Origin of the sequence: Rhodococcus sp. BL-253-APC-6A1W (genome assembly GCF_012843405.1) — a bacterium.
Classification (GTDB): domain Bacteria; phylum Actinomycetota; class Actinomycetes; order Mycobacteriales; family Mycobacteriaceae; genus Rhodococcus.
On the sequence record NZ_JABAFB010000012.1, the window covers coordinates 56,983 to 114,653 of the forward strand.

The following is a 57,671-nucleotide window of genomic DNA, read 5'->3' on the forward strand; positions in this document are numbered from 1 at the left end:
GCCCGACGACCAGTGCCGCGGTGGCGACCACGAAGTGCTCACGCTGGGACACCGCGTAGCACCACGCCTGGAGTCCGCGCGTCACGGCGTTCATGTTGTTCGGGTCTTCGACCCGTTCCTTCGTGGTGCCGCAGGCCTCCGCGAACTTGATGAGGAGATCGGTGTGCCGGATGTCGGCGAGTTCCTCCTCGTACATGTTCTGAAGGGTGAAGTCCTTCGCGTCGGTGTAGTGGTCGGGTGTGTTGGAGTAGATGTTTGCGAGGTAGTCGGCGAAGGGGCCCACGTAGTGGTAGTGGTTTTCTGCCCACCGGGCGAAGTGATGCTTCTCGAGCTTGCCCTCGGCCCACGCCTTGCTGAACGACGCGTTCTTGGCTTCCCGTCCCTTGATGGCATTTTCGAGTGCGGCGCGGAAATCGTCGCGTCCGAGCAGTTCGGTCATGAGATGTGCCTTTCACAGGTGGTCGTGCGGTCGATGCCGTCCTGGAATGTCCCGCGGCGTTGCGGGTCCGAAACCACCGCTGATACAGCGTGTTTCGGTATGAAAAGCCTAGGTGTACGAGAAGGGGCGGTGCCATGGCCACAATGGCCGGAAGAGACCGTGCGTCGGGTCGATGTGCACGGGTCAGTGCGTGCCGGCTGCGACCAACGCGTCGAATTCGGCGAGCATTGCGGCTCCGACGGCTTTGTCCTGCTCGCCGTTTCCGCCGCTGATCCCCACCGCGCCGACGATCTGACCGTCGTAGACGAGCGGAAACCCGCCGACGAAGATCGCGAACTTACCGGGCAGCATGTGGCTGATACCGAATGCTTCATTGCCCGGGAGTGCCGGACCGCCCGGTGCCTCGTTGAACAAATGGGTGGCGCGCTCGTGCCCCGCAGCCGTGAATGCTTTCGCGATGGCGATGTCGACTCCGGTCAGGCGCGCTCCGGGAAGGCGGTGCAGCGCGATGACATTCGCGCTTTCGTCGCATACGCACAACGTCTGCTTGACGCCGATTTCTTCGGCCTTCGCGCGTCCGGCGGCGAGCAGGGGCAGTGCGTCGTCGAGAGTGATTCGGTGAATTCGATGCATGGTTCTCCACTTCGGGGTCGAGGTCGGAACGGTCGTTGCGAACGAGTGCCCGAATGGGCGGAAGGGCGTCGGGTCGAGAGGCTCGCTGCCGGGGGCGTGGCATATTTCTAACAGCGCACCGCGCACAGTGGGAGGGTCAATATCACCGCGAAGGCGGGGTGGTCGGTGTACACACTGCACATGTTCCGGGTGGGGGTGTCTCTGGTAGCTCATGTAGGAAGTGCATGACGTCGGAATCGGTCCGGCGCCCTCACCTTCGATGGAAGCAGGTTGCCGTGGAACCGAGCCCCCGCTTGACCGTCCGTGGTCTTCTCGATGAACCGCTGATGGCGGACGCTCGTGTCGTGCAGGGAGACGACGCACTCGACCGGGCACTGACCTGGGTGCTGCCCCTCGGCGAAGTGGTCGGCAGGTACGACGAGCTGGCGGGGGTTGCTGTGTATGTGCGCCCCGAAGTGCTGGGTGCCAATCTTCAGGCCGTATCCGCCGTCGCGGCGCGCGGCGCGGCATGCCTCGTCGTGGACGGCGCGCTTCCCGCGGCGATCGCCTCCTGGCCGCCGGGTCTGCCTGTCGTGGAACTCGACCTGCCTGTCGGTTTCGCTGCGCTCAACAGGCTGCTCGCCGAGCGAAGCCTGATGCAGGAAGTGCACGTCATGCGCTACTCCGCTCATGTGCATTCCGTGCTCGCGGGTCTGCTTCACCGCGGCGCCGGGCTCACCCTTCTGATCAAGGAGGTGTCGTCGCTCGCACAGCACCCTGCGGTGGCGCTCGATGCGCGTGGTCATGCCGTGGCGCATCACGGCATCGACCCGGCGTCGATCGACGAGATCGCCGAGCGCATCCGCGCCGTATCCGGGCCGACCTCACCGGACGGGAGGGGGCATCACGACACGCGCGTGGTCGAGGCGACGGTGGCCGGGGTGCACTGGACGTGTACCGCGAGCGCCATCCGGCTCGGCAAACGCTTCGAGGGATGGGTGGTGGTTCTGGCCGGCGGTTCCACACCCGGCCCGCACGACCTCGCTCGGCACGCAGTGGTGACCGGCCAGGCGACCGCAATCATCGGTTCGGAGATGCTGCGCCAGCGCAGCGTCGACGAAGCGGAGGAGCGTGCGCGGGGCGACTTCGTGCAGGCGCTCGTACACGGAAGCTTCGCCAGTCGGCACGACATGCAGGCGCGCGCCGAGTACCACGACATCGACCTCACCTCGACCTTTGCGGTATTCGTCGCCGCAGGATACGACGAGAATCCGGCCGTCTCCGGCACCGAGGGGCCAGGCGGGTTGCTTCGGCTCGCCCGCTACGCGGCGAGCGTGCTTCCGCACCCCTCCGTCCGTTCCTACGTCACTGTGATCGGTGACGTACTCGTGGTGGTGCGCTCGCTTCGGTACCGCGATGCACGCGACGCCGAGGCCGAGATCGCCGAGTTCGCCGATGCCGTCTCGGCCGACCTGTCGCGTCGTCGTGGTCGTCCGGTGCCGGTCGCACACGGGACCCCCGCCGCGGGTGCCGACCAGATCCGAGAGAGCTACCGGCAGGCCCGTGTGGCCCTCGGGATCGGGCAACGGATGGGGATGTCGGGCTCGGTTTCCTACCACGACCTGCGTGGATACGGTGTCCTCGAACTCGTCGCAGAGACGGAGCGGAGCAGGCGTTTCGTCGAGGACGTACTCGGCTCGCTCCGGCCCGGCAGCGATCTGTACGACACGCTCGTGGCTTATCTCGGTGCCGGCGGAAACGTCAATGCGGCCGCGCGCGAACTCGACGTGCACCGGAACACCATGTTGTCGAAACTGGACCGGATTTCGCGGGCGATGGCGATGGATGTCCGGGCCCCCGAGAACCAGTTCACGGCGTGGCTTGCCGTCCGTCTGGAACTTCTCGACCACCTGCACACCGCAGTGGAACGCGAAATCAACTATCTCTGAGCGCGGCGCCTGTCACCGCGACGTCTTCCACGTCCTCGGGGTCGCGTCCGAGGAAAGTGGCGGCGAACGCGCTGCCCACGACCAGCGCGCAGACGACGAAAACGATGCTGACCGACCAGGACCCGAGTCCGATGGTCACCCACGCCGCACCGACGGCGGAACCACCGAAGCGGATGAGGTTGAACACTCCGAGTCCGGTTCCCTGCGCCCCGGCAGGCGATCGGGTGGATCCCGCCGCCGCGGGGGTCTGCACGGCCGCGATTCCGGCTCCGGTCAGCGCGAGTACGCCGGCGACCAGCCACGGATCCGGGTCGTTCGCGCCCAGGACGGCCGCCAGGGCGCACTGGGTGACGGCGAGGACTGTCAATCCGCACCGCAATACCCGCCGAGCACCGACCCGGTCCGTGATGCGGCCGATCAGCGGGGCGAGGACGGCCATGACTGCGGGAAGGGAGAACAGGATCATCCCGGCCGTCGTTGTGGACACGCCTGTGGCCGAGAGCCGTAGCGGAACCGCCAGAAGAGCTGTTCCGAGACAGAACATCTGAGCGAACGAGGCGACCGAACTTCGGGCGAAACGGCTTTCGGTGAGCAGACGTACGTCCACGAACGGCACGCGCACGCGCAGGCAATGGACCGTGAACCAGGCGAGCACCAGGACCGACACCGCGAGGCTCGCCCACGCCATGCCGACAGGAACGCCCGATTTTCCGAACATGCTGAGACCCAGAATGATTCCGGCCGAACCCATGGTGAGGGTGGCGGCGCCCAGTACGTCGAGCCGCATCGGTCGTCCCGGGAATGCAGGAATCCAGCGCAGCGTTCCCGCGAGCCCGATCAGCGCGATAGGAATCAGCGGGACGAAGACCCAGCGCCATCCCCAGTTGCCCGCGATGAGTCCTCCGAGGGAAGGGCCGATTGCCTGTCCGATTCCGTTGACCGTCGCCCACGCGCCCACCGCGCGGGCGCGACGTCGCGGGCCGAACAGCCAGGCGAGCAGTCCCATCACCGCGGGTGCGAATGCCGCTGCGGCGACACCTCCGAGCGCACGCCACCCGATCAGAATCTCGAGACTGGGTGCTGTCGCTGCTCCCGCGGCACACACCGCGGTGCCGAGCAGGGCCGCGCAGTACACGCGGCGCCGGCCGAAGCGATCACCGATATACCCCGCGAGCGGCATCGATGCCGCGAACGTGAGCAGGAAGGCGACGGCGAGCAACGCCCCGTCCTCCAGTGACGAGTCGTAATACGAAAGGATCTGTGCAAGAGGAACATTGATGATGTTGTTGCTCAAGGTTCCGACGAGCGTCCCCGCGAGCAGTGCGGACAATGCGAGCGGCGTGCCCGTGTCGGCACCCTCCGGTGACTCCGGGGGTGCTTCGGTACGTGTGGTCATCGAACTCCTGGAACGATCGAATTGCACGGCATCATCGGGCCGCTCGATCCCACTCTCGCACTGCAACCCGACCGCGTGCACGAGCGTCGCCAGGACACACAGCACATCCGGAGGCGCCGGGACGCAGGCACTGTGCACATTCTGTCCGGCGGAGATATGCAAAACCGTGTTCCGACACGTGTTCGTAGCACTTTTTCACAAACGCGCGATCGAATGACACCGAATCGCAAAAAAGGAACACACTGCACAAGTAGCGTTCCGGCCGGTGTGCAGGGTTTGCGTTGACCGTGCCTGGAAGAGCGCGGAAAGTTCCACGGAGACAAGCCCGCTCCATTCCGCTCTCCTGCTGAAGGACATGCATTGGACGTACAACTCACGGCCGCCCACTGGGTCTATCTCGCCGGCATACTCGTCATCCTGGCCACCATGGCCCTGCGGAAAAACATCGTCGTTCCCGCTGTCGTCGCAACATTTCTCACCGCATTGGTGTTCTCGGGCAGTATCGTCACCGGACTCTCGTCGATCTTCAACGCGAGCCTGGTGGCAGCGAAGGAACTGTTCAACATCTTCCTCATCATCGCGATGGTCACCGCGATGCTCGGAGCGCTGCGGCAACTCGGTGCCGACCGGCTGATGGTGGCGCCGTTCCGCCGAGTCATGAGAGCAGGGACGAGCAGTTTCCTCGTGCTCGCCGCCGTGACGTACGTGATCTCGCTGTTCTTCTGGCCGACCCCTGCTGTTCCGCTCGTCGGCGCGGTGCTGATCCCTGTCGCCATTCGCGCCGGGCTGTCGCCGATCTCCGTAGGCATGGTCATCGCGATCTGCGGTCAGGGCATGGCGCTGTCGTCCGATTACATCATCAAGGTCGCCCCGGGCATCTCGGCGTCTGCTGCCGGCGTGGACGCCGATGCGGTGGCCGACAAAGCTCTCGTGCTGTCGCTGATCGTCGGAGGTACCGCACTCCTCATCACCTACTTCTCGCAGAAGCGGACGTGGCGGACGCCGTCTCCCGATCTACTGACCGAGTGGGAGGCCGAAGCGGACAGCGGCGTCGGTGAGCCCACCTCGGCGCCCGATCCGAGCGGCCCGAGTGGAACCGGTTCGACGCGTCCGGTTCGGCCCCAGCGGTCGGGGCCACCGCCGCCGGTACTCGGCGAAGCCGCGGGTACGGCGACGGCCGTGCTGGCGCCGACTCGGGACGACGCAAGCACATTCGAGGCCCCGCAGCCGGACAAGGAACGGCGCGGTACCGCGAAAGCGTTCGCCATGCTTGTCCCGCTGGCCTACCTCGCGTTCATCGTCTACCTGATGCTGGGCAAATTCACCGATGTCGTGCCGCCGCTGAAAGGTGGCGAGGCCGCGGCGATCGTCGGCGGGATCGCGTCGCTCGTTCTGTTCGCGGCCGCAGCGTCGACCGACAAGGGCGGCTTCCTCGAAACTACGTCCGACCACCTGGTCGACGGTCTGGTGTTCGCCTTCAAAGCCATGGGATGCGTGCTCCCCATCGCCGGATTCTTTTTCATCGGCAATCCCGACTTCGCCGCGCCGATCCTGGGCCTTTCGTCCGATGCAACGGGGCCTGCGATCCTGTTCGACCTCGTCACCTCCGTGCAGGCGCACCTGCCGCAGAACGCGTTCGTCACGTCGTTCGGGATACTGCTCATCGGTCTCGTCGCAGGATTGGACGGATCCGGATTCAGTGGTCTGCCGCTCACCGGGGCGCTGTCCGGTGCGCTCGGTCCCGCCGTGGACGTCGATCCCGCGACGCTGGCAGCAATCGGGCAGATGGGCAACATCTGGTCGGGCGGTGGAGTGATCATCGCGTGGTCGTCACTCATCGCGGTGGCGGGATTTGCCCGGGTGCCCGTACTCGACCTGGCACGGAAGTGCTTCCTGCCGGTGATGGCGGGCCTGGTGCTCTCGACCGTCTTCGCGGTGCTCGTGTTCTGACGGAAGGTCGCTCGGTTCGGTCACGGACCCCGATCGCTTCGGTCCTTACTGCTATGGGCCACACCTTCTACGGTGGTGTGAAGTTGGGCACGACGGCTCCGAAGGGGGCCGTCGGTGCTGTTACTCCGCAAGCACGGGAAGGAACCTGCGCACTGTGACCACCGAGGCATTCATCTATGAAGCCATCCGAACACCACGAGGCCGAGGCAAGAAGACGGGATCGTTGCACTCCGTCAAGCCGATCTCTCTGGTTACCGGCCTGATCGACGAACTGCGCGTCCGCTTCCCCGACCTGGACGAGAACCGCATCTCGGATCTCATCCTCGGTGTCGTGGGCCCGGTCGGCGATCAGGGTGCCGATATCGCTCGCACCGCCGTCACCGTCGCCAACATGCCGGCCACCACCGGTGGTGTCCAGATCAACCGTTTCTGCGCGTCCGGCCTCGAAGCCGTCAACATGGCTGCGCAGAAGGTCCGCTCCGGCTGGGACGAACTGGTCCTCGCCGGTGGTGTCGAGTCCATGTCGCGCGTGCCCATGGGTTCCGACGGCGGCGCGTGGATGCTCGACCCCGCCACGAACTACGACAGCTACCTCGTGCCCCAGGGCATCTCGGCCGACCTGATCGCGACCATCGAGGGTTTCTCCCGCGAGGACGTCGACGCCTACGCACTGCGCTCGCAGCAGCTCGCAGCCGCAGCGTGGTCCGGTGGCTACTTCTCGAAGTCGGTCGTGCCCGTCAAGGACCAGAACGGTCTGACGATCCTCGAGCAGGACGAGCACATGCGTCCCGACACGACCCTCGAGGGTCTGGCGAAGCTGCAGCCGTCGTTCGCTTCGGTCGGCGAGATGGGCGGCTTCGACGCTGTCGCGCTGCAGAAGTACCACTTCGTGGAGAAGATCAACCACGTCCACCACGGCGGTAACAGCTCGGGCATCGTCGACGGCGCGGCTCTCGTGCTCGTCGGCTCCGAGCAGGCCGGCCAGGATCTCGGTCTCACCCCGCGTGCCCGCGTGGTGGCGACGGCCACCTCGGGTGCCGATTCGACCATCATGCTCACCGGCCCGACCCCGGCCGCCGAGAAGGTGCTCGCCGCCGCCGGTCTCACCGCCGACGACATCGACCTCTTCGAGATCAACGAGGCGTTCGCGTCCGTCGTCCTGAAGTTCCAGAAGGATCTGAAGATCCCGGACGAGAAGCTCAACGTCAACGGCGGCGCCATCGCGATGGGTCACCCGCTCGGCGCTACCGGCGCCATGATCACCGGCACCATGATCGACGAGCTCGAGCGCCGCGGAGCCAAGCGTGCCCTCGTCACCTTGTGCATCGGTGGCGGTATGGGCGTGGCCACCATCATCGAGCGCGTCTGATACCCGGAAGGATTCGAAATACAGTGACCGACAACATGATTTCTTGGGATCAGGACGCCGACGGCATCGTTGTGCTCACCCTGGACGACCCCAACCAGGGCGCGAACACCATGAACGCGCTCTACAAGTCCTCCATGAAAGCCACCGTCGACCGCCTGGTCGAGGAGAAGGACTCGATCAGCGGTGTGGTGATCACGTCGGCGAAGAAGACCTTCTTCGCCGGAGGCGACCTCCGCAACATCATCGCGATCGGGCCGGACGACGCGCAGGCCGCGTTCGACGAGGTGCAGGACATCAAGGCAGACCTCCGTCGCCTCGAGACCCTCGGCAAGCCCGTCGTCGCCGCCATCAACGGTGCGGCCCTGGGCGGTGGCCTCGAGATCGCTCTCGCGACCCATCACCGGATCGCTGCGGACGTCAAGGGCGTTCAGATCGGCCTGCCCGAGGCCAGCCTCGGCCTGCTGCCCGGTGGCGGCGGTATCACCCGCACCGTGCGTCTGCTCGGCATCCAGACCGCGCTCCTCTCGGTCCTGCTGCAGGGCAACAAGTACAACGCCGTGAAGGCCAAGGAGATCGGCCTGGTTCACGAGGTCGTCGGCAGCGTCGACGAACTCGTTCCCGCTGCGAAGGCGTGGATCAAGGCCAATCCCGAGGGTGGCGTTCAGCCGTGGGACGTCAAGGGATACAAGATCCCCGGCGGCACCCCGTCGACCCCCTCGCTCGCCGCGAACCTCCCCGCGTTTCCGGCGAACCTGCGCAAGCAGATCAAGGGCGCGCCGATGCCGGCTCCGCGCGCGATCATGTCCGCCGCGGTCGAGGGCTCGCAGGTCGACTTCGACAACGCGTCGACCATCGAGTCCCGTTACTTCACGGAACTGGCCACCGGCCAGGTCGCGAAGAACATGATCCAGGCGTTCTTCTTCGACATGCAGGCCATCAACTCCGGCGCGTCGCGTCCGAAGGACGTGCCCAAGCGTGAGATCAAGAAGATCGGCGTGCTCGGCGCCGGCATGATGGGCGCGGGCATCGCGTACGTCTCAGCGCGTGCCGGGTACGAGGTCGTCCTCAAGGACATCAGCATCGAGGCCGCCGAGCGCGGCAAGAACTACTCGGAGAAGATCGAGGCCAAGGCACTCTCGCGTGGGAAGACCACCGAGGAGAAGTCCAAGGAACTGCTCGGCCGCATCCACCCGACCGCCGACGCGGCCGATTTCAAGGGTGTCGACTTCGTCATCGAGGCCGTCTTCGAGAGCACCGAGCTCAAGCACAAGGTGTTCCAGGAGATCGAGGACATCGTCGAACCCGACGCGCTGCTCGGCTCCAACACCTCGACGCTGCCGATCACCGGTCTCGCCACGGGTGTGAAGCGTCCCGAGGACTTCATCGGGATCCACTTCTTCTCGCCGGTCGACAAGATGCCGCTGGTGGAGATCATCAAGGGTGAGAAGACCTCGGACGAGGCGCTGGCCCGCGTGTTCGACTACACGCTCGCGATCCGCAAGACCCCGATCGTCGTCAACGACAGCCGTGGATTCTTCACCTCGCGAGTCATCGGCACGTTCGTCAACGAGGCCATCGCGATGCTCGGCGAGGGCATCGAGCCCGCGACGATCGAGCAGGCCGGTTCGCAGGCGGGCTACCCGGCTCCGCCGCTGCAGCTGACCGACGAGCTGAACATGAAGCTCATGCAGAAGATCGCCAAGGAGACCGCGGAGGCCGCCAAGCAGGGCGACACCAAGATGGGCGCCACCCGTCACCCCGCGCTCGACGTCATCGACTGGATGGTCGAGCAGGGTCGTCCGGGTCGTCTGGAGAAGGCCGGTTTCTACGAGTACGACGAGAACGGCAAGCGTCAGGGCATCTGGCAGGGTGTGCGCGATCAGTTCAAGACCGTCGCGACCCTCGACGTTCCGCTGCAGGACCTGATCGACCGGATGCTCTTCGCCGAGGCCATCGAGACGCAGAAGTGCTTCGACGAGGGTGTTCTCGAGACCACCGCCGACGCCAACATCGGTTCGATCCTCGGCATCGGCTTCCCGGCGTGGACCGGTGGTGTCTCGCAGTTCATCACGGGATACGCGGGCGGCAAGGCCGGCTTCGTGAAGCGGGCCGAGGAGCTCGCCGCGAAGTACGGTGAGCGCTTCACCCCGCCGGCGTCGCTCCGCGACTGACCTGCGCATGCATGTCCGATAGACAGGAAGGGCCCCGAATCGCTTCGGGGCCCTTCCTCGTTCCGGCTACGGCGTCATCGGTGTGAGGCCGCCGGCGGCGGGGGCTATGCGACCCACCACGGGCGCAGGGGTACCTGCGGACGCTGGTCCGCGCCGAGCTTGACGCCGAGCACGTGGTGCAACTGGATGATGTTGCGTTCGAATCCGAGCCGGGACCCGGCCATGTACAGGCCCCACAACCGCGCGGTGCCCTCGCCCACCTCGGCGACACACGCATCCCAGTTCTTTTCGAGGTTTTCGCACCAGCCCGCGAGGGTGTACGCGTAGTGCTGCCGGAGGTTCTCCTCGTGCACCACTTCGAATCCGACGTTCTGCGCTTCGGTGATGATGCGGCCGGAGCCGGTGAGTTCCCCGTCGGGGAACACGTACCGGTCGATGAATCCGCCCGCCTTCACCCGCCCACGGTTGTGCGGGCGCGTGATGCAGTGGTTGAGGAGCAGCCCGCCCACCCGCAGCTTGTCGTGCAGGAACTGGAAGTACGCGGGGTAGTTTCCGACGCCGATGTGCTCGGTGAGGCCGATCGACGAGATCGCGTCGAATCCGGTTTCGGTCACGTCGCGGTAGTCGGAGTGCCGAACCTCGGCCAGATCGCCGAGCCCTTCGTCCGCGATCGCCTGCCGCGCCCACTCCGCCTGCTCGCGCGACAGGGTCACCCCGAGTGCCTTCACTCCACGGCGCGCGGCGAAGCGCACCATTCCGCCCCAGCCGCAACCGATGTCGAGGAGACGGTCACCGGGTTGCAGGCGGAGCTTTTCGAAGATGAGGCGGTACTTGTTCTCCTGGGCATCGTCGAGTTTCTGGCTCTCGGAATCGAAGAGAGCGCACGTGTACGTCATCGTCGGGCCGAGTACGTACTCGTAGAACGTGTTGGACACGTCGTAGTGGTGATGGATGACCTCGGCATCGCGATTCTTGGAATGCCGGAGACCTTCCGCGACGCGGCGCCATCGGGGCAGATGTTCCTGCGGCGGCGGCGCGATCGGCCTGAGCAGTTCCGTACCGAGCGACCGGGCGATCTGCGCGAGGACGCGGACCGGGGGGCGCTCGAAATGCATGTCTCCCAGGGTGGCAAGCAAAGCGTAGGGGTTACCGGGATGAGCGCCGCGGATCTCGAGTTCACCGGAAATGTATGCGCGCGCCATCCCGAGGTCGCCGGGGGCGGTCGCGATGTAGGTCGCGCCCTTGGGCGACGCGAGATGAAGGGCGTAAGGGGAGTTTTCCGGACCCGCGGCCGAATTGTCGTACGCCGTGAAACGCAGCGGCATGGCGCCGCCCGTGACGGTTTCGACGATCTTCGCGAGGGGGATCTTGTCATCGGCCGGGCGCACGCCGGCCGAAGGCTCGGACTTGAACGTGGTCATCTTCTTTGCACCGCCTTCGAGAAAAGGTCCAGTAAGCGGGACCGCGGGTCGTACTTCTTCTTGAGTGCGGTGTATTCCCCACCGCTGTAATACAGTTTCTCGAACTCGTCGCGTGTGTAGTACGAGTCGGAGTACAGGGATTTGTGACCGTCGAGTTCCGCCACCTTGTTTTCGATGAGCCGGTTCGCGGCACCGTCGACCCCGCCGGGATCGGCGGGCACCGAGGACCAGAAGCCGACGTTGACATACGTGCGTTTGGGTTCGAGGGGATACAGCGGCCACGGACGCTGGGCATCGAACGACGCACCGCCCGGTCCGTGACGCTCGCGCAATCGCAACGGGCACAGCCATATCGGCTCGATGGGGGTTTCTTCGAGGAACCAGCGCACGAATTCCTCGGTGCGTTCGACCGGTACCTCGATGTCCTGCACGACACGTTCACGAGGGGGATTGCCCTTGCGTGCCTCGATACGATCGGCGACCGCGTATTTGTGGTCCAGCGCGATGAGCTTCCAGTAGAAACTGCTGCGCAGCAGTCGCTTCGGCCAGAACCGGCGGATTCGGGGGTCTTGTGCCCCGAACGCCCTCGAACACCAGAACCAGTCGGTGTCCCAGCGCCACAGGTAGTCGCGGATCGTGAGCCGATCGGTTTTGGGATGGTTGACCGACGCGTGCTGGATGGACCGGTAGTAGATGTCGCGTCCGGTGTAGTCGGATACCGGACCCGGCTCGTCCGTCTGGACCCCGAGTGTGAGGTAGCTTTCCTCGGCGGAGAAGACGACGCCGTCGATGTAGTCCACAGCGACACCGGCATACACGCGGTCGGCGGTGATCCGGTCGAGCGCTGCCTGCATCTCGGCGAGTGAATCGAACCGCAGATGGCGCAGGGCAACGAACCGTTTGACCGGTTCGAGTTCGATCCTCAGGCGGGTCGCGTATCCGAGGGACCCGTACGAATTGGGGAATCCTCGGAACAGATCCGAGTGTTCGCCGTCGGGCCGCGCCGTGACGATCTCACCTGCGCCGGTGAGGATGTCCATCTCGAGCACCGATTCGTGGGGCAGACCGTTCCGGAACGAGGTCGACTCGATTCCGAGACCGGTGACGGCGCCGCCCAGGGTGATGGTCTTCAGTTGCGGAACCACGAGGGGAGCAAGCCCGTAGGGCAATGTCGCGTCGACGAGGTGTTCGTAGGTGCACATCCCGGCGACATCCGCGGTGCGGGTACGCGGATCGACCGACACGACACCGCCGAGGCCGGAGACGTCCAGCCCGGGGGCATCCACTTTCGCGCGGGCACGGAAGAGATTCGACGTTTTTTTCGCGAGCCGTACCGGCGCACGCTCGGGAATGTCGCGGTACGAGCGCAACAGTCGTTCCACACCTTCGCGGTGAACCTGCAGTCCGTACGGACTCGTGGCGCGTGGCTTTCCCAGCATGAGCATCGACTCCCCTGCGGCGCTGCTTGATGGCACACCCACAATAAACCCGTGGCTCGTGCCCGTCCCGGTACTGAGGAGAAGGCAGGATGGACGGAGAACTCGTCCACGAGCAATATCCGATCGACTACGGAGGAAATCGACATGGCGCAGGTCAGTGCGAGCAGTTCGATACAACTGGAGGCAGCGCCCGACAAGGTGCTTGCCGCCCTCGCCGATTACGAGACGGTGCGCCCGCGCATCCTGTCGGATCACTACCGCGACTACCGGGTGATCTCGGGTGGCCGGGGTGAGGGCACCGTCGTGCATTGGATTCTCCAGGCCACCGAGAAGCGGCAGCGCGATGTGCAGGCCACCGTCTCCGTCTCCGGCAGCACCATCACGGAGACGGACGCGAACTCGTCGCTCGTGACCACCTGGAGCGTCGTGCCCCACGGCACGGGTTCGACGGTGGTCGTCCTCACCGGCTGGAACGGAGCGGGCGGTATCGGTGGATTCTTCGAGAAGACCTTCGCGCCGATCGGGCTGCGCAAGATCCAGCAGCAGGTCCTTCAGAACCTGAAGAACGAAGTGGACTGAACTCTCTGTCGTATCACCGCAGACGGTGGACGACTACCCTGGACAGACAAACGTGCAGAAAGGACGTGTCCGTGCAACCCGGTGGAATGCCCGACATGCAGCAACTCCTCGCTCAGGCCCAGCAGATGCAGCAGCAACTGATGGCCGCTCAGAACGAAATGTCACAGGAGGAGGTCACCGGTCAGGCCGGTGGAGGCCTGGTGACCGCGACGGTGAAGGGCACGGGCGAGGTCGTCGCCGTGCACATCGATCCGAAGGTCGTCGATCCCGACGATATCGAAACACTGCAGGACCTGGTGGTCGGCGCGATCGCCGATGCATCCGCGAAGGCGCAGGAGAGTGCCGCCGAGAAGCTCGGCCCGCTCGCCGGCGGTCTCGGCGGCGGCATTCCCGGCTTGCCCGGTCTCTAGAGGCTCGCGTTGTACGAAGGACCGGTACAGGACCTCATCGACGAGCTGGGCAAGCTTCCCGGTGTCGGGCCGAAGAGTGCGCAGCGCATCGCGTTCCATCTGTTGTCGGTGGAGCCTCCCGAAATCGACCGACTCCAGGCGGCGTTGCAGAAGGTGCGCGACGGGGTTCAGTTCTGTGAGGTGTGCGGCACCGTGTCGGATCGGGAGCGGTGCAGGATCTGTTCCGACCTCCGGCGCGACCGCACACAGATCTGCGTGGTCGAGGAACCCAAGGATGTGCAGGCGATCGAGCGCACCCGCGAGTTCCGCGGCCGCTACCACGTGCTCGGTGGTGCGCTCGATCCGCTCAACGGCATCGGGCCTGACCAGTTGCACATCCGGGAACTTCTCACCCGGATCGGCAACCAGGAGGACGGCGTCGACGTCTCCGAGGTGATCATCGCGACCGATCCCAACACGGAGGGCGAGGCCACCGCGACGTATCTGGTCCGGATGTTGCGCGACTTCCCCGGGCTGACCGTGACGCGCCTCGCGTCCGGCCTGCCGATGGGCGGTGACCTCGAGTTCGCGGACGAGCTCACCCTCGGACGTGCGCTGTCGGGCCGGCGAGCGATGTGACCGGCGGAGCCGCGGACGACATCTCTACGGACGAACCCGAGAAGCGCCGACGGAGTTCGGACGAGACGCGCAAGCTGATCCTCGATGCGGCGGGCAAGGCCTTTGCGACCCGGCCGTACCGCGACATCACCCTCAAGGACATCGCGGTGGACGCGGGGGTGAGTGCTCCACTGATCATCAAGTACTTCGGCTCGAAGGAGCAGTTGTACGAAGCGCTGGTGGATTTCCAAGCCGGCGCGCAGGTGCTGTTCGACGGCCCGCTGGAGACGCTGGGGGAGCGGATGGTCGCGATGTTCGCCCGTCCGCTCGAACCGTACAAGCCGTTGTCCATGAACATTCTGTTCATGAGCGGGGCGAGCGACGAGAGCAATCGCCTGCTGCGTGAGAACTATTCGACGCAGATGATCGATGCTCTTGCCGCGAGGCTGCCGGGCGCCGATGCGAGGTTGCGCGCCGAACTGGCGATGTCGGCGGTGATGGGTCTCGCGATCATGCGTCGTCGCATGATGCGGGAGCACGCCACGGGAACGCTGGACGAGGTCGTGGCCCTCTACGCACCGCTGGTGCAGACGCTTCTCGACGGCATTCGGGAGTGAATCGTCTCACTCGTGTTGTGAGGTGAATGGGTGTTCACCTAATCTGGTGAACACCCATTCACCTATGCCGAGGAGGGTCCTTGACAGTTTCGGTCCCTCTGCGGCTGTCCGTGCCCCGCCGCTTCCGTCCCGCTGAACGAATCCGCATCGACGCTCGCGCTGCCCGTCGTCCGGACCTGGGCCGGTTCGTCTTCGCGGTGCTCGCGGTCGGAGCCGTCTTCCAGGCGATCATGCAGACCGTCATGGTGCCGCTGCTGCCCAGCATGCCGGGCTTCACCGGTGCCGGACCGACCGCGGTGTCGTGGTTGGTGACGGCGACGCTGCTGGTCGGCGCGGTGATGACACCGATCTTCGGCCGCCTCGCCGACATGATCGGCAAGAAGAAGATGCTCCTGATCGCCTTCACGGTGATGAGCATCGGCTCGCTGATCTGCGCCATGACCTCGAACATCGGGCTGCTCATTTTTGCGCGCGGCCTGCAGGGAGCGGGCGCCGCAGTGCTTCCGATCGGCATGGCCATCCTGCGCGAGGTGCTGCCGCGTGATCGCGTGGACCGCTCGGTTGCGATGCTCAGCTCGACCCTCGGCATCGGCACCGCGGTCGGAATCCCCTTCGCGGCCGCCATCGTGCAATTTGCCGACTGGCACCTGTTGTTCTGGGTGACGGCGGCCATCGGTGTGGGCGTGACGCTTGCGGCGTGGTTGGTCGTGCCGGAGTCGGACAGCCGCGCAGGCGGACGTTTCGATGTGGTGGGTGCGGCCGGATTGTCGGCAGCACTGATCTGTTTGCTGGTGCCCATCACCCAGGGCAGTTCGTGGGGCTGGACGAGCCCTGCGGTGCTGTCCATGGCCGCGTCCGCGGTGGTTGTCTTCGGCATCTGGGGCTTTCAGCAACTGCGCAATCGCAATCCGCTCGTCGACCTTCGCGTCGCCGCTCGGCGTTCCGTGCTCACGCCGCACCTGTCGGCGTTGCTCGTCGGATTCGCGTTCTACGGAAACACCCTCATCACCACCCAGTTGCTGCAGGCACCGAGGGGTGAGGGCGCGGGATACGGTCTGACGATCCTCCAGGCGGCGGCGTGCCAGCTCGCCGCGAGCTTCGCGATGATGATCTTTGCGATCGTGGCGTCGCGGATCACCGAGCGATTCGGTCCGAAGGTGACGATCATGATCGGTGCGCTGTTCCTGCTCGCCGGCTACGGTATCCACGCGGTGCCGGACAAACCGCTCTGGCTGGTCGTGGCCGCGATCTTCGTCGCGGCAGTCGGCACGTCGCTCGTGTACTGCACCTTGCCGGTGCTGATCCTCGGAGCGGTCCCCCTGGAGCAGAACGCAGCAGCCAACGGCGTCAACGTTCTGCTGCGCACGGTGGGCAGCACGGTGTGCAGCGCAGTGGTCGCATCGGTGCTCGCCGCTCACGCCTTCGCGGGCGGTGTGAGCACCGCCGGGTTCGTCATCGCCTATCTGGTGTGTGCCGCATGCGCGATCGTGGTCTTCGCGTCGGCGTTCGCGCTGCCGTCACGACAGACGCGTCGGCCCCGCTCGACGACGGTCTGACGGGGACGTCGGGGCAAGACCTGCTCGGAAAGGTGAACACGCGAAGCACCGCGTTCTATCTCTAATTCCATGTCATCACCCGCTCCGTCATCTCAGATGCCCTCGTAGATGCACGCGAGAGCCTGAGCAACAGCTGGCGTCTGCATCATCTCGCGGATCGCGGCGGCAAAGTTCGGAGTCCCTGCCGATTCAAGGCGTGTCGCGAGGTTGAAGGGTCTACCGAGTCGGCGGTGATAGGAAATCTGCTCGAGTAGGGCTTCTCGGACTGTGGAAATCGCGTCTCGATAGACGAGCATGAAGAAGTCGTCGGGGGTGTAGACCTCATAGACGAGAAGTTCATCGTGCCCTGAGGCGAATTCGTGGAATCCGGCGTCATTCGTGATGACGTACTGAGCGTCGCCGTGTTCTGCCGCGGCGTGCAGGTGTGCGTCGTACTTGTCTGTGTAAGCGAGGCCCGGGTCGATCTCGTACCCTTTGATTCGGCCGTGTACAGCGACTTTAACAATATTGTCCCGAACTCCCCCGATTTGATGATCGGAGAAGTTCGGGTGCTTCTTGCGCAGGTGATATACCAACTCCGCCATGACGTCCTCGGTCCAGCGCAAGTGAAAAAGCGGCGGTCCAGACCTGTTTGCCAGCAAACAGAGCCAGTCCCGCAGGGTCCGCGAATACAGTACGTTCGCGTCTGGCAGCACGTTCGGCACTCGTGAGCTCACGCGAGTGACAATAGGCGCCACTACCGCACATATCGAACTCCCGGGCCGTCAGTAGTTTAGTAATCCAGGTCCTCTGCTTCTTCGAAGTCGCGCAAATCCTGAAACGCGGCCCGTTGTTGCTCGCGCAGCCGATCGCGGTAGGCAAGGACATCGGCGGTATTCAGCCGTGTATGGGTGCCAACCTTGTGCGCTGGAATCTGCTCCTCCCGTATCAGTTTCATCAACGTAGGCCGGGAGACGCCGAGTAGATCTGCTGCAGACGTAGTGGTCAACTCATCCGGCATCGAACCGATAGTCACCGTGCCGCCCGCAGCGACGGTCTGCACGACTTCGACGAGAATCCTGGCCAACTCTGCAGGCACGACCGACAGAAGATCCGCAGGGTTGAACGCTCCCGCTTGCGATACCTGATTCGATGTCACTGTCAGTGTCGTCTTCCCGACGCCACGATCGATCACCGCGTCCATCGCTTACACCTCCTACGTTCACCCCGACGGTAGCCACTTGCACTTATAAGTGCAACACTTTTGTTGCCTGGGTAATACCCACGGCTTGCGAGTTCTAACGCTTGGGCCGAGAACGTTCATACCGTCAGCGATCTTCTGCGGTCAGCTCAGTCATGATCGTGACTGAATGGGGCTGAGCGTTCCTCCCGGGTGCGAGTTCTGATCGACGGCATCGCCGGCTGTTGAGCGAAGGGTGTCATGGCTGTCGAGGTGGCGTCTACACCAACGAGCCGCTAGGCAGCCCCAGCGGGCGCTCCCTCGTCGGCGATGCTCGACGTGCGCACACGTTCGCGCTTCGGGATTCTCAGTTCTCTACACCGAGGTCACGCGGACGGTATCCGAGCGGGTAACCCGGGTAGGTCCGGTTGCTCGGGTTGCTCGCGGAGAGCGACGCCCGTCGTTTCGGGAAGCGGCGGACCAGTGCGGACCGTGCGCGCAGCGCACCCTCGGACACCGCCCGCATCCGCGCCGAGCCCTTCGGGAATCCGAACGCCGCGGCCATCCGGTCGTCGATCAGGGAGTACACGACCTTCTCCACTCCACCGCGCAGCGGCTTCGGATACCAGGACCGGAACAGCCGGAGGGTGTAGGTCCCGATGGCATGGTTGTCGTCGCTGTAGACGAACCTCGTCCGCTCGTACTCCTGCTTGAACCGGTAGAACTCCTGGAACGTCTCCGGAATGTCCTTGATACCCATGCGGATACCGACCTGCCGGTAGAAGTGGAACGACGCGAGTCGTTCGTTCGGGTGGAGACGACGCCACCCGTACCTGTCGATCCAGTCGAGCGGGTCGAACGCGAAGGTCGACAGCACGTACAGCATGTCGTCGTTGTCGATCGAGTGCTTGCCGTGCATGCGGTTGATGTTCCGCAGCGATTCGCGTCCGCGTTCGGCGTCGTATCCGTGCTCGACGAGTTCGGCCATCAGCAGTGCTGTGTCGTCGTAACGCTTCTGCGGGCGCTTCTCGAATTCACCGGTGCGGGCGAGAAGTGCGGAAATGGTGGGAACGCAGTAGGTACGGAACAACGCGAACTCGAGGGAACGCTGGTAGTCCCAGGGAAATTCGTACCCGGCCGTGATCCGGTGGATGTCCTGGTGCTGCGTCACCGGGTCGAGTTTCTCGATGACCTTGACCCACCCCATGCGACCCCGCCGCGGGCGAGGCTCGCGGTCCGGGGGCGCGAACGTTCCTGCCTTCTCGATACGAGCCGCCGGACTCGCCACGACTGCCGCCTTGCGGCTGCGGGTGCGCGGGGGAGTGGTCGTCATCCGGTCACCTTCCGTGCATGTACTTGAGCATGAGTTCGGAAATCCTCAGGTCACGCGCCGGCCGCTCGAGGCTCATCAGTTTCAGTGGGGAACTGAACCTCTCGACCGTGACCGACTTGGGGCGGCTGAACTCGCGAAGACCGTCGGCGCCGTGAATGCGTCCGAAGCCCGACTCGCCGACGCCACCGAACGGCAGCGACGCGATAGCGGCGAACCCGAGCACCGAGTTGATCGACACCATGCCGTTGCGCAGACGCTCGGCGAGCTCGCGTCCCTTGGACTTGTTGCCGATGAAGATCGACGCCCCGAGACCGTATTCGGTGCCGTTGGCGCGATCGACCGCCTCGTCCAGGTCGCGAACCTTGTTGACCACCACCGTGGGGCCGAAGGTTTCTTCGCACACGGCCGTGGACGTCTCGGGGACGTCGGTCAGGATGACGGGTCCGATGACGAGACCCTGGATCGAGTCGAGGCCGCCGAGTACCGCTTTGCCGCCGCTCGCGAGCGCATCTTCGATATGGCCGCGTACGACGTCCACCTGGCGCGGCAGAGTCATCGGGCCGTAGGTCGAATCGGTGTCCCCGCCCGGATGTGCGCGGGAGACGGTCGCGGTGAGCTTGTCGAGGAACTCGCGGTAGACAGGCTCGACGACATAGATCCGTTCGACGCCCGCGCATGTCTGGCCGGCGTTGCCGAACGCACCGAAGGCGGCGAATTCCACCGCCTTGTCGATGTCGGCGTCGGCCGCGACGATCATTGCGTCCTTACCGCCGCACTCGGCGACGAGCGGGGTCAGCGTCTCGGCACACGCGGCCATGACTTTGCGTGCGGTGGGACCGGATCCGGTGAACGCGACCTTGTCGACACCCGATCGGACCAACGCCGAACCCGTTTCCCCGAGACCCGTGATCACCTGGAACACAGGCTGGGACGGGGAAATCGAGTTCCACTTGTCCTCGAGCCACTTTCCGACGCCCGGCGTGAGTTCGCTCGGCTTGAAGACGACCGCGTTTCCTGCCGCCAGCGAGTAGGCAATGGAACCCATGGGCGTGTAGACCGGGTAGTTCCACGGCCCGATCGCACCGACGACGCCGAGCGGCTTGTACTCGAGGGTGGCCGCCTGGTTGAAGCTTGCGATGCCCGACGGGACCCTGCGCGGGCGGAGCACCTTCTTCGCGTTGCGCGCGGCCCAGTCGAGGTGTTCGACCGCGAGCAGGACTTCGAGGAACGCGTCCCCGTACGGCTTTCCGGTCTCCCTCGACACGACGGTGGCGAGCGAGGTGGCGTCGGACGCGATGGCTTTCTTGAACTCGAGCAGCCACTCCCGGCGTCCGCGGAATCCCTGCGCCTCCCACCAGCGTGAGGCGATCCGTGCGCGGTCGACGGCGGCGGCAACCTCGGCAGCATCGGCGATCGGGTACTCGGCGATCACCTCGCCGGTGCGGGGGTCGAGGCTGGCGAACGTGTCGGAGTGTTCCGAGGCGGCAACCGCCTTCGCGGTACCCGCTTCCGAGGTCTCCGAGGGACTGAGATTCTGGGTCATGACCGACACTTCCTGTGGACCGCATCAAATATATTTGATGTGATAGCTGTAGTGGACATCACATTAGGCGCTGTCGCGGTGATTGGACAACCCCTGTGTGCAGTTGTCCGGACTACCTCAGGAGACGATATGTCGGCACCCACACCGAGCACCGACAAGGCCAGTGAGCGGGGCGGGATCCGGCCGCGGGCGGGGTTGCCGATGCGGCGGCGACCGCAGTTGTCCGACGAGGTCGCGGGGCACCTGCGCGGCTCGATCATGTCGGGCGCGCTCCGGCCCGGAGATTTCATCCGCCTCGACGAGACCGCCGCCGAACTCGGGGTCAGCGTCACGCCGGTGCGCGAAGCGCTCCTCACGCTGCGGGGCGAAGGAATGGTCGAGTCGGCGCCGAATCGTGGATACCGGGTCTCGCCCCTGAACAGGTCCGACATCGACGACATCTTCTGGTTGCAGGGGCAGATCGCGGTGGAACTGGCGCTGCGCGCCGTGGATCGGATCACTGCCGAGGATCTCGTGCGGCTCGCGGAACTCAACGAGCGGTTGCGCTCGCTCGTCGCTCTTCCCGGCGGCGCGGTGCCGGATGTGGAGCGGATCGCCGACGCGGAGTTCGACTTCCATCGGGAGGTCAACCGCATCGCGGGCAGTCCCAAACTCGCCTGGTTCCTCAACAATGCGGCACGTGTCATCCCGTACCGCCTCTACGCACGCGACACCGGGTGGGGGACGAAGGCGGTCACGGCGCACACCAAGCTCATCGAGGCGATGCGGGGCCGCGATCACAACGAGGTGATCACGCAGACCCTGGTGCAGTTCGACGACGCGGCGGAGAGGTTGGTCGAGCATCGCCGGCGGGTGGTGACGGACCGGCCGGGGGTGTAGGACCGGCGCTTGCCTATCTGAACACGGGTGTGCACAATTCGAATGACCGTGCTGCATCCGTATTCCCGTCAGGAGAGCCCATGGTGACCCGCACCGGAGAGGGCGCACCCCGCGTCGCCACCGAGTCCCGTCCGATTCCGCCCGGCTCCGTCGACCTCGCCGATTTCGTGGGTGAGTCCATGTTGCTCCTCGGAGCCGCGGCCACTGTTCTCCTGCAACTCGCGGAGCGAGGAGTCGGGCACGGCGTTGCCGAGCACAGCACCACGTTGCAACGGCCGCTCGACCGGCTGCGGACCACCATGACCTACGTCTACGCGGTCACGCTCGGTTCCCCCGAGGAGAAGCAGCAGATCGTGCGGATGGTCAACAAGGCCCATGTGCCGGTGCATTCGGAGACGTACACCGCGTTCGATCCTGAACTCCAACTGTGGGTGGCGGCGACGCTGTACCGCAACGGTGCGGAGATGTACTCGCGCATGTTCGGCGAACTCGGCGACAACGACCTCGAGCACCTGTATCGCCAATCGGCGGTGTACGGAACCGCGCTTCAGGTCAAGGAACACATGTGGCCGGCCACGCGAGCCGACTTCGAGGCGTACTGGGACGAGAAGATCGCGTCGTTCGAGGTGGACGCGAAGGTTCGTGCCTTCACGCGCCACCTGCTTTCCGGTGGCGAAGCCCCGCTCGCAGTCCGCGCGCTGATGCCCCTGCAGCGGTTCATGACGATCGGACTTCTGCCGCAACGGTTGCGCGAGGAGTTCGCTCTTCCGTGGAGTCGGCGCGACCAGCGCCGATTCGACCTCTTCTGGAAGGTCTTTCCCCCGCTCTATCGCCTCGTCCCGAGGCCGATCCGGCAGTTGTCGGCGACGTACTACCTGCGCGACATGCGCCGCCGCATGGCAGCGCAGCAGCATCTCATCTGACGGAGAACTCAGAGCGCCACGTCGCGTTCGAGTCCGAACCAATAGTGCTCTCCGCCGTCGAAGACGAGCTTTCCCTTCCCGTTCATCACACCGATCAGCGTGTCGTCGTCGACCTTCTTGAAGTGGTCGAAGACGGGCATGCCGTCGTACACCATCGTCGCGGTCACCTCGCCCCGGAACACGATTTCCCACAGGCTCGCCTCTCCGCGACCGGTTTCCTTGTCGGAGAACAGTTCCCCGTCCTCACCGCGGCACACCAGGGGTTGCACCTCGGTCGGTGAGACGAACGTCTTCCCGTACCACCGGGACGCGCCGAGAAGCCCGTGGGTGCGATGGCCGGTATCGAAGCTGAACCCTTTCCAGCGGAATCCGACGAGATCGTCTATCCGTGCCGGCGTGAGACGCGGCCACAACGCGTCGAGTTCGCGCGGATCGATTGTCTCGGTGCGGGCGCGAAGGTCCGCGACGTGCCGAACTACGTCCATGTCGTCTCCTCTAGTTGTCGAAGGTCAGAACTGCCTTGACGACCTCGCCCGAGCGCACCGCATCGAGGGCGTCGGCGAGTTTTGTGAAGTCGAACGTACGGACCAGTTTCTCGACGGGGAAACGGCCGTCACGCCACAGGTCCGCGAGTTCGGGCAGGAAGCGATGAGGATCCGCGTCGCCTTCGATCACTCCGGTCAGCGTGCGCCCGCCGAGCAGATGCGTCTGATCGACCGTGATGGGATTGCGGCCTGCCTGCAGGCCGAGTGTCGCGCACACGCCGGGACTGCCCAACGACGACAACGCCTGCCGAACAACCGATTCGGTCCCGACGGCTTCGACCGCGAAGTCGGCTCCACCGCCCGTGCGACGACGGAGATGACGGCCGAGGTCGTCGTGCTCGTCGGGTGATGTCACCTCGGTGGCCCCGAGTTCGCGCGCGAGGTCGTGCCGGCGACGGTTGGGGTCGATACCGATGATGGTGGTGCACTCCGCGATGCGGGCGGCCATGATCGCGGCCATCCCGACCGCACCGAGGCCGAACACCACGATCGACGAGTCGGGTTCCGGCCGAAGAACCCGGAGGACCGTGCCCGCGCCGGTGGCGAGCCCGCATCCGAGAGGTCCCGCGAGAGCGACCGGTACGTCGGAGGGCAGCCGCACCGCATTGCGCTCGGTGACCACCGCCAGCGACGAGAAGGACGATTGCCCGAACCAGTTACCGTGCAGGGCATCGCCGTTCGCGTCCTGAAGAACCGTCGTGCCGTCGCTCCGGGTACCGCCGTAGTTGAGCCCGGCGAAGCGGGCGCAATACGAGGGTCGGCCGCGTGTGCAATTGCGGCACTGCCGACACGAATCGAAACCCAGAACCACCGCGTCTCCGACCGCGAGTCGCGTCACCGCCGTGCCGACTTCGGTGACGATGCCGGCGCCCTCGTGTCCGAGGACCGCGGGCACCGGAATGGGGACGCCCCCTGCCGCCGCGGTGAGGTCGGTGTGGCAGATTCCGACGCCGCGAATGCGCACGAGGACTTCGTCGGGACGAAGATCGGGGACGCTGACGTGCTCGAGTTGTAACGGGGCCCCGTACGTCCGGAGAACTGCTGCTGTCGCCGTGCGGCTCATCCGTGCTGTGCTTCCGGCCGGGGTGTGCCGAGCAGTATCGCGAGCATCAACTGCTGCACTCGGCGCCGCGTGGATGCGGTGGACCGGAATCGCAGGAGGTTGCCGGTGTCGAGCACGACGTTGAGGGCCGCGTGCACGAGGAAGCGGCATTCCACCGGCGACAGGTCGCTGCGCAGTTCCCCGATGAGCCGCGCCCAGTCTTCGATGTTGAGTCGCTGGATGTTCCGCAGGTCGCTGCGGTGATGGGCCGGAAGGTTCCCGATCTCCGCGAAATACACCGACATCAGTGCGCTGTGCTCGAACGACAGCCGGATGAAGAAGTCGCTGAGGGTCTCGAGCGCCTGGGCCGGTGTCGTCGACTCGGTCAGGGCCGCGCCCACGGCCACCGCCACCCGATCGGCGGCGCGCCGGAACGCGGCTGCGAGAAGTTCGGCTTTGCTGGGAAAGTGCCGGTAGACCCCGGAGGCGTTGATGCCCGCCGCCGCCCCGATCTCCTCGATGCTCACCTCGTGGTAACCACGGGCATCGAACAGCAACACGGCCTCGTGGAGCAGCACTTCGCGTTTGTTCGCCATGGTGAGGCCCTGGGGTGCGGGCGCCGGGTCGGCTTCCGGGAGATCCGGTACGAGGGGGACTGCGGCGAGTGCGCGGCAGGCATCGAGCAGCAACTGCTGGATGCGACGGGTGGACAACGGTGCGCGGTGGGTGGTGATCGAGCCGATGACACTGAGCACGGCCGTGCTGAGCAACACGTGGTCGGAATCGGAAAGATCGGGTCGCAGACGGGAGAGGGTATGCGCGAGCCGCCTGTTGATCGCCACCATCTTCGAGCGGATCACGCTGCGGTCGTCGCTGGTGAGGTACCGCCGCTCCCAGCGATACAGACCCCCGGTGCGCCGGTTGTCGACGGTGGTCCGGATGAGCGAGGTGAGCTGCCGGTCGAGCACGTCGGCCGGATCCTGGTCGTCCCCCGGATCGAGCTCGTTCAGTGCGCCTTCGAGCGCGTCGGCGAGCGTGGCGACGGCGTGGTGGAAGAGCGCGTACTTGTTCGGGAAGTGCCGGTACAGCGCGGGACCGGAAATGCCGACTGCGGACGCGATCTCGTCGATGCTCACTCCGTGGTAGCCGCGTTCGCTGAAGGCCTCGGCGGCAACGGTGGCGATCTGCGCCTTCCGGTTCTTGGGCCGGCGGCGCGGTGCGGGAGTGGCGGAGCCGGCCTCCGCGCGGTTGCGCGCCTCGACCTGCGCGTGTTCGGGCACCGGGCCTCCTCGGATGGGGTGGAGCGCGGCCCCACGACCGGGGCCGTAGGGGGATGGTCGGTTTCAAAGGTAACAGCCGCACCCTGGGGAAAGGAACGCGCATCTTCCTCGCGAGCGGCGGAAAACCGCAGTACAGAACGTATTGACAAACCCCGGAGGAGCCACCAAAGTTAACACCGATTCTCAATGCAATTCATGGAATTGAGGTAGGGAATCGTGCTGGACACAAGCACATCCAGGATCCGAGGGGGACCCGTGAGGACTCGATTCACCGAGATGTTCGGGGTGGAACATCCCATCGTTCAGGGCGGCATGATGTGGGTCGGCCGCGCCGAACTGGTCGCCGCTGTCGCCGAAGCCGGCGCGCTCGGCTTCATCACGGCTCTGACGCAGCCGACCCCCGAGGATCTCGTGCGTGAGATCGAGCGGACCCGCGAACTCACCGACAAGCCGTTCGGTGTCAACCTCACCATTCTTCCCTCGATCAACCCGCCTCCGTACGCCGAATACCGGCAGGCCATCGTCGACTCGGGTATCGAGATCGTCGAAACAGCGGGATTCAACCCCGCGGACCACCTTCCCTTTTTCAAGGACGCCGGTATCAAGGTGATCCACAAATGCACCAGCGTTCGTCACGCGGTCAAAGCGGAACGGATCGGCGTGGACGCGGTGAGTATCGACGGCTTCGAATGTGCCGGGCACCCCGGTGAAGACGATGTGCCGGGCCTGATTCTCATCCCGGCCGCTACCCGCAAGCTCACGATCCCGGTGATCGCATCCGGTGGAATCGCCGACGCCCGCGGTCTCGTAGCCGCGCTCGCGCTCGGTGCCGAAGGGGTGAACATGGGCACCCGGTTCATGTGCACGGTCGAGTCGCCGGTAGCGCAGCAGGTCAAGGAGCAGATCGTCCGGAATACCGAACTCGACACCAAGCTCATTTTCCGGACGCTCCGGAACACGGCCCGCGTCGCCTCCAATGCCGTCAGTCGCGAGGTTGTCGACATCGAGTCGGGCGGAGCGGAGTTCGGAGATATCCAGCATCTCGTCTCGGGCGCCCGCGGCCGGAAGGTGTTCGAGGACGGAGACCTCGACGCAGGAATCTGGAGTGCGGGTCAGAGTCAGGGGCTGATCGACGACATACCGACGGTGTCGGACCTCGTCACACGCATGGTCGCCGAAGCCGAGGACATCATCACCAGCCGGCTCCAGGGTTTCGTGGCCGCCGGCTCGGAGGTGGGGGCATGACCGCAACGTCCACCGTCGAGGGACTCCGCTGCGAACTCGCCGACGGGATCCTCAGGCTCACCATTTCCCGGCCCAAGCGAATGAACGCGATCGATCTGGCGACGTTGTCGGCGCTGCGCGACGCGGTGACGGCGGCCGATACCGACACCCGGGTGCGCACGATCGTTATCACCGGTGAGGGCAAGGCATTCTGTACCGGAGCGGATCTCGCTGCGGGAGCAGCGAATCCGCAGGACCCGACCGTGGCGATGGATGCCACTACCGGTTTGATCCGCGCGATAACCGACGTTTCCGTTCCCGTCATCGCGGCAGTGAACGGTCCTGCCGCCGGTGTCGGAGTGTCGATAGCCCTCGTCGCCGACCTTACCTACGCTGCCGAGAGCGCATACTTCCTGCTGTCCTTCGTGAACATCGGGTTGATGCCCGACGGTGGGGCGAGTCTGCTCGTTCCGGCCGCGATCGGCCGCGCTCGCGCGGCCGAGATGGCGCTGCTCGGCGAACGCATCGGTGGCGCGGACGCCGACCGTTTCGGACTGGTGGCGCGGACACTGCCGGACGACGAACTCGCGGCACACGTGGACGCGGTGGCCGCGCGCACCGCGCGGGGACCCCGACGCGCACAGGCCCTCACCAAGAAAGCACTCAACGCCGCGACCCTCCCACTGCTCGACAGCGCGCTTGCGCGGGAGAAAGAAGGTCAGGTGGAACTGCTCACTTCGGCGGATTTCGCCGAGGGCGCCATGGCGATGCTGGAGAAGCGCCCCGCCCGTTTCACGTAGCCGGAATACTCCAACAGGTCGTGCACTTTCCGACGGTGAGTCGCGGACCGCGACATCACCACGCTGCACGGTGCCATTCGGAAAAGCCGCTGCTGAAAGCGGATAACACACGCGTCGTTCGGGTCTGCTCCCTTTCGGGATATCGCGCTCTGTCAGTGTTCGACCGTGGAGAATCTACGTTAACAAAACTCTGGTCTTACCACCGTCGCCCCTGTAATGTGCCTCGCACATCGAAGGCTCGGCTTCCCACCGGTTCGCCTTCCTGTCCCGTCACGAGAGGACCTATCGATGGCGCCCCCCGCAGGCACTCCCGGATCGACCGGCACCCGATCGACTGTCACCGAGTCGATGCGTTTTCGTAGCAACAACTGGAACAACCAGGTCTCCCGGCACGCGTTGATGATTCCCGACCGCACCGCACTCCGATTCCTGGGCGAATCCATCTCCTGGTCTCAGCTGGACGCACGGATCGACAAGCTGGCAGATGCGCTGTCGCGGCGGGGCATCGGCTTCGGCGACCGGGTGATCGTGCTGATGCTCAACCGCCCCGAATACCTCGAGACGGTACTGGCCGCCAATGCGCTCGGTGCCATAGCGGTCCCCGTGAACTTCCGCTTGACCGCGCCCGAGGTGGCATTCCTCGTCGCCGATTCCGGTGCGAAAGCCATTGTCGCCGAAGGGCCACTCGTCCCGCTCGCCGCCGCTGCGCGAGCACAGTCGGAAGGCATCGAACTCTTCGTCACCCTCGGTGCCGAACCCGAGGGCGACGCCGTGAGTTACGACGACCTCGTCGCCGAGGACGGCGATGCCCGCACGCCGGTGGAGATCCCGAACGACACGCCGGCGCTCATCATGTACACCTCCGGAACCACCGGCCGCCCGAAGGGCGCTGTGCTCACACATTCGAACATGGAAGCCCAGTCGCTCACGTGCATCCGGGCGTTCCGCCTCTTCGACGAATCCGGCATCGGGTTCTGTGCGTCGCCGATGTTCCACATCGCGGCGCTCGGTTCGATCGCACCGAGCCTGATGCTCGGCACGACGACGGTGATCCACCCCGTCGGCGCGTTCGACCCCGAGGTGCTCCTCGACGTACTCGAAGCGGAGCAGGTGACCAGTCTGTTCCTGGTTCCCGTGCAGTGGCAGGCCGTGTGCGCAGCCCAGCAGTCGAACCCGCGAAAGCTGAAGCTGCGCAACATCTCCTGGGGCGCAGCGCCGAGTTCGGATACCATCCTCCGCGCAATGGCCGAATCCTTCCCGGATGCTTTCAATGTCGCGGTGTTCGGGCAGACGGAGATGTCGCCGATCACGTGCGTCCTCGACGGAAACGACGCGATTCGCAAGCTCGGATCCGTCGGCCGGGTCATACCCACGATTCAGGCGCGTGTCGTCGACGACGAGATGAACGACGTCGAACCGGGTCAGGTCGGGGAGATCGTCTATCGCGGGCCGACCATGATGCGCGAATACTGGAACAACCCGTCCTCCACGGCGGACGCGTTCTACGGCGGATGGTTCCATTCCGGAGATCTCGTTCGCGTCGACGACGAAGGTTTCGTCTACGTCGTCGACCGCAAGAAGGACATGATCATCTCGGGCGGCGAGAACATCTACTGCGCCGAGGTAGAGAACGTCCTCTTCGGGCACCCGAAGGTTCTCGAAGCCGCTGTCGTCGGCCGTCCGGATTCGAAGTGGGGCGAGGTCCCCGTGGCGGTGCTCGCGCTCGGACCCGGCACCGACGACCTCACCATCGAGGAACTCCAGCCCTACCTCGACGACCACTTGGCGCGGTACAAGCACCCCAAGGAAGTCGTGCTCGTCGAGGCGTTGCCCCGCAACGCCAGCGGCAAGGTCGTCAAGGGCCAACTCCGCGGCGGATTGTTCGCCGTGATTCAAGGCTGACCCTCCCGCACCGGCCACCCGGTCGCGTTCGGGACCGGGCCGTGGATCAGTGAAAGGAGAGGGGGCACATGACGTTCGAACTGCCCAAACCGAAGGGACCGGCACACGATCTGGCGATCCAGGTCGGTGCGCTCGTCGGCTTCTCTCTCGAAACCCTGGTTGCCACGGCCCGCGTCCTGTTCCGCCGTCGTCTCTCGCTCGGCGAGACCGTTACCCAGGCGCTGTTCATCGCGAAGGTCTGCAGCGGTCCCGCACTACTGCTGATGCTCCCGGTCGGTGTACTGATCGCGGTGTCGGTCGGTTCGCTCGCGGGACAACTCGGCGCCGGCGCCTACTCCGGCGCAATCGTCTCGTTCGTCGTGGTCGGACAGGCCGCCGCGCTGGTGTGCGCTCTCATGCTCGCCGGTGTCGGCGGTTCCGCGATCTGTGCAGACCTGGGGTCGCGCACGATCCGGGAAGAGATCGAGGCGATGGAGGTGATGGGACTCAACGTGGTCGAACGACTGGTGGTGCCTCGACTGCTCGCCTCGGTACTCGTCTCGCTCATGCTCTGTTCCCTCGTCACGCTGGTCGGTGTCACCGCGTGCTACCTGTACGAGATCTATCTCAACGACGGGTCCGGCGGGGCGTTCTTGAGAACCCTCGGCGAATACGGTCGACTGTCGGATTTCGCGACGGCCATGTTCAAGTCCGCGTGCTTCGGCGTCACGTCCGCGCTGATCGCTTCCTTCAAGGGGCTCCACGCCAAGGGCGGACCGAGCGGTGTCGCCGACGCCGTCAACGAAGGTGTGGTGCTGGCGTTCGTCATGGTGTTCGTCGTCAATACCGTTCTGTCCCAGATGTACACCGTGCTCGTTCCCGCGGTGGGCACCTACTGATGATCTCGTACACCACCTTCACCCGTGCGCGCTCGATGACGCATCGCCCGGTCGCCGCGACCGTCGACGGGTTCGCATCGATGGGCCGGCAGGTTGTGTTCGCCGGGAAAGCGGTCGCCGGAATCCCCATTGCCCTGCGGCGGTACTTCCGTCACGTGCTCTACCACATCGGCGATGTCAGTTTCGGATATGCGTCGCTGCTCGCCGGGGGCGGCACGATCGGAATCGTGTTCGCGATGTCCGCGGTGGCCGCGATGATGGTGGGTGTCGAAACGCAGCGAGGACTCGAGCTGATCGGCATGACGTCCCTGTCCGGCATGCTGTCCGCGATCGCCAACACCCGGGAACTCGCCCCCGTCGTCGCCTCCATCGCGCTCGCTGCCAAAGTGGGAACCGGCTTCACCGCACAACTCGGCGCGATGCGTATCTCCGACGAGATCGACGCGCTCGACGCGATGGCCGTCCGGTCGATCCCGTTTCTCGCCAGCACCCGTCTCGTCGCCGCGGCGGTATGCGTCGTACCGATCTACATGGTGGGGTTGCTCGCCTCGTTCGTCGCGACCCGCCTGGTCGTCGTCAACTTCCAGGGCAACTCGGCCGGCACCTACGACTACTACTTCCACCTCGCGCTCTCCCCGGCCGACCTCTGGTATTCGCTGATCAAGGCAGTCGTGTTCGCGATGATCGTGGCGATCGTGCACTGTGCGTACGGCTTCTACGCCTCAGGTGGACCGGAGGGCGTGGGCCGTGCCGCAGGGCGGGCGTTGCGTACGAGCATCCTGGCCATCGGGATCACCGACGTCGTGCTCACCTTCGCCCTGTGGGGTCTCGTGCCCACCATCCCGGGGGTGGGAGTCTCGTGACGTCCGCACGCCTCGTCCCGCGCCCAGTGCCCGCGCCCGCCGCCCCACGCCGGACGAACAAGATGTCGGGTCCGACCCGCCCGGTCCTCGCTCTGATCGGTGTGGTCTCCACCGTGATCCTCGTCGTCGCCGGGGTTTTGCTCGTCGCATCCGGTGCCGGGTCCTTGTCACGGGATCCGCGCATCACCGCCACACTTCCCGCCGACGCCGGACTGATCTTCGGTTCCGCGGGGGTGCAGTACCAGGGTGTGCACGTGGGAAGCCTCACCGGAATCGACGCCGGTGTCACCAGTTCCCGTCTGACGATGCAGATCGACGCGGCGCAGATGTCCGAGATTCCGGCGTCGGTACGGGTGCGCGTCGTGCCGCGCACGCTCTTCGGCGACGTGTTCCTCGAGTTGGTGCCGCCGGAGGAACCCGAGCGCGGACCGCGACTCGAGCCGGGGGCGGAACTGAGCGTCGATACCTCCTCGGAGTCCGTGCAACTGGCGAACCTGTACTACCGGGCCGCCGAGTTGATGGAACAGCTTCGCCCCGAGCAGCTTTCGGTCGCGCTCGACGCCATGAGCCAGGCATTGCAGGGTCGGGGAACAGCCCTGGGGGAGACGATCGACCGCATGGCCACGCTGACAACCGATCTCGGCCCGCTCGTCGATTCGGGTATCGCCGCGGCCCCCCAGCTCGCAACTGTGAACGAAGCGATCTCCGCAGCCACCGACGATGTCGTCGCCATCATGCAGAACGCGTCCGAACTGTCCCAGGTCGTGCTGGACCGGGAGGACGGTATCCGCCGACTGCTGTCCGGGGGCGCGTCACTCGGGCAGGAAGGCGCGGCTGTGCTGTCCGCCAACACCGGCAACATGATCGCGGTGGTCCGGAACGGGGCACCGGTGATGGGCGCGTTCGCAGGCAACACCACAGGCCTCGACGAGACCCTTCGCTACCTGTCCGTCTTCGGTGGTGCCGGCGCCCGGGTGTTCTCGACCGGCCGGTTCAACATCACCGCAGTTCCGGATTTCGCCGACCCGATGCCGTACACAGCAGCGGACTGCCCGAGGTACCCGGGCATGGACGGCGCGAACTGCGGTGATCCGGTCCGGACGCCTGCGCCGAACCCCTCCTCGATTCGGTCCGCATCGGCCGAGCGCGCACCGCTCCGTTACCTCGAGCAGATCGCCGCGGGTATCGCGCCCGACGCGGCGGAGTTCGGTGACGACCCGTCGGCAGCCGCGTCGATGCTGCTCGCGCCGTTCGTTCGTGGAGCGGAGGTGAGCATCCCGTGAGTGCCCTGACCGGACCGATGCTGCGCCTGGGCGCGTTCTGCGTCGTAGGAGTGCTCGCCGCTGTCGTCGTGGGGAACACCCTCGACCAGCCCGTCATCGGATCCACCCGCGAGTACTCCGCCGAGTTCACCGATGTCGAGGGGCTCACTCCCGGCAGCGACGTGACACTCGCCGGAGTCCGTGTCGGCAAGGTCGCGCGTGTGGAGTTCGCACCGCAGGACGACGGAAGCTCGCGTGCGCGAGTGCACTTCGACATCGAATCCGGTCGGCAACTGACGACCGACGTCACCGCGAAAGTCAATTACGGCGACATGATCGGCGTACGTTACGTCGCGTTGCGCCTGCCCGCCGACACGACAGGCGTGGTGCTCGAGGAGAACGCGACCATCCCCCTCGAGCAGACCGCCCCGCCGGTCGATCTCACCGCGCTGGTCAACGGCTTCAAGCCACTGTTCGAGGCGATCGATCCCGCCCGCATCAATTCCCTCGCGGTTTCCGTGGTGGAGGCGTTCCAGGGGCAAGGCGGAACACTCGAATCCCTGCTTCTGCACATTGCCTCGGTCAGCGCGGACGTCGTCGAACAGGAGCAGGTCTTCAACGAGGTGATCGCCAATCTCGAGCAACTCGTCACCGTCGTCGATCGGCGCAACGAGGAGGTCTCGTCCCTGATCTCCGGGATGGCGGTCGTGAGCCAGGCACTCGCCGGTGACGAGGCACAACTCGCGGCACTCGTCGATCGTGGTAGTTCGGCCGTGCGGGCCACTGCTGCACTGATGTCCGGCGCCGTCACCCCGCTCGATACCGCGGTGACGGATCTGCGGGTGATGACCGACGCGTGGATTCCGCAGACCGACAACTTCGACGAGGCGATGGCGGGGCTGCCCGCGCTCGCCGGCAGCCTCAATCGGATCGGCGACTACGGCGGCTGGCTCAACCTCTACATGTGCAACTTCACGGTCCTGTCGGGAGACTTCGAGACGAACCTTCTCGGCACCGCCTACTCGGAGGTGTGCCGATGAGCGCGACACGCGAGACGCGGGACGCGATCGCGGCGATCTTCTCCGGACGGCACGACCGGAATGCGAATCCGATCCTTCTCGGTGTGATCGGCATGGTCGTCGTCGCGGTCGTGATGGTCGGTGCACTGGCGCTTCCGCAGTTGACGTATCTGGTCAGGACACAGTCGTATACCGCCGAATTCGCCAACGCGGCGGGGCTCGCTCCCAACGACCCGGTCTACGTCTCCGGTGTCCCGGCGGGCCGCGTCGAGGGCCTGGAGATGGCAGGCGACCACATACTGGTCGACTTCCGGATCGACCGGAAACAGGATCTCGGCGACCGCACCACGGCGGAGATCAAACTCAAGACCATCCTGGGTAAGCGCTATCTCTCGGTGACACCCGCGGGTGCCGGCGAACTCACCGGCGGCCGTGTTCCGTTGTCCCGCACCGCGGTGCCCTACAGCCTCGACGAATTGACCACGGACGCACAGGCTGTGAGCGAAGGACTCGATATCGAATCCATCGAAACGATGATGCAGACGCTGACCGACGCCATGCCCTCCGACTCCCGGCACATCACCGACGCACTGGCAGGCGTCGAAGCGACGTCGCAGATGATCGTGCGCAACGATGCGCGGATCACGTCGTTGCTGCGTTCCGCGAAGTCGCTCACCTCGGTGGTCGCCACGCAGAGCGAGGACGTCTCGGTTCTGGTCCGCAATGCCACGACGGTGGTGGACATCCTCGCCGCGCGCAAGGAGGCCCTGGTCCGTCTCGTCGAGGATCTGCGCGGCCTCGCCGCCACCACGGCAGCGTTCCTCACCGACAACTCGTCCGAGGTCGACGCGCTGCTCGTGAATCTGGAATCCGTCACCGCGACGCTCGAGGCCAACGCCGCGAATATCGACCGGATTCTCGCGACGCTGCCCGCGGGCCTCCGCGCCGCGACCGATGCGTCCGGCAACGGGAACTGGGTCGACGTGCACGCCCCTGCCGGACCGATTCCCGACAACGCGTTGTGCGCCGTCGGCGTGATGGAGGGGTGCAATTGAACGGGACGGGAAGAAGGTGGCTGACACGCGTTATCGCGATCGCGGCCGTCCTGGGTCTGTGCGCGGCCGGTGCCTGGTACGTCGTAGGACCCGACCGCACCAGAACCGTGGTCGCACAGTTCGCGTCGGTGAACGGCATCTATCCGGGGAGCAAGGTGGCCGTTCTCGGCCTGCCCCTCGGCACGGTCGAAGAGGTGCGGCCGGCGGGGCGCGTCGTCGAGGTCACGATGACGGTCCCGACCGACGTCACTCTTCCTGCCGACGTGTCGGCTTTCGTCATGAACCCGGCGGTGATCAGCGACCGCTTCATCGAACTGGGGCCGGCGTATCAGGACGGCCCCACCCTGCAGGACGGCGACGTCATCCCAGTCGAACGCAGTCACGCCCCGATCAACTGGGACGAGTTGCTCGAAAGCGTCGACATGCTCGCCGGTGCGCTCGGCCCCGAGGGAGGCGAACTCGGCCGGACCCTCGAGGTCGCGGCGGACGCGACCGCCGGAACGGGCGAGGACATGAACCGCGCGATCGTCGCCTTGAGCCAGGCCACCTCGGTCGTCGGCGCCAAATCCGAAGACATCGGCGGGGTGATCGACGACCTCGCGGTCGCGCTCGGGGCAGTCCGTTCGAAGGAGGGAGATCTCGCCACCCTGGTCGAGGGGATGGGCGAACTGGGCGAGGAATTGCAGCGCGCGGATCTCGACGTCGGAACCCCGGTCGATCAACTCACCGTCGTGCTCGACCGACTCGACGTCCTGCTCGCCGACCGCGGCGGCGACATCGAACAGATCATGTCGAGTGCGCAGACGCTCACCGACACATTTGCGCTCCACGAGGTCGGGCTCGCCGAGATCTTCGACGTACTGCCTCTGACCATGCAGAACATCGACAACGCCATCGGACCCGACGGCCGGGCACGTATCCGGCTCAACATCTCCACGCAGATCGGCCAGTTCCCGCGCGCACAGGAACTCTGTGCGCAGGAACCGTTACCGCTGTGCACCGGCGCGGGATTCACCAACCCCATCACCGTGCCGTTCGATCTCTCCGACCCCTACGAAGATCTCGTACCCGAAGCACTCGACCGTGCCCTGAACGAAGGCGGCACCCGATGATCGGGCGTCTCCGCGTGGCCGGGGCACTGGCGTCGATCACGGTGCTGTCCGGGTGCGGTCTCAGCCTGCACGAACTCCCGCTCGGCCGGACCGCAGCCGGCGAGACGTACACGGTGACGGCGGTCTTCGAGAGCGCCGACCGGATCGACCCGGGAGCGGAGGTGCGTGCCGGGCAGGCCGTCGTGGGCCGTGTCCACACGCTGCGGACGGACGGCACACGCGCGTACCTGGATCTCAGCATGTCGGCGTCTGCCGAGCTCCCGTCGAATATCGGCGCGTCCGTGCGACTTCCGTCCGCGCTGGGCAGCCCTTTCGTGCAGATCGACATGCCGGAGGACCCGTCACCCGAGCCGCTGTCCGACGGCGACACGATCGAGCGGACGGAGGTGGGTCCGGACATCGAGGCAACCTTCGCGATGCTCGGTCAGGTGGTCAACGGCAGCGGGCTCGACCAGCTCCGCACCATCACCACGGAACTCGATGCCGCGTTCGGCAACCGCGGGGAGAAGATCCGCGACATGCTCACCCGCCTGGACTCCACGATGGCGCTGGCCGATGAGAACAGCGTGCACTTCGAGCGCACTCTCGTCGCGGTGGAGTCGGTGTCCGGGCGTCTTGCGCAGCAACAGGAATTGCTCGACCGCAGTATCGACGACAGCTCGCGCATGGTCACCTTGCTCGCCGAGCAGCAGCAGGATCTGACGACGCTCGTGTCGAGTACCGCGGCGGTGTCCGCGTCGGTCGATGCGGTGATGCAGGACTCCGGCACGATCGGGGGAGCGGTCTCCGACCTCGCCGACATCACTTCGGGTATCAAGGATTTCAACAACACCGTGGAGGCGGCGCTCGTCAACATGACGGGGTTCATGGACGGCTTCCGCCGCGCGACACCCGGCGACTACTTGATCTTCAACGGCGCCTTCGACATTCCCGCAGCCATCGACCTGCTCGTGACCGGAGGGGTACCGCTCGACGGCGGGCCGGCGGTGCCGTTGCCGCAGGCGGACATCGCGACGGGATTGCAGGACCTGCTCCGAGGCGGTATCCGGTGAACCGCTCGGTGAAAGTGCAGGTCACCTTGTTCGTGATCGTCGGCCTCCTCGCGACGGTCTTCGGTGTCCGGTACGTGCTGGGACCGCAGAGTCTCGGCGGGGCGATCGACATCCGGGCACACCTGTCCGACGCGCGGGGGATCGGTCCGGGCACATCCGTGACGTACCGGGGTGTCGCTGTGGGGGAAATCGACTCCATCGAGGTCGCACCGGGCGGACGCGGGTCAGACGCGGTGCTCTCCCTGGACCCGGGGACGCAGATTCCGGTCGGCAGTACTGCGCGGGTGGTCACCGCAACAGCGATCGGCATTCTCACTCTTGACATCGAACCCGAGACGGACGAGGGCCCGTACCTCGTTGCCGGCGACGAAATCCTCGTACCGGTCGAGGAACAGAGTCTTCGGCTGGACCAGATGCTGATCCGGATGACGTCGCTGATCGAGAGTCTGGACGCAGACTCTCTGATCACCCTCGGCGCGACCTGGGGAACCGCCCTCGAAGGGACGGGTCCCGAACTGCAGGCGTTGCTCGAGAACGCCGACGCGTTGTCGCGGATGGTGGAAGAACGGGCGCCGGCCCTCGCGACGCTGCTCGACGAGGGACTCGGTCTCGTCGACGCGCTGGCCGCCAACTCCGAGTCGTTCCCCGGCACGGTCGGGGCGGTGCGCGACGTATCCGACCAACTGGTGGGCAGCAAGGACTCGCTCGTGTATCTGCTCGATCGCTCGCCGGAGGCCCTGTCCCGCGTCGAAGCGCTGTTCGCGGCGATCGAGGACAATTTCGGTGTCCTGCTCACCAACCTGGTGACGGTCGGTGAGGTGCTGGGACCACGGACCCCGGCGTTGGCGGCCGGACTCGTGTCGATTCCGGCGGCTTTGAAGGATCTCGACCGGGTTGTCGTGGGTGACCGGGGCAACTTCTCGCTCGTGGCCACGCAGGGGCCGGTGTGTTACTACGACACCCCGCGCCGCACCATCCCGGACTACGGCCCCCGGCAGCCGAACCTTTCGCTCTACTGCCCTCCGGGCGAAGGCCATGCTCAGCGCGGCGCGCGGGTGGCCCCGAGACCGAACGACCTCGGCTTGCAGAACCAAACCACGCCGGGTGCGGTGACCGGCCCGGACATCGCCGACGACCCGCTCCTCATTCCGACCGGGGTGGAAGCACTCAACTACTGGCAGCAGCTGTTGGAAGGATTGGGCAACTGAGATGACGCAACCTGCCGAAACGTCGGAAGGCACGACCGCGACGGACGTCGACGCGGGAGACGACACCCCGGCGCTGTCGCCGGACGCGCGGGGCGCATTCCGGAGGGGCGGGCCCGCACGATGGGCGGTAGTCGCGTTGATCGTTGCGCTTCTCGCCGCCGCGGCATTCCTCGGGTTCCGGTGGTGGCAGGCGGAGGAAGTTGCCGCGCTGCGCGCCGAAGCCGTGACGAAGGCGCGGGAGTACGCGGTCATGCTGGGCACGTACGACTACCGCACCTTCGACGAGTCGCTGGCTGCGGTCACCGCGAATTCCACCGCCGAGTTCGCGGCGAAGTACGAAGGTGTGGCGGGCGATCTGCGTGGACTGGTCGAGAACGGGCAGGGCACGTCCGTCGCCCGCGCCGACCACGCCGGACTCGAGAGCTTCGACGGTGAGACCGCCACGGTGCTCGTCTTCCTCGACCAGGACGTCACGAATGCGGTGGTGCCAGACGGCCGCACCGACGCGACCCGGTTTATCGTCACGGTCGAGCGCGTCGACGATCGGTGGCTGCTCGACGGCGCCGACGCCGCGTAACCGGATCCTTCCACCGCTCCGAAGCCTCGCCGTTGCATCCTGAGACAATCTGACTATCTTTTGAAGATAGGAAAGTTCTCACAAACCAGAATCCCGTTTACGCGCGGGTGGAGCAACGGCAGACGGCTCGCCGGAAAGGCGCACAGGTGACAATGCGGTTCATCTTCCACTACCCCGAGATCAACGGCCCCGAGGGCGATGTACTCGACCCCGGGCCCGTCCGCGAGGTCGCGGTGGCTGCCGAGCGTGCCGGATTCGACGCATTCTCCTTCAGTGAGCATCCCGCTCCGGGCGCGCGCTGGCTCTCCGCCGGTGGGCATCAGACTCTCGACCCGTTCGTTGCTCTCGGTTATGTGGCCGGCGCGACCGAGCGTCTCCGTCTGCTCACCTACCTCGCGGTGGCGCCGTACCGGAACCCGTTCCTGCTCGCCAAGGCAGCGGCATCGCTCGACAAGATCTCCGGGGGGCGCTTCATGCTCGGAATCGGCACGGGCTACCAGAAGAGCGAGTTCCATGCGCTCGGCGTCGACTTCGACGAACGCAACGCACTGTTCGACGAGGCGCTCGACGTCCTTCCGCTGCACTGGAGTGGTGAACCCTTCAGCTACGACGGCCGTCACTTCAGTGCGCACAACATCGTGGCGAGGCCACGCCCGGTGCAGAATCCGATCCCGATCTGGATCGGGGGCAACTCGGCACTGACTCGCCGTCGCGTCGCGCAGCGAGCGCAGGGGTGGATGCCGATGTCCGGTGGCGCCCAGCTCAGTGCGACCGCGCGCACGCAGGAACTCGGCCCCCTCGATCAGCTTGCGGGCCAGATCACCGACGTGCGCGAGGCGGCGGTCGCCGCGGGCCGCACCGACCACATCGACGTCGTCTATTCGTACAGCGGTGAGATCGGTTCGGCGGACGTCCACCCCGACCGGCACCGCGAGGTCTTCGCAGATCTCGAGAAGGCCGGTGTGGACTGGGTGACCGTCTCCTGCCCCATCGAGGGACTGTCGGCCACCGTCGACTTCCTCGAATCCTTCGGCACCACGTACCTGTCGTGAAAGGTCCCGCAGCCGTGCAGAACACCACCGCGAACGCCTCGCCCGGAGGATGGTTCGAGGAGCGGGCCCGACTTGCCGGCACCGTCGCCGTGATCACCGGAGGGGCAGGCGGTCTCGGTGAGGCGATCGTCCGGGACCTCGCCGCCAACGGCGTGCGTCCCGCCGTCCTCGACATCGACCGTGCCGCAGTCGATGCACTGGATTCGTCGCTGCGGGAGGCGGGCGTCGACGCCGTCGTCCGGCACGGCGACGTCCGGGATCCGGAGACGCTCGAGGCCTTGTTCGACGCGGCCGACGAGCGATGGGGGAGACTCGACACCCTCGTGAACATCGTCGGTGGCACGTTCCGGTCACCGTTCGTCGATACGACCCCGAAGGGGTGGGACGCGCTCGTCCGCACCAACCTCTCGCATGTGTTCCACGCGTGTTCCCTGGCGGTGCCCCGTATGCAGCGTGGTGGCCGCGGGGGAAGCATCGTCAACCTCACCACCATCGAAGCGCACCGTGCCGCACCCGGATTCGCCGTCTATTCGGCGGCGAAGGCTGCCGTGGAGCAGTTCGCCCGCACCCTTGCCGTCGAGGTGGCGCCTGACGGCATCCGGGTGAACAACGTGGCCCCGGACTTCGTTCCGACGCCCAACCTCGACAAGCTGGCCGTGGGCGAGCACGCGCTGGCGGATCCACGCAGCGCGGCTGTCGCGATCCCGATGGGGCGGGTCGGTCACGTCCACGACGTGTCCCATTGCGTCGTGTTCCTCGCGTCGGGTCTGTCGTCGTTCGTCACCGGGACCACGCTCCACCCCGACGGCGGCACACTCGCGTCGTCGGGGTGGTTCAACTGGCCTGGGACGGGCTGGGCCAACTATGCGCCGGAGAGTGTTCTCGCGCGAGCGTCGTCGACGCTCGACGAGTAGCTGCGTGGGATCGTGAAGGTCGCTGCCACAACGAGTATCGCCGCCACGAAGCACGCCGCCGTGTACCAGAGGCTGCCGACGGGATCGCCGTCGGCGGTCACGCCGTCGGTGGCCGCGAAGTAGTCGGGCAGCGCACTTGCCCACAACACCGCCATCACCAGCAGGTACACGATGCTGAAATACCTGACGAAGTCGTTGGAATACGCCGGTGTCGCCGGTGAACCGGTCGTGCCCTGCACGGTGCGCAACCGGCGCCACTGGCGTGTGAGCACATAGATCGCCACGGCGGAGACGAGGACGAGTTCGGCGGCGTAGATGGTCGCGCGGACCGTCGTGCTGCCCATCCCGATGACGGTCGCGGGTGCCGGGAGGATCACCGTTCCCAGAGCGGCCAGAAGCCCGACGACCACTGTCCGCCAGACCAGTTCGAGACCTCCGAAGGTGCGGCCCGCGTCGGCGTGGCGGCCGACGAAGTACTGGACGCAGAACGCCAGGGACATCGGCCACAGGGCGGCGAAGACGACCACGCTCGGCAGCGGAACCGACTCGAAGAACGGCTGGTTGACCGGATTGTCGAGCGACCACTCCCACCACCGCAACTGGGGGCCGAGATGATCGAAGATCTCGTAGAAAGCGTGGTGGACGAAACCGACGCAGGCGGCGCCGACGAGGGTGCCGTACTGCCGGAACACGCCGAGCATCCGGACGATCTCGAACGCGATCGTCGCCATCAGCGGGTAGATCGCGATGATGTACAGGGGCAGACGCCCCCACATGAATTCGACCGTGAACACGTTGTGCGCGAACATCGTGTCCACGTATTCCTCGACGCCGAAGGCGTCGGGGAAGTACAACAGCGGTTCGATGATGAACAGGAACGCGAGCGTTCCGAGCCACACGACCAGATTGGTGGGATCACCGGTGCGGCGGAGCCGGACGATCGCGTAGATCAGCGCCAGGAGCGCACCGATCACGATCGTCGCTTCGAGCACCGGAAGGGTCCAGTTCTCCAGGGCGAACGGGCTACGCAGTTCGAAGAGCCCGCCGGCTTCGGCACACGAGAACCCCAGCCGCGTTGCGAGATCCTCGAACGTGGGGGAACAGAGATCCGACATCACTCGGCCTCCCGCGCGGACACGGTCTCGGCGGTGTACCAGTGCGAGACGTCGTAGCCGGCGTCGAACCGTTCGAACCAGACATCGGCGAGCGCGGGAAGCTTCTCGTGATCGGGATTGTGCTTGGGCAGCTGGCTGCGCACGACACCCGCAAGTGCGACGAGTTGCTCGCGCAAGGGAAGCACGTCGAACGCCCGCGGCATCGGCCCGTGGTCCTCGGCGTCGAGGAACGGCAGGCGTTTGCGCAGGATCTGCTTACGCCGGTACGACGCGAACATCGACATGGCGTCGATCTTCCGGTCCTCGATCGGGACATGCTTGTTGAAGCCGTCGCACGCGATGGCGATGACGTCGAGCACGTGCTTGAACACCGAAGGTGCCATGCGCATCCGGTAGAGGTCGCTGCCGACGACCGCATCGAAGATGATGAGCGCGGAGCTGCGGTGCTCGACCTCTTCCACGAAATGCCAGATGAACAGCGATGCGACACGGTCGTCGCCGGGCCGGAACAGGTGCGAGTCGTTGTCGAGCATCAGCTTGAAGACCGGAGTGAAGGTCGCTTCCAGATCCGCCGTGTAGGCGAGGCGGTACTCGAGGGATTTCTCCGCCGTGAGCCGGTCGAACGCAGCGACGACCTCGTCGAGCGTTTCCTGCAGACCCGGGTACCGCTTGATCAGCCCTTTGACGTGTTGCCGGTGGGCGGTGGAGTGCTGGCCTTCCTGGTACATGAAGGCATTGGCTTCCTCGACCACCTTCGGGTCGGCGATCCGGTGCACGACCTCCTGGACCATGTTCACGATCATCTTCTCGAAGCCGATCGCGAGGAACGACACCGCGTTGGCCATGCTCGAGAAGGCCGGGTTCTCCTCGTTCCACAGGAATGGCACGTCGTAGTCCGCGAATGCGAAGCGCATCTTCCGGACCTGCAGGTTCGTCATCGTGGCGCTACCTCGTCTCATGCCGGCCCTGGGAGGCCGGGCGGGTGGGGCCCCGGGTGACGAGGCCTCGGTTCGGCGTGACCATACATCAGTGCGCTCATTTGTATGATAGGAATCCCGGCGCCGATGCGGAAGGCCCCGCGACGCGCAGACGGGCCCGGTGTGCGGACGTGCGCCGTGTTACCGTCGGGTTCTTGTTGCAGGTCGTGGTACCCGAGGAAGCAGATTGTGGCGCGGAGACGTGGGTGGGGCGGGCGTCCTCCCGTCGACGACGAGGAGGCCACGCAGCGGATAGTCGCGGCGGCGGTCGAGCTGATCGCGCAGTCCGGAGCCGAAATCAGCATCGCCGACGTGGCTCAGTCGCTGGGGGTCATCCGCCAGACGGTGTACCGGTACTTTCCCGGCGCCGACGCGCTGATGCGCGCGGCGGCGATCGCGTCGGTCGAAGGATTCCTGGATCGGCTGGCCGACGAAGTGAGCGGCATCGGTGATCCGGCGGAGGCGATGGTCGCGGGGGTCGTGTTCACGCTCGCGGAAGTCCGCCGCACCCCGCACCTGGGCATTCTGCTGTCGAGTACGTATTCGGATCCGCATCCGGAAGTGATCGCGTCGGGTGAGGCGCGCGCCTTCGGCATGACCATGATCCGGCGGTTCGACGTCGACTGGGAGAGCTACGGTTACGACGACGAGTCGCTCGGCGAACTGGTCGAATTCGTCCTGCGGACGATGCAGTCGTTCTTCGTCTCCCCGGGGGATCCTCCGCGCAGCGACGACGAACTGCGCCGATATCTGCGCCGGTGGATGGGTACCGCGATCCTCGCGCAAAAAGCTCCTGGGGTTGCACCCGTCGATGTGACCTAGGTAACATCGGTCTTGCGAATCGAGCCGGAGACGTCCGCGGACGACAGAGAAGTGCTCGTGAAGCAGAGATCCGGCCCGGTACACGCGAGAGCGGAACCGGGCCGAACCCCTGTCGGGGGGCCTGCGACGAAAGGGAACAGGGTGGGGGAACGCATCACGACCGTCGTCCACAACGGATTGACGTTCGACATCCGGGACGACGGACCGATCGACGGCGAACGTGTCGTACTGCTTCACGGGTTCCCGCAGGATTCACGATCGTGGGACGGCGTGGCCGCGTGGCTGCACGAGGCCGGATACCGCACCTTCGCGCCGGACCAGCGCGGGTATTCACCGGGCGCGCGTCCGGCCCGTCGCCGCGACTACCGGATTCCCCTGCTCGTCGGGGACGCCGTCGCGATCATCGAGCAGGTCGGCGACGGGTCGCCCGTCCACCTCGTCGGGCACGACTGGGGTGCGATAGTCGCGTGGGGAGTAGCTGCCCAGCACCCGGACCTCGTGCGGTCCCTCACCGCGGTGTCGGTGCCCCACCCCGCGGCGTTCCTTCGCGCGTTCGCCACGAGCACCCAGTTGTTCAAGTCCTGGTACATGCTCGCGTTCCAGATGCCGTGGGTCCCGGAACTCCTGCTGAGCAACGAGTCGGTCGGACGCTTCGTTCTGAGCCGGTCGGGCCAGCCCGACGCTGCGGTGACGCGCGACGCGGCCCGTCTTGCCGACCGATCCGCGGTGCGCGGTGGGGTGAACTGGTACCGGGCGATGCCGTGGAGCGACCCCAAAGCGACGCTCGAGTCCGTCACGGTGCCCACGCTCATGGTGTGGAGCGACGGTGACGTCGCCGTCGGGCCCGCCGGGGTCGAGGCCACGCCGCGCTATGTCTCCGGTCCGTACCGCTCGGCGACGCTCGCCGGCGTCAGCCATTGGATACCGGACGAAGTCCCCGACGAACTCGCGCGCCTGGTCGTCGAGCACGCCTCCGCCCACAGCTGACGGAGACGCTCTCTCGACGGAGTCCTAGGCGCGCAGGCGCTCGCGTCGCAGCAGGTCGACTTCCGGAAGATCGAGCGGCGGAAGTGAATTCACGCCGAGTGCCTGCGCGATCAGGTGGTCGGCGAGTTCGGGATTGCGCGCCAGCACCGGTCCGTGCAGATAGGTGCCGATCACCGAACCCTGGACTGCTCCTTCGAATCCGTCGCCGACACCGTTGCCGACGCCGCGGGACACGCGTCCCAGACCTGTCGCACTCGACCCGAGAGTTGTTCCGCCTCGGTGGTTCTCGAAGCCGGTCAGCGGCTGCGTGAGACCGCCGACGACGGGCTGTGTGACGATCTCCCCGATCGAACGGACCTCTTGCGGCGAGGTTGTCACGTCGAGGAGGCCGACACCGTCGACGCGTTCTCCCGACGAGGTCTCGTACCAGTGGCCGAGCACCTGGATGGCGGCGCAGATCGCGAGCACGGGTGCACCGCGCCCGGCGGCCTGCTGCAGACCCGGATAACGCTGGAGATGCCGCGTGGCGAGTCGCTGCGCGGCATCTTCGGCTCCGCCGAGTGTGTACATGTCGAGCGACTCGGGCACCGGGTCGCTCAAACCGATCTCGATGACTTCGGCGTCATAGCCGCGCATGCGCAGGCGCTGCCGCAGCACGAGGGCGTTTCCGCCGTCGCCGTAGGTGCCCATGACGTCGGGCAGCACCAGCCCGATCCGAACGGTCGAGTCAGACATTGGCCGTCCTCCTGGAGATTTCGGTGTTGAGATCCCGGAACGCGGTGTAGTTGGCGAGCACCTCCACCCGCCCGGGCGGGCAGGAGGCGATGGCTTTCAGCGGGTCCGGAACGAGAGTGTGGTCGACGCCCGCGTAGGTGAGGCGCACCGCAAGGTCGGTGCCGCGCTCGCCCGCCGCGACCACCTGTACTCCCTCGAAGTGTTCGAAGCGCACATCCCACAGCCAGGACAGGTCTTCGCCGTCGGGCACCTGACCGTTGACGGCGATGACGAGTCCGTCGACGGTCGGATCGATCATCGACAGCGCTTCCTGCCAGCCCGCCGGGTTCTTGGCGAGCAGCATGTGGACGGAATGCGGGCCGACCTGGACGGTCTTGTACCGGCCCGCGACCTCGTCGACAACTGCTGCTGCGGCGACCGCGTCGGCAGGGTCGGCGCCCAACGCGACCGCGGCCGCGACCGCCTGGGCGGCGTTTCCGCGGTTGGCTTTGCCGGGCAGTGTCAGCTTCAACGGCAGCACAAGACCGTCGGGCCCGTACAAGTTGTCGTCGTCGACCCACCAATCAGGTTGGGGCCGAGCGAAATCGGATCCCGTGCTGTACCAGTGGACGCCCTCGCGGGCGATGGGTTCCCCGGTGCGGGGGCAGCTCACCGAATCGTTCGCCCATCCTGCGCCGGCGGCCACCCACACGACGTTGGGGTTGTCGTATGCGGCCGACGTGACGAGCACATCGTCGCAGTTGGCGATGATCACGGCCTCGGGGTGCCGCTGAAGACCCGCGCGTAGCTTGCGCTCGATCATGTTGATCTCGCCCACGCGGTCGAGCTGATCGCGGCTGAGATTGAGCAGGACTATCGCTTCGGGGGCGAGGGCGTCGGCCACGTGCGGGGTGTGAAGCTCGTCGACCTCGATCGCGGCGAGAGGCGCGCCGAGATCGGAGGCGAGGGCCGCCACGATGCCCGCGTCCATATTCGCGCCGTCCGCCTGCGTGACGGTCTTGTCGATCGTCTCCAGGGCGGCGGCGGTCATCCGCGTCGTGGTCGACTTGCCGTTGGTGCCGGTGACGAGCACCGTGCGGCGCCCGTGACCGACCTGCTTCATCAGCGTCGGCTCGATCTTCAGGGCGATGAGCCCGCCGATCATCGACCCCTTGCCGCGTCCGGCCTTCTGGGACGCCCAGGCGGCAGCTTTCGCGGCGCGCAGGGCGAACCGGCCGCGCGCGGTGATTTCAGTGCTAGTTCCCACGTCGGCGAGTGTTCCACAGGCCCGGGAGCGGCGCTCCGCCGACTCGGTGCCACCTGGGCAGCCAGTGCCCCTGCGATGACGACGGCACCTCCGAGCAGGGTCAGGAGAGCCGGCTCCTCACCCAACGCGAGTCCCGCTGCCGCGAATCCCACGATCGGCACCATCAGCGAGAGCGGAGCGACGGTGCTCGCCGGATAACGCGACATCAGCGCTACATAGATGCCGTTACCGACGATCGTGGCGAGCAGGACGATGTAGGTCAGACCGGCAAGCGCGAGCGCTCCGTCGGCCGTCGTGAACGCGGTGCCGAGGGTGGCCCACGCCGACGGACCCTCGACGACCCACGACACGGCGAGCAACGGAAGGACCGGGACGACGCACATCCACAGCATCAGGCGCATCGGTTCGCGCGAGGCGGCCTTGCGCGTCGCAATGTTGCCGATCGCCCACGACAGCCCGGCGAGCAACGCGAGCATCATCGGGACCAGGCTCGCGTCGGCGGCGCCGTGTGCGAATGCGACCACCACCATCCCGGCGACGGCGGTGAGTACGCCGGCGATCCGAATGCCGCCGAGCCGCTCGCGCAACAGCACTGCACCCAGCACGACCGTCAGCGGCGCCGAGGCTTGGAGAACCAGCGAAGCCAGGCCGGTGGGCAATCCGGATTCCATGGCCCAGAACAGGAATGCGAATTGTCCGAACCCGAAACCGGCACCGTAGAGCACGAGCCACCGCAGAGGCACCACGGGTCGCGGTACGAACAGCACCACGGGAATCGCGATCACGGCGAAGCGGAGTGCTCCGAAGAAGAACGGTGGGAAATGGTCGAGCCCGACCCGGATGGCAAGAAAATTGCAGCCCCAGAGAACGACCACGGTGAGAGCGAGAAGGCGGTCGCGGGGAGTCATACGGATATTGTTCGCAGGAAGAAACGTCCAGGACAATCGAATCTTTCCGAACGCTACATTTAGAATTTCTTCATGGATGTCGCGAGATTGAGGATCCTGCGCGAACTCGCAGACCGTGAGACCGTCGCCGCCACCGCAACGGCACTGTCGATGACACCGTCTGCCGTGTCGCAGCAGCTCAAGATCCTCGCGCGCGAAGCGGGCGTGCCACTGCTCGAACCCGACGGCCGGCGCCTGCGATTCACCGACGCGGGCAGGGCTCTCGTGCTGCGCGCCGACGAGGTCGTCGACGCGCTCGATCGGGCCGATGCAGAAATGGCGGCCTACCGGCAGTCGCCGACCGGCCGGGTCCGCGTGGCGGTGTTCCCGTCGGGAGCCGCGTTGCTGCTCCCTGCCGTCCTCGCGTCGGCAACCGCGCTCGGTGTCGAACTCGACGTCAGCGACGAGGACGCGCCCGCGTCCGCAGTGCCGGGGCTCCTCGCCGACTACGACGTGGTACTCACCCACCGCGACGAGCGCGGCGCGCCGCTCACCGCGCCGCGGGTGGTCGTCGATGCGCTCATGCGGGAGCCGATCGATATCGTGCTCGCACCCGGACACCGCCTGGCGGCACGTTCCGAGGTGCGACTCGACGACCTCGCCGGGGAGAGCTGGATCAGCGTGCGGGGCGGTTTTCCGGTCGACGACGTCCTACTGTCCGTCGCGGCCGTCACGGGGATACGGCCACGGGTCATACACCGCATCAACGACTTCCGCGTGATCGAGGAATTGGTTGTCGCGGGTCGTGGTGTGGCTCTCCTGCCACGGTATTCGATCCTGAATCCACGGCTGGAGCGGCGTCCGCTGGCCGGGGTTCGCGCGGGACGGATCTACGACCTGGTGACCCGGCCGGGTGCGGAACGGCGACCCGCCGTCGCTGCGGTGATGGAGAGCTTTCGTGCCGCAGCGGCGGCGGTACTCGGATCGCAGTGAACCGGCATCGTTTTCGAACGGAAGCGACTCAGGCGAGGGCTTTCGACTTCAGCACCCGGTACTCGTCCTCGTCGATCGTGCCGGCGTCCAGCAGCGCCTTCGCGTCGGCGATCTGCTCGGCCGGAGACTTACCCGCGACCTCACGGATGTAGTTGTCCTGCGCGGACTTGATCTGCGCTGCTTCTCGCGCCGACCGCTCGGCCATACCGCGACCGTGGACCACCAGGTACACCAGGCCGGTGAGCAGCGGGAAGATGAAGAGGAACACGATCCAGATCGCCTTCACCCATCCGGACTGGTCTCGGTTGGCGAACAGATCACTGATGATCAGCCACAGCATGATCAGATACGCGATGAACGCGAAGCACACGATGATGTACCACATGATGTCCCAGAACTCCACGGCGATCCCCTTACTCGTAGGACGAGCTCAGTGGTCCGGGGATGCGTACCGAACCGACGACGCGGCGGTACCCCGGAAACTTCCCGCAGAGTACCGCCGCGCAGGTCGGGACAGAGGCCGAATCGGCCGAGCGATCAGCTCGCGCGGTTGACCGCCGAGACGACCGCCCGCAGCGACGCGACGGTGATGGACGAGGCGATTCCCACGCCCCACACCAGCGTCGTGGTGCCGTCGGGACGGGTCACGTCGGCCTCGACGTAGGCCGCGGCATTCGCGTCGTCGCCGGCGGACATGGCGTGCTCGGAGTATCCGCGTACGGCGACGCGGTAGCCCAGCGACTCGAGGCCGTCGACGAAGGCGGCCAGCGGGCCGTTGCCCGTACCGGTGATCTCCTTCTCGACACCGTTCACCTTGAGGACCGCGGTGACGGTGTCTTCGCCGTCGTCCGTCTCCGCGGCCGTGACCTTCTGGCGGATCCGCTCGAGCGGGGTGACGGGAGCCAGGTACTCCTCGTGGAAGATGTCCCACATCTCCTTGGGGCTGACTTCGCCGCCTTCCCCGTCGGTGACGGCCTGCACGGACTGCGAGAACTCGATCTGCAGACGACGCGGCAGATTCAGGCCGTGGTCGTGCTTCATGATGTAGGCGATGCCGCCCTTGCCGGACTGCGAGTTGACGCGGATCACGGCCTCGTAGCTGCGGCCGACGTCCTTCGGGTCGATCGGCAGGTACGGCACGGCCCACGTGATGTCGTCGACATCGGAACCGGCCGCATCGGCGTCGGCCTTCATGACGTCCATGCCCTTGTTGATCGCGTCCTGGTGGCTACCGGAGAACGCCGTGTAGACCAGGTCGCCGCCGTACGGGTGCCGTTCGGGGACGGGCAGCTGGTTGCAGTACTCGACGGTGCGGCGGATCTCGTCGATGTTCGAGAAGTCGATCTGCGGGTCGACCCCGCGGCTGAACATGTTCAGGCCCAGCGTCACCAGGCATACGTTGCCGGTGCGCTCGCCGTTCCCGAACAGGCAACCCTCGATACGGTCGGCGCCGGCCTGGTAACCCAGCTCGGCGGCCGCGACACCGGTCCCGCGGTCGTTGTGGGGGTGCAGCGACAGGATGATCGAGTCGCGCTGGGCCAGATTGCGGTGCATCCACTCGATCGAGTCCGCGTACACGTTCGGGGTGGCCATCTCGACGGTCGCCGGCAGGTTGATGATCACCGGGTGCTCGGGGGTGGCGCCCAGGGTCGCCACGACCGCGTCGCACACTTCCTTGGCGTACGACAGTTCGGTGCCGGTGTAGGACTCGGGGGAGTACTCCCACCGCCAGTTGGTGTCGGGGTAATCCTTCGCGGTCTCGATCACCAGTTCCGCGGCGTCGGTCGCGATCTTCTTGACGGCGTCCTTGTCGGCGCGGAACACGACCCGGCGCTGCAGGATCGACGTGGAGTTGTAGAAGTGCACGATCACGTTCTGTGCACCGACACATGCTTCGAAGGTGCGCCGGATCAGCTCGGGACGGGACTGCGTCAGTACCTGGATGGTGACGTCGTCGGGAATTGCGTTGTCCTCGATGATTTCCCGGACGAAGTCGAAGTCGGTCTGGCTCGCGGACGGGAAGCCGACCTCGATCTCCTTGTAGCCCATCCGCACCAGCAGATCGAACATCCGGCGCTTGCGGGCCGGGCTCATCGGATCGATGAGCGCCTGGTTGCCGTCACGCAGGTCGACGGCGCACCAGCCGGGTGCGCGGTCGATGATCTTGTCGGGCCAGGTGCGGTCGGGCAGCGAGACCGGCTCGACTTCCTCGGCGAACGGCCGGTACCGGTACGTCGGCATCGACGAGTTCTTCTGGGTGTTCCACGCTGGCTGATCGGCGGGCGCGGGCTTGCTCGGCGGGGTGATGGTGCGCGAACCGGAGGTGAAAGCGTCGGCGGGTGACATGACGTATCTCCAAAGAGGTGGGACCGGTGGGTCCAGATCAGGATATCGACCGGCGCGTAGAAACCCCGCGACGGGAAGCCGGTCTGGTCAGATCCCGCCGCGGCGGCCGAGGAGAAGCGCGCGCTGCATGCCAAGCAGTGTAAACGCCACGACACCTCGTTGCACCGCCGGCCCCCGCTTTGTCCGAAAGGGCTCCGATTGTTCGTCGTCTTTGCAAAGGGGCTTCCCGCCCCTTTCCGAGACGAGAGGATAGCGAGATGAAGTACTTGGCGTTGCTGGCGGAACCGGAAAGCGGGCCCGCCTCCATCCCGGGCACCCCGGAGTTCGAGGAATCGGTGGCGCATCATGCGGTCTTCGACGCGTACGCCGGTCCGGCGATCGTCGGCGGCGGTGCGCTGCATCCGGTGGCCGAAGCGGCGACCGTCAGGAACACCGGCGGCACCCCGCTGGTGACGGACGGTCCGTTCGCCGAGTCGAACGAGGTCGTCGGCGGGTTCTACATCTTCGAGGCGGACGATGTCGATGCCGCTCTCGACCTCGTACGCCGGATTCCCGACATGGACAACGGCTACATCGAGTTGTGGCCGATGGTGGAGTGGTTCTCCACGCCGCACAGCGCCGGATGCTGGCTTGCACTGCTGCGCGAACCCGCCGGCAGCGCGGACGATCCGGGTACCCCGGCGTGGGACGAGGGTGCGGCCGCGCCCGCCCGATTCACGGAAGCGGCCGGCTCGGCGGTGCGCGCGGGAGGAGCACTCCGCCCCCCGGCCTCGGCGACCACGGTTCGCACGAAGGGCGGCGAGGTGATGCTGACGGACGGGCCGTTCTCCGAATCCACCGAGATCGCCAACGGCCTGTACGTGTTGTCCGCGCCCGATCGCGCCACCGCAGTGGGACTCGCGCTGCAGATACCGGTGGGCCCCCGGGGATGCGTCGAACTACGCCGCATGGTCGACGAATAGCGGAGTGGCCGCATGGACGTCGCCCGGGTGTTTCGCGCGGAGCACGGCCGCGCGGTAGCAGCGGTGACGCGATTCGCCGGCGATCTCACCCTTGCGGAGGATGCCGTTCAGGACGCCTTCGTCGACGCATTGCGGACCTGGCCGGAGCGGGGCGAACCCGCGAATCCCGGCGCGTGGATCACCACCGTTGCGCGTCGGCGTGCCCTGGACAGGATCCGCCGGGAGGCGGCCCGCGACGGAAAGGAGGTCGCGGCCGTGCGGTTCGGCGACGTACCGGGGGCGCTCGACGACGAGGTGCCGTGGGTGCGTGACGACGAACTGCGGTTGCTGTTCACATGCTGTCACCCGGCGCTCGCGCCCGACGCCCAAGTCGCTCTCACGCTCCGTCTGGTGTGCGGGCTGACGGCCGCCGAAATCGCACGGGCGTTCTTGCAGACGGAGTCGACCGTGACGCGGCGTCTCAGCCGCGCGAAGGCGAAGATACGCGATGCGGGAATTCCGTTCCGGTCACCTCCGGAACACCTTCTGCCCGAACGTGTTCCGCAAGTCACGACCTGCATCTACCTGGTCTTCACCGAGGGTTATTCCGCGACATCCGGTGACGCACCGGTCCGAGAGGACCTGTGCGCGGAGGCGATTCGGCTCGGGCGGTTGCTGTGTGACCTGATGCCCGACCAGCGGGAGGCGTGGGCACTCCTCGCGCTGATGCTCCTGCACGACAGCCGGCGTCACGAGCGAGTCGGCGCCGACGGAGCGGTGCGACCGCTCGAGGAGCAGGATCGCGGGCGCTGGGACGGGAACCGTATCCGGGACGGCCTCGACGCGCTCGATCGCGCGGGTGGCTCCGCGGGGCCGTACCTGCCCCAGGCGGTGATCGCCGCCGTCCACGCCTGCGCTCCGACCTGGCACGCGACCGACTGGGTCACCATCGTCGGTGCGTACGACCGCCTGCTGGAGTTGTCGGGATCTCCCGTCGTGGCGGTCAACCGCGCGGTTGCCCTCGGGTTCCGGGACGGGTGGGAGGCGGGGCTCGCAGCACTCGAGGCGCTGCCCGAAGACCCACGATTGCGCAGGTTGATCGAGCCTGCCCGCGCAGATCTGCTGCGGCGCGCCGGGCGCCGGGCCGACGCCGCCGACGCGTATCGCGCCGCACTGAAGACCACGGGCAACGAGGCAACGGCCCGGTTTCTGCGGCGAAGGCTCGAGGAAGTAGACCGGTCGAACATTCGGGCGGCCGGTTCGTGACGCCGACGGCGACCGCCCGTTGTTGCGCACGACACTTTCCCGATGGGCCCGACCGACCCCCACACAGCCATCGGTAAGCTTGGCCCCTGGACTTGTTCCCAAGACCCGGAGGTTCGACAGCGTGGCACTCGTCGTCCAGAAGTACGGAGGATCCTCGGTCGCGACGGCCGAGCGGATCCGGCGCGTCGCTGAAAGGATCGTCGAGACCAAAAAGGCGGGCAACGACGTCGTGGTCGTGGTGTCCGCAATGGGTGACACCACGGACGAACTGCTCGACCTCGCTCATCAGGTGTGCCCGGTGCCCCCGGCGCGAGAGATGGACATGCTCCTCACGTCGGGTGAGCGAATCTCGAACTCCCTGGTCGCGATGGCTATCCATTCTCTCGGTGCCGAAGCCCGCTCGTTCACCGGCTCGCAGGCCGGCGTGATCACCACGGGCAGCCACGGCAACGCGAAGATCATCGACGTCACCCCCGGTCGTGTCCGCACGGCCCTGGACGAGGGCAGCATCGTGCTGGTCGCCGGGTTCCAGGGTGTGAGCCAGGACAGCAAGGACATCACGACCCTCGGTCGTGGTGGCTCCGACACGACCGCCGTCGCTCTCGCCGCCGCACTGGAGGCGGACGTGTGCGAGATCTACACCGACGTCGACGGTGTGTTCACCGCGGACCCGCGCATCGTCAAGGACGCACAGCGGCTCGAGAAGGTGTCCTTCGAGGAGATGCTCGAGCTCGCCGCGAGTGGCGCCAAAGTCCTGATGCTGCGGTGCGTCGAATACGCCCGCCGCTACAACGTGCCTGTGCACGTTCGTTCGTCGTACACCACCAAGCCCGGCACCATCGTGTCCGGATCGATGGAGGACATCCCTGTGGAAGAGGCACTGATCACCGGCGTTGCGCACGATCGCGGCGAAGCGAAGATCACCGTGGTCGGTCTGCCGGACACCCCCGGCTACGCCGCCAAGGTGTTCCGTGCGGTCGCCGACGCCGACATCAACATCGACATGGTGCTGCAGAACATCTCGAAGGTCGAGACCGGCAAGACCGACATCACCTTCACCCTGCCCACCTCCGACGCTCCGCGCGCGGTCGAACTGCTCACCAAGCGGCAGGAAGAGATCGGCTTCACACAGGTCCTCTTCGACGACCACATCGGCAAGGTCTCCCTCGTCGGCGCCGGCATGAGGAGCCATCCCGGCGTCACCGCCAAGTTCTGTGAGGCGCTCGCCGACGCCGGCATCAACATCGATCTCATCTCGACCTCCGAGATCCGCATCTCGGTCCTCGTCGACGACACCGAACTCGACGAAGCGGTGCGTGCCCTGCATGCAGCGTTCGATCTCGGTGGCACCGAGGAAGCGGTCGTGCACGCAGGGACGGGGCGATAGATATGACCACCATTGCTGTTGTGGGTGCCACCGGACAGGTCGGCATCGTCATGCGCACGCTCCTCGAGGAGCGGAACTTCCCGGCCGACAAGGTTCGTTTCTTCGCCTCGGCTCGCTCGGCCGGCAAGAAGCTTCCCTTCCGGGGTGAGGAAATCGTCGTCGAGGACGCTGCCGCGACGTCCGACGAGGACCTTGCGGGCATCGACATCGCCCTGTTCTCCGCCGGTGCGACGTTGTCCCGTGCGCAGGCTCCGCGCTTCGCTGCCGCAGGCGCGACCGTTGTCGACAACTCGTCGGCATGGCGCAAGGACCCCGACGTTCCCCTCGTCGTGAGCGAGGTCAACCCCGAGCAGGCGAAGAACCCGCCGAAGGGCATCATCGCGAACCCCAACTGCACCACGATGGCCGCGATGCCGGTCCTCAAGGCGCTGCACGACGAGGCGGGCCTTCAGCGTCTGATCGTCTCGAGCTACCAGGCGGTCTCCGGTAGCGGTATCGCCGGTGTCGAGGAACTGCTGGGCCAGGCCCGCGCGGTCATCGACGACGCGGAGAAGCTGGTGCACGACGGCGGCGCGGTCGATTTCCCGGCACCCGACAAGTACGTCGCACCGATTGCGTTCAATGTGCTGCCGCTCGCCGGTTCGCTCGTCGACGACGGTTCCGGCGAGACCGACGAAGACCAGAAGCTGCGCAACGAGTCGCGCAAGATTCTGGGTCTTCCGGATCTGCTCGTGTCCGGAACGTGCGTGCGCGTGCCGGTCGTGACGGGCCATTCGCTGTCGATCAATGCGGAGTTCGAGCGGCCCCTGTCGGTCGAGCGTGCGCAGGAGATCCTCGCCGCGGCTCCGGGTGTCCGGCTCGTCGACGTGCCGACCCCGCTCGCGGCAGCCGGTGACGACGTCTCGCTGGTGGGCCGCATCCGTCAGGACCCGGGTGCGCCCGATGGCCGTGGCCTCGCGCTGTTCGTCTCGGGCGACAATCTGCGCAAGGGCGCTGCGCTCAACACGATTCAGATCGCGGAGTTGCTCGTCTGAGCTCCGTCATCTCGGTACTCGAGCGAGTGGATCATCCCCAGGGGTGGTCCACTCGCTGCTTTTCGTCCGAGGGTTCGCTGTGAGCTCCCACCTAGGATGGCCGGTGTGACGTCCATTCGTTCCGCGACCCTCGACCGCATCGCACCGGCGACCCTCTACCGCATCGTGCGGTTGCGCACGGAAGTGTTCGTGTACGAGCAGGGGATCGTGTCCGAGCCCGAACTCGACGGCCTCGACCTCGAGCCCGGCACGACGCACTACTGGGTCGAGGAGGGCGACGATGTGGTGGCGACCCTCCGGGTCCTCGACTCCGACGGACCGGTCATCCACATCGGGCGGGTCGCGACCGCGAAGCATGCCCGGGGCAGGGGTCTCGCTGCCCGCTTGATCGAGTCGGTGATCGACGACCATCCGCAACCCGTCGAGATCCTGGCACAGGCATATCTCGAGGACTGGTACGGCCGCTTGGGTTTCGAGCGCACCGGCCCGAATTGCGTCGAGGCGGGTATCGACCACCTGCCCATGAGACGGCCCGGTCGCTGAAGCGTCCCTAAAGGGGTTTACATACAGTCTGGACTGTTTGTTGGTTTACCGTTACGATCCGTAGCGTGATCCACGACACTGTGCCCGGCGCCACACGAACTCAGGCGCAACGAACAGCGGCCACTCGCGCGAAACTGCTCGACGCAGCCGTGGAATCCCTGGTCGAGCAGGGATACGCGGGCATCAGTACGCAGGGCATCGCCACCCGTGCCGGTGTCTCCCGTGGCGCACAGTTACACCACTTTCCCACCAAGGAATCTCTGGTCGTGGCGGCGATCGAGCATCTGGTGGAAAAGCGGTTGCAAGAGATCCTCGAATCCGACCCCGACCCGGAGTACGGATTCGAGGCATTGTTCGACGCGTTCTCCGGACCGTTGTTCGACGCGGCACTCGAACTGTGGGTCGCGGCCCGGACCGATCCGTCGCTCCACGCAGCGATGATTCCGCTGGAACGCAAGGTGTCCGACGCGCTGCGCACCGGTTGCCTCGAAATCATGGGCGACCGGGTGAGTCCCGACATCATCGACCTCGCCATAGAACTGGCGCGAGGTTTCGCCGTCTCCGCCCTGATGCGTACCCCTGAATCCGATCGAGAGTTCCGGGAGCGTCTCCTCCCGGTCTGGAAGGCCCTGGTGTCGAAATGAGTCTCGCGATGCTCCCCGACCACGTGCACACCCTTGTCGTGGGCGCCGGCTTCGGCGGAATCGGAACGGCCGCTACCTTGCTGCGCCAGGATCCGACCGCAGATGTTCTCGTCCTCGAAAGGGGAGACGACGTAGGCGGTACGTGGCGGGCCAACACCTACCCGGGTGCGGCATGCGACGTCCCGAGCGCGCTGTACTCGTTCTCCTTCGCGCCCGAACCCGATTGGTCGCGTGCCCACGGCACCCAGGAAGAGATCTACGCCTACCTCCGGCGCGTGGCCCGTGACGAGGGTGTCACCCAGCGCACAATGTTCGGATGTGAGCTGCGGGAGGCGCAGTGGGACGCCGCCCGCGCAGTGTGGTCGGTGTCGACGTCCCGCGGCGACCTCACCGCAGACGTGCTCGTCGCCGCAACCGGTGCCCTCTCGACGCCCACCTACCCGAAGGTTCCCGGACTCGAGTTGTTCCGGGGCAAGACCTTCCACTCCGCCGAATGGGACCACGACCACGATCTCACCGGTGAACGCGTCGCGGTGATCGGCACCGGGGCATCGGCCATCCAGTTCGTTCCCGCGATCGTCGACCGCGTCGCCCACCTCACCCTGTTCCAGCGCACCGCGTCGTGGGTCATGCCCAAGCACGATCCCGCCATCGCCCGCTCGGTCCGGTCGTTGTACCGCCGCTTCCCCTTCACCCAGAAGCTCATGCGCGGCGCTGTATACGGGCAGAAAGAAATCTATGTCGTGGGCATGACGAAGCCGTTCGCCCGCAAATACCTCCTGCCGTTGTTCGAGCGCCGCGCCCGGCAGGTGCTCCGCAAGCAGGTGCAGGACCCGACGCTGCGCGAGCGGCTCACGCCCGATTTCGCGATCACCTGCAAGCGGATCCTGCTGTCCAACGAGTGGTTCCCCACCATCACGCGGTCCGATGTGAGCGTGGTGTCGTCCGGGCTCACCGCGGTGACGGAGAACGGCGTCGTCGACAAGGACGGCAACGAGTACCCGGTGGACACCATCATCTTCGGTACCGGCTTCACGCCGACCGAACCTCCCGTCGCCCACCACATCCGCGGAACCGACGGTCGCACACTCGCCGAGACGTGGGACGGCAGCCCCGCGGCCCACCTGGGAATCTCGGTACACGGGTTCCCCAACCTGTTCCTCGTCTACGGACCCAACACCAACCTCGGACACAGCTCGATCGTGTACATGCTCGAATCGCAGGCTGCATATATCGCCGACGCGTTGCGCACCATGCGATCCCGCGGGATCGCCGCCCTCGAAGTGACCGGGGACGCGCAGCGCCGCTACACCGACGAACTCGATCCGATCCTCGAGGGGACGGTCTGGAACGCCGGAGGTTGCAGTAGCTGGTACATCGACGAGAAGGGCCGCAACTCCGTGATGTGGCCGACGTTCACCTGGCATTACCGTGCGCGCACGAAGCAGTTCGATCTCGAGAACTACACGCAGCGGACCGCCGCGGCAGGAGCAACAGCATGACCCACTTCGACGTTCTCGTGATCGGCTCCGGTTTCGGGGGCAGTGTCGCCGCGTTACGGCTGACCGAAAAAGGCTACAAGGTAGGCGTTCTCGAAGCGGGCCGTCGCTTCTCGGACGAG

General features: G+C 66.1%; 55 protein-coding genes (2 of these 55 only partly in view). 36 read left to right on the top strand and 19 right to left on the bottom strand.

Annotated features, from left to right (window positions below):
- Both HF877_RS18050 and HF877_RS18055 read right to left on the bottom strand, forming a co-directional pair.
- On the bottom strand, positions 1-439 hold the 5' portion of the coding sequence (locus tag HF877_RS18050) for an iron-containing redox enzyme family protein (RefSeq protein WP_169622577.1). It extends 281 nt beyond the left edge of the window; the window shows 439 of its 720 coding nt (coding positions 1-439); the start codon lies at positions 437-439; its stop codon lies off the left edge, out of view.
- 183 nt (positions 440-622) lie between these two features.
- Entirely contained in the window at positions 623-1,072 is a 450-nt protein-coding gene (locus HF877_RS18055) for a heme-binding protein (RefSeq protein ID WP_169622578.1), read from the bottom strand.
- A gap of 224 nt (positions 1,073-1,296) precedes the next feature.
- On the opposite strand from HF877_RS18055, the gene HF877_RS18060 reads away from it, so the two are divergent.
- Complete coding sequence (locus tag HF877_RS18060) at positions 1,297-3,000, top strand: helix-turn-helix domain-containing protein (protein ID WP_206037305.1); 1,704 nt, start codon at positions 1,297-1,299, stop codon at positions 2,998-3,000.
- Here HF877_RS18060 and HF877_RS18065 read toward each other — a convergent pair.
- Positions 2,987-4,396 carry an MFS transporter gene (locus HF877_RS18065; protein WP_169622579.1) on the bottom strand — a complete coding sequence of 470 codons (1,410 nt, stop codon included), beginning with the start codon at positions 4,394-4,396 and terminating at the stop codon, positions 2,987-2,989. The two genes, HF877_RS18060 and HF877_RS18065, sit on opposite strands and share 14 nt — an antisense overlap.
- 360 nt (positions 4,397-4,756) lie before the next feature.
- Between HF877_RS18065 and HF877_RS18070 the strand changes: the two genes are divergently transcribed.
- The 3 genes from HF877_RS18070 (at position 4,757) to HF877_RS18080 (ending at position 9,886) form a co-directional block, all read left to right on the top strand.
- The gene (locus tag HF877_RS18070; RefSeq protein WP_169622580.1) at positions 4,757-6,346 is read left to right on the top strand and encodes a hypothetical protein; all 1,590 of its coding nucleotides are present in this window, start codon (positions 4,757-4,759) and stop codon (positions 6,344-6,346) included.
- 154 nt (positions 6,347-6,500) lie between these two features.
- A complete protein-coding gene (locus HF877_RS18075) occupies positions 6,501-7,715 on the top strand; it encodes an acetyl-CoA C-acetyltransferase (RefSeq protein ID WP_169622581.1) in 1,215 nt (404 codons plus the stop codon).
- Positions 7,716-7,738: 23 nt separating this feature from the next.
- Positions 7,739-9,886, top strand: coding sequence for a 3-hydroxyacyl-CoA dehydrogenase NAD-binding domain-containing protein (locus tag HF877_RS18080; protein WP_169622582.1), 2,148 nt, complete (start codon positions 7,739-7,741; stop codon positions 9,884-9,886).
- A 104-nt stretch (positions 9,887-9,990) separates the two neighbouring features.
- Here the strand turns inward: HF877_RS18080 and HF877_RS18085 are convergent, their stop codons facing one another.
- Together HF877_RS18085 and HF877_RS18090 are read right to left on the bottom strand one after the other, a co-directional pair.
- Positions 9,991-11,307 carry a class I SAM-dependent methyltransferase gene (locus HF877_RS18085; protein ID WP_169622583.1) on the bottom strand — a complete coding sequence of 439 codons (1,317 nt, stop codon included), beginning with the start codon at positions 11,305-11,307 and terminating at the stop codon, positions 9,991-9,993.
- Positions 11,304-12,746 (bottom strand): FAD-binding oxidoreductase, encoded by a 1,443-nt coding sequence (locus HF877_RS18090; RefSeq protein WP_169622636.1) that lies wholly within the window; start codon positions 12,744-12,746, stop codon positions 11,304-11,306. The genes HF877_RS18085 and HF877_RS18090 overlap by 4 nt, the downstream gene beginning before the upstream one ends.
- Before the next feature lie 144 nt (positions 12,747-12,890).
- Here HF877_RS18090 and HF877_RS18095 point away from each other — a divergent pair, with 144 nt between their 5' ends.
- The 5 genes from HF877_RS18095 (at position 12,891) to HF877_RS18115 (ending at position 16,505) form a co-directional block, all read left to right on the top strand.
- Complete coding sequence (locus tag HF877_RS18095; RefSeq protein WP_169622584.1) at positions 12,891-13,325, top strand: SRPBCC family protein; 435 nt, start codon at positions 12,891-12,893, stop codon at positions 13,323-13,325.
- Between the two features lie 86 nt (positions 13,326-13,411).
- Positions 13,412-13,735 (top strand): YbaB/EbfC family nucleoid-associated protein, encoded by a 324-nt coding sequence (locus HF877_RS18100; protein WP_169622637.1) that lies wholly within the window; start codon positions 13,412-13,414, stop codon positions 13,733-13,735.
- A gap of 9 nt (positions 13,736-13,744) precedes the next feature.
- Complete coding sequence (gene recR, locus HF877_RS18105; RefSeq protein WP_169622585.1) at positions 13,745-14,353, top strand: recombination mediator RecR; 609 nt, start codon at positions 13,745-13,747, stop codon at positions 14,351-14,353.
- Positions 14,350-14,949, top strand: a complete 600-nt coding sequence (locus HF877_RS18110) for a TetR family transcriptional regulator (protein ID WP_346765226.1) — start codon at positions 14,350-14,352, stop codon at positions 14,947-14,949. The genes recR and HF877_RS18110 overlap by 4 nt, the downstream gene beginning before the upstream one ends.
- Positions 14,950-15,089: 140 nt before the next feature.
- A complete protein-coding gene (locus HF877_RS18115; RefSeq protein ID WP_346765232.1) occupies positions 15,090-16,505 on the top strand; it encodes an MFS transporter in 1,416 nt (471 codons plus the stop codon).
- 92 nt (positions 16,506-16,597) lie between these two features.
- On the opposite strand, the gene HF877_RS18120 is transcribed toward HF877_RS18115, so the two are convergent.
- The 4 genes from HF877_RS18120 to HF877_RS18135 form a co-directional block, all read right to left on the bottom strand.
- A complete protein-coding gene (locus tag HF877_RS18120) occupies positions 16,598-17,200 on the bottom strand; it encodes a PIN domain-containing protein (protein ID WP_169622640.1) in 603 nt (200 codons plus the stop codon).
- Between the two features lie 77 nt (positions 17,201-17,277).
- Positions 17,278-17,688, bottom strand: a complete 411-nt coding sequence (locus HF877_RS18125; protein ID WP_169622586.1) for a helix-turn-helix domain-containing protein — start codon at positions 17,686-17,688, stop codon at positions 17,278-17,280.
- 343 nt (positions 17,689-18,031) lie between these two features.
- Positions 18,032-18,997, bottom strand: a complete 966-nt coding sequence (locus HF877_RS18130; RefSeq protein WP_169622587.1) for an oxygenase MpaB family protein — start codon at positions 18,995-18,997, stop codon at positions 18,032-18,034.
- Positions 18,998-19,001: 4 nt separating this feature from the next.
- Positions 19,002-20,540: an aldehyde dehydrogenase family protein gene (locus HF877_RS18135; protein WP_169622588.1), complete on the bottom strand. Its 1,539-nt coding sequence runs from the start codon at positions 20,538-20,540 to the stop codon at positions 19,002-19,004.
- A 201-nt stretch (positions 20,541-20,741) separates the two neighbouring features.
- On the opposite strand from HF877_RS18135, the gene HF877_RS18140 reads away from it, so the two are divergent.
- Both HF877_RS18140 and HF877_RS18145 read left to right on the top strand, forming a co-directional pair.
- Positions 20,742-21,419 carry a GntR family transcriptional regulator gene (locus HF877_RS18140; protein ID WP_169622641.1) on the top strand — a complete coding sequence of 226 codons (678 nt, stop codon included), beginning with the start codon at positions 20,742-20,744 and terminating at the stop codon, positions 21,417-21,419.
- 80 nt (positions 21,420-21,499) lie between these two features.
- Positions 21,500-22,342 carry an oxygenase MpaB family protein gene (locus tag HF877_RS18145; RefSeq protein WP_169622589.1) on the top strand — a complete coding sequence of 281 codons (843 nt, stop codon included), beginning with the start codon at positions 21,500-21,502 and terminating at the stop codon, positions 22,340-22,342.
- Positions 22,343-22,350: 8 nt separating this feature from the next.
- Here HF877_RS18145 and HF877_RS18150 read toward each other — a convergent pair whose 3' ends face one another.
- Genes HF877_RS18150 through HF877_RS18160 form a run of 3 tightly spaced genes read right to left on the bottom strand, consistent with a single transcriptional unit; the run spans position 22,351 to position 25,209 of the window.
- Positions 22,351-22,827, bottom strand: coding sequence for a DUF4334 domain-containing protein (locus HF877_RS18150; protein WP_169622590.1), 477 nt, complete (start codon positions 22,825-22,827; stop codon positions 22,351-22,353).
- A gap of 10 nt (positions 22,828-22,837) precedes the next feature.
- Positions 22,838-23,950: an NAD(P)-dependent alcohol dehydrogenase gene (locus HF877_RS18155; RefSeq protein ID WP_169622591.1), complete on the bottom strand. Its 1,113-nt coding sequence runs from the start codon at positions 23,948-23,950 to the stop codon at positions 22,838-22,840.
- A complete protein-coding gene (locus tag HF877_RS18160; RefSeq protein WP_169622592.1) occupies positions 23,947-25,209 on the bottom strand; it encodes a TetR/AcrR family transcriptional regulator in 1,263 nt (420 codons plus the stop codon). The genes HF877_RS18155 and HF877_RS18160 overlap by 4 nt, the downstream gene beginning before the upstream one ends.
- 255 nt (positions 25,210-25,464) lie before the next feature.
- Here HF877_RS18160 and HF877_RS18165 point away from each other — a divergent pair, with 255 nt between their 5' ends.
- The 14 genes from HF877_RS18165 (at position 25,465) to HF877_RS18230 (ending at position 40,127) form a co-directional block, all read left to right on the top strand.
- Positions 25,465-26,454: a nitronate monooxygenase family protein gene (locus HF877_RS18165; RefSeq protein WP_346765227.1), complete on the top strand. Its 990-nt coding sequence runs from the start codon at positions 25,465-25,467 to the stop codon at positions 26,452-26,454.
- On the top strand, positions 26,451-27,233 hold the full coding sequence (locus HF877_RS18170; RefSeq protein WP_169622593.1) for an enoyl-CoA hydratase: 783 nt from the start codon (positions 26,451-26,453) through the stop codon (positions 27,231-27,233). The genes HF877_RS18165 and HF877_RS18170 overlap by 4 nt, the downstream gene beginning before the upstream one ends.
- A gap of 288 nt (positions 27,234-27,521) precedes the next feature.
- Positions 27,522-29,135, top strand: coding sequence for a fatty-acid--CoA ligase FadD5 (gene fadD5, locus HF877_RS18175; RefSeq protein ID WP_169622594.1), 1,614 nt, complete (start codon positions 27,522-27,524; stop codon positions 29,133-29,135).
- A gap of 68 nt (positions 29,136-29,203) precedes the next feature.
- A complete protein-coding gene (locus HF877_RS18180; RefSeq protein WP_169622595.1) occupies positions 29,204-30,013 on the top strand; it encodes an ABC transporter permease in 810 nt (269 codons plus the stop codon).
- Positions 30,013-30,876, top strand: coding sequence for an ABC transporter permease (locus tag HF877_RS18185; RefSeq protein WP_169622596.1), 864 nt, complete (start codon positions 30,013-30,015; stop codon positions 30,874-30,876). The genes HF877_RS18180 and HF877_RS18185 overlap by 1 nt, the downstream gene beginning before the upstream one ends.
- A complete protein-coding gene (locus HF877_RS18190; RefSeq protein ID WP_346765228.1) occupies positions 30,873-32,159 on the top strand; it encodes an MCE family protein in 1,287 nt (428 codons plus the stop codon). Before HF877_RS18185 ends, HF877_RS18190 begins: the two co-directional genes overlap by 4 nt.
- On the top strand, positions 32,156-33,178 hold the full coding sequence (locus HF877_RS18195; protein ID WP_169622597.1) for an MCE family protein: 1,023 nt from the start codon (positions 32,156-32,158) through the stop codon (positions 33,176-33,178). The genes HF877_RS18190 and HF877_RS18195 overlap by 4 nt, the downstream gene beginning before the upstream one ends.
- The gene (locus HF877_RS18200; RefSeq protein WP_169622598.1) at positions 33,175-34,212 is read left to right on the top strand and encodes an MCE family protein; all 1,038 of its coding nucleotides are present in this window, start codon (positions 33,175-33,177) and stop codon (positions 34,210-34,212) included. The genes HF877_RS18195 and HF877_RS18200 overlap by 4 nt, the downstream gene beginning before the upstream one ends.
- Positions 34,203-35,324, top strand: a complete 1,122-nt coding sequence (locus HF877_RS18205) for an MCE family protein (RefSeq protein ID WP_169622599.1) — start codon at positions 34,203-34,205, stop codon at positions 35,322-35,324. Before HF877_RS18200 ends, HF877_RS18205 begins: the two co-directional genes overlap by 10 nt.
- Positions 35,321-36,376, top strand: coding sequence for an MCE family protein (locus tag HF877_RS18210; RefSeq protein ID WP_169622600.1), 1,056 nt, complete (start codon positions 35,321-35,323; stop codon positions 36,374-36,376). The genes HF877_RS18205 and HF877_RS18210 overlap by 4 nt, the downstream gene beginning before the upstream one ends.
- The gene (locus HF877_RS18215; protein ID WP_169622601.1) at positions 36,373-37,584 is read left to right on the top strand and encodes an MlaD family protein; all 1,212 of its coding nucleotides are present in this window, start codon (positions 36,373-36,375) and stop codon (positions 37,582-37,584) included. The genes HF877_RS18210 and HF877_RS18215 overlap by 4 nt, the downstream gene beginning before the upstream one ends.
- A 1-nt stretch (position 37,585) precedes the next feature.
- Entirely contained in the window at positions 37,586-38,161 is a 576-nt protein-coding gene (locus HF877_RS18220) for a hypothetical protein (protein WP_169622602.1), read from the top strand.
- A gap of 152 nt (positions 38,162-38,313) precedes the next feature.
- Positions 38,314-39,213 carry an LLM class F420-dependent oxidoreductase gene (locus HF877_RS18225; protein ID WP_169622644.1) on the top strand — a complete coding sequence of 300 codons (900 nt, stop codon included), beginning with the start codon at positions 38,314-38,316 and terminating at the stop codon, positions 39,211-39,213.
- Positions 39,214-39,227: 14 nt separating this feature from the next.
- Complete coding sequence (locus HF877_RS18230) at positions 39,228-40,127, top strand: SDR family NAD(P)-dependent oxidoreductase (RefSeq protein ID WP_169622603.1); 900 nt, start codon at positions 39,228-39,230, stop codon at positions 40,125-40,127.
- On the opposite strand, the gene HF877_RS18235 is transcribed toward HF877_RS18230, so the two are convergent.
- Positions 40,076-41,242: a hypothetical protein gene (locus tag HF877_RS18235; RefSeq protein WP_169622604.1), complete on the bottom strand. Its 1,167-nt coding sequence runs from the start codon at positions 41,240-41,242 to the stop codon at positions 40,076-40,078. The genes HF877_RS18230 and HF877_RS18235 overlap by 52 nt on opposite strands.
- Positions 41,242-42,180: a metal-dependent hydrolase gene (locus HF877_RS18240; protein WP_169622605.1), complete on the bottom strand. Its 939-nt coding sequence runs from the start codon at positions 42,178-42,180 to the stop codon at positions 41,242-41,244. Before HF877_RS18240 ends, HF877_RS18235 begins: the two co-directional genes overlap by 1 nt.
- A 228-nt stretch (positions 42,181-42,408) precedes the next feature.
- On the opposite strand from HF877_RS18240, the gene HF877_RS18245 reads away from it, so the two are divergent.
- Positions 42,409-43,041: a TetR/AcrR family transcriptional regulator gene (locus tag HF877_RS18245; RefSeq protein WP_169622606.1), complete on the top strand. Its 633-nt coding sequence runs from the start codon at positions 42,409-42,411 to the stop codon at positions 43,039-43,041.
- 141 nt (positions 43,042-43,182) lie between these two features.
- Complete coding sequence (locus HF877_RS18250; RefSeq protein WP_169622607.1) at positions 43,183-44,028, top strand: alpha/beta fold hydrolase; 846 nt, start codon at positions 43,183-43,185, stop codon at positions 44,026-44,028.
- Between the two features lie 24 nt (positions 44,029-44,052).
- Here HF877_RS18250 and HF877_RS18255 read toward each other — a convergent pair whose 3' ends face one another.
- The 3 genes from HF877_RS18255 to HF877_RS18265 are packed head-to-tail and all read right to left on the bottom strand — an operon-like array spanning position 44,053 to position 46,917.
- Entirely contained in the window at positions 44,053-44,763 is a 711-nt protein-coding gene (locus HF877_RS18255) for a glutamine amidotransferase (RefSeq protein WP_169622608.1), read from the bottom strand.
- On the bottom strand, positions 44,756-46,009 hold the full coding sequence (locus tag HF877_RS18260; RefSeq protein ID WP_169622609.1) for a Mur ligase family protein: 1,254 nt from the start codon (positions 46,007-46,009) through the stop codon (positions 44,756-44,758). Before HF877_RS18260 ends, HF877_RS18255 begins: the two co-directional genes overlap by 8 nt.
- Positions 45,904-46,917, bottom strand: a complete 1,014-nt coding sequence (locus tag HF877_RS18265) for an EamA family transporter (RefSeq protein WP_169622610.1) — start codon at positions 46,915-46,917, stop codon at positions 45,904-45,906. Before HF877_RS18265 ends, HF877_RS18260 begins: the two co-directional genes overlap by 106 nt.
- Positions 46,918-46,989: 72 nt before the next feature.
- On the opposite strand from HF877_RS18265, the gene HF877_RS18270 reads away from it, so the two are divergent.
- Positions 46,990-47,889 (top strand): LysR family transcriptional regulator, encoded by a 900-nt coding sequence (locus HF877_RS18270; protein ID WP_169622611.1) that lies wholly within the window; start codon positions 46,990-46,992, stop codon positions 47,887-47,889.
- A gap of 28 nt (positions 47,890-47,917) precedes the next feature.
- Here HF877_RS18270 and HF877_RS18275 read toward each other — a convergent pair whose 3' ends face one another.
- Both HF877_RS18275 and leuA read right to left on the bottom strand, forming a co-directional pair.
- Complete coding sequence (locus tag HF877_RS18275; RefSeq protein ID WP_169622612.1) at positions 47,918-48,292, bottom strand: SHOCT domain-containing protein; 375 nt, start codon at positions 48,290-48,292, stop codon at positions 47,918-47,920.
- A gap of 134 nt (positions 48,293-48,426) precedes the next feature.
- Entirely contained in the window at positions 48,427-50,235 is a 1,809-nt protein-coding gene (gene leuA, locus HF877_RS18280) for a 2-isopropylmalate synthase (protein ID WP_169622613.1), read from the bottom strand.
- Positions 50,236-50,492: 257 nt separating this feature from the next.
- Here leuA and HF877_RS18285 point away from each other — a divergent pair, with 257 nt between their 5' ends.
- From HF877_RS18285 to HF877_RS18320, 8 genes are all read left to right on the top strand, one after another.
- Positions 50,493-51,197 carry a YciI family protein gene (locus HF877_RS18285; RefSeq protein WP_169622614.1) on the top strand — a complete coding sequence of 235 codons (705 nt, stop codon included), beginning with the start codon at positions 50,493-50,495 and terminating at the stop codon, positions 51,195-51,197.
- A gap of 12 nt (positions 51,198-51,209) precedes the next feature.
- Positions 51,210-52,442 (top strand): sigma-70 family RNA polymerase sigma factor, encoded by a 1,233-nt coding sequence (locus HF877_RS18290; RefSeq protein WP_169622615.1) that lies wholly within the window; start codon positions 51,210-51,212, stop codon positions 52,440-52,442.
- Between the two features lie 121 nt (positions 52,443-52,563).
- On the top strand, positions 52,564-53,829 hold the full coding sequence (locus tag HF877_RS18295; protein WP_169622616.1) for an aspartate kinase: 1,266 nt from the start codon (positions 52,564-52,566) through the stop codon (positions 53,827-53,829).
- Positions 53,830-53,831: 2 nt separating this feature from the next.
- On the top strand, positions 53,832-54,863 hold the full coding sequence (locus HF877_RS18300) for an aspartate-semialdehyde dehydrogenase (protein ID WP_169622617.1): 1,032 nt from the start codon (positions 53,832-53,834) through the stop codon (positions 54,861-54,863).
- 105 nt (positions 54,864-54,968) lie between these two features.
- The gene (locus tag HF877_RS18305) at positions 54,969-55,406 is read left to right on the top strand and encodes a GNAT family N-acetyltransferase (RefSeq protein WP_169622618.1); all 438 of its coding nucleotides are present in this window, start codon (positions 54,969-54,971) and stop codon (positions 55,404-55,406) included.
- A gap of 65 nt (positions 55,407-55,471) precedes the next feature.
- Positions 55,472-56,050 (top strand): TetR/AcrR family transcriptional regulator, encoded by a 579-nt coding sequence (locus HF877_RS18310; protein WP_169622619.1) that lies wholly within the window; start codon positions 55,472-55,474, stop codon positions 56,048-56,050.
- Entirely contained in the window at positions 56,047-57,552 is a 1,506-nt protein-coding gene (locus HF877_RS18315; protein WP_169622620.1) for an NAD(P)/FAD-dependent oxidoreductase, read from the top strand. The genes HF877_RS18310 and HF877_RS18315 overlap by 4 nt, the downstream gene beginning before the upstream one ends.
- Positions 57,549-57,671 carry the 5' end (the start) of a GMC family oxidoreductase gene (locus tag HF877_RS18320; RefSeq protein ID WP_169622621.1) on the top strand. Its footprint extends 1,593 nt past the window's final position, so only the first 123 of its 1,716 coding nucleotides appear in the window; the start codon lies at positions 57,549-57,551; its stop codon lies off the right edge, out of view. Before HF877_RS18315 ends, HF877_RS18320 begins: the two co-directional genes overlap by 4 nt.

Excerpts from the sequence above, each read along its gene's own strand:
- HF877_RS18290 (WP_169622615.1), top strand. The coding sequence starts at position 51,210 with ATGGACGTCGCCCGGGTGTTTCGCGCGGAGCACGGCCGCGCGGTAGCA.
- HF877_RS18270 (WP_169622611.1), top strand. The coding sequence starts at position 46,990 with ATGGATGTCGCGAGATTGAGGATCCTGCGCGAACTCGCAGACCGTGAG.
- HF877_RS18060 (WP_206037305.1), top strand. The coding sequence starts at position 1,297 with ATGACGTCGGAATCGGTCCGGCGCCCTCACCTTCGATGGAAGCAGGTT.
- leuA (WP_169622613.1), bottom strand. The coding sequence starts at position 50,235 with ATGTCACCCGCCGACGCTTTCACCTCCGGTTCGCGCACCATCACCCCG.
- HF877_RS18235 (WP_169622604.1), bottom strand. The coding sequence starts at position 41,242 with ATGTCGGATCTCTGTTCCCCCACGTTCGAGGATCTCGCAACGCGGCTG.
- HF877_RS18170 (WP_169622593.1), top strand. The coding sequence starts at position 26,451 with ATGACCGCAACGTCCACCGTCGAGGGACTCCGCTGCGAACTCGCCGAC.
- HF877_RS18200 (WP_169622598.1), top strand. The coding sequence starts at position 33,175 with ATGAGCGCGACACGCGAGACGCGGGACGCGATCGCGGCGATCTTCTCC.
- HF877_RS18180 (WP_169622595.1), top strand. The coding sequence starts at position 29,204 with ATGACGTTCGAACTGCCCAAACCGAAGGGACCGGCACACGATCTGGCG.
- HF877_RS18155 (WP_169622591.1), bottom strand. The coding sequence starts at position 23,950 with ATGAGCCGCACGGCGACAGCAGCAGTTCTCCGGACGTACGGGGCCCCG.
- HF877_RS18065 (WP_169622579.1), bottom strand. The coding sequence starts at position 4,396 with ATGACCACACGTACCGAAGCACCCCCGGAGTCACCGGAGGGTGCCGAC.
- HF877_RS18135 (WP_169622588.1), bottom strand. The coding sequence starts at position 20,540 with ATGACCCAGAATCTCAGTCCCTCGGAGACCTCGGAAGCGGGTACCGCG.
- HF877_RS18125 (WP_169622586.1), bottom strand. The coding sequence starts at position 17,688 with ATGGACGCGGTGATCGATCGTGGCGTCGGGAAGACGACACTGACAGTG.
- HF877_RS18090 (WP_169622636.1), bottom strand. The coding sequence starts at position 12,746 with ATGCTGGGAAAGCCACGCGCCACGAGTCCGTACGGACTGCAGGTTCAC.
- HF877_RS18285 (WP_169622614.1), top strand. The coding sequence starts at position 50,493 with ATGAAGTACTTGGCGTTGCTGGCGGAACCGGAAAGCGGGCCCGCCTCC.
- HF877_RS18100 (WP_169622637.1), top strand. The coding sequence starts at position 13,412 with ATGCCCGACATGCAGCAACTCCTCGCTCAGGCCCAGCAGATGCAGCAG.
- HF877_RS18315 (WP_169622620.1), top strand. The coding sequence starts at position 56,047 with ATGAGTCTCGCGATGCTCCCCGACCACGTGCACACCCTTGTCGTGGGC.
- HF877_RS18085 (WP_169622583.1), bottom strand. The coding sequence starts at position 11,307 with ATGACCACGTTCAAGTCCGAGCCTTCGGCCGGCGTGCGCCCGGCCGAT.
- HF877_RS18145 (WP_169622589.1), top strand. The coding sequence starts at position 21,500 with ATGGTGACCCGCACCGGAGAGGGCGCACCCCGCGTCGCCACCGAGTCC.
- HF877_RS18185 (WP_169622596.1), top strand. The coding sequence starts at position 30,013 with ATGATCTCGTACACCACCTTCACCCGTGCGCGCTCGATGACGCATCGC.
- HF877_RS18140 (WP_169622641.1), top strand. The coding sequence starts at position 20,742 with ATGCGGCGGCGACCGCAGTTGTCCGACGAGGTCGCGGGGCACCTGCGC.
- HF877_RS18265 (WP_169622610.1), bottom strand. The coding sequence starts at position 46,917 with ATGACTCCCCGCGACCGCCTTCTCGCTCTCACCGTGGTCGTTCTCTGG.
- HF877_RS18240 (WP_169622605.1), bottom strand. The coding sequence starts at position 42,180 with ATGACGAACCTGCAGGTCCGGAAGATGCGCTTCGCATTCGCGGACTAC.
- HF877_RS18150 (WP_169622590.1), bottom strand. The coding sequence starts at position 22,827 with ATGGACGTAGTTCGGCACGTCGCGGACCTTCGCGCCCGCACCGAGACA.
- HF877_RS18055 (WP_169622578.1), bottom strand. The coding sequence starts at position 1,072 with ATGCATCGAATTCACCGAATCACTCTCGACGACGCACTGCCCCTGCTC.
- HF877_RS18220 (WP_169622602.1), top strand. The coding sequence starts at position 37,586 with ATGACGCAACCTGCCGAAACGTCGGAAGGCACGACCGCGACGGACGTC.
- HF877_RS18255 (WP_169622608.1), bottom strand. The coding sequence starts at position 44,763 with ATGTCTGACTCGACCGTTCGGATCGGGCTGGTGCTGCCCGACGTCATG.
- HF877_RS18095 (WP_169622584.1), top strand. The coding sequence starts at position 12,891 with ATGGCGCAGGTCAGTGCGAGCAGTTCGATACAACTGGAGGCAGCGCCC.
- HF877_RS18130 (WP_169622587.1), bottom strand. The coding sequence starts at position 18,997 with ATGACGACCACTCCCCCGCGCACCCGCAGCCGCAAGGCGGCAGTCGTG.
- HF877_RS18225 (WP_169622644.1), top strand. The coding sequence starts at position 38,314 with ATGCGGTTCATCTTCCACTACCCCGAGATCAACGGCCCCGAGGGCGAT.
- HF877_RS18210 (WP_169622600.1), top strand. The coding sequence starts at position 35,321 with ATGATCGGGCGTCTCCGCGTGGCCGGGGCACTGGCGTCGATCACGGTG.
- HF877_RS18300 (WP_169622617.1), top strand. The coding sequence starts at position 53,832 with ATGACCACCATTGCTGTTGTGGGTGCCACCGGACAGGTCGGCATCGTC.
- fadD5 (WP_169622594.1), top strand. The coding sequence starts at position 27,522 with ATGGCGCCCCCCGCAGGCACTCCCGGATCGACCGGCACCCGATCGACT.